Source organism: Bradyrhizobium sp. Leo78 (assembly GCF_059512425.1).
In genome coordinates this window covers 223849-273447 of the sequence record NZ_JCAMOT010000009.1, presented here as the reverse complement: position 1 = coordinate 273447, position 49599 = coordinate 223849, and the positions used below count along the sequence as shown (strand labels likewise).

Genomic DNA, 49599 nt, shown 5'->3' with positions numbered 1-49599 from the left:
CATCAACCCGCCCTGCCGCCTCAAGCGGCGGGCACCTGTCCCTGATTATCGTGTCTCACGATAAGGGTGCACTTCAGCAGATCTTTCCTGCTTGATCTCGCGTGTTGGTCCAGTGCTTGCTCTTTCGGTCGGCGCATTTTTATTTGAACCAACGCCCCCCCGCGCGAGAACCACTATTTGCTGACGAGAGGCAGTTGCGTAGCTCAGCGTAGAAATCGGCGGGGCTCGTACTTTCATCCGTGAGCGCTGGGCGGTCCCCAAAAGGCCCAAGACATCGGTGGCCTGCAGTCAGCTCTTGCGTTTAACGGCCTTCCTCGCGCTGCGAGCTTTCGAGGCGGGTGCGCAATAGGCTGTAGCGTCAGCTGCGACCAAGCTGCAGAGCTCGGGATGTCCGTCGCAGCAGTCGTTGACCAGGAAGGTGATCAACGACCGCATGCCCTCGACCTTTGAGCGGTAAACGATTGTGCGGCCCTCGCGCGTACTGCGGAGCAACCCCGCACGCACCAAGATGGCCAGATGTGATGACAGAGTGTTATGCGGTGCGCCAATGGTTTCGGCGATCACGCCGGCAGTGATACCGACTGGCTCGTGCTTGATGAGCAGTCTAAAGATCGCCAAGCGCGTGGGCTGAGCAAGTGCAGCAAGAGCGGAAATCGCGTGGGGCTCGGAGAGCGGGTCTTGGACTGACCGGGTGCTAGCGTGGCTGGCAGCGGCCAGCATCGATTTCCGCATTCCGTAGTCTCCGCGCGACTCAGCCAGTTGCCTCATGTTTAACCCACAGATTAAGTGACAAGCCAGCACGTTTCGACTATTGAATATGTCGAGACGTCTCGACACATCGTAGCCCATCGATGTGACGGGCATGCGACATAAGAACAGCGAGCGCTCCGGCCGGTAGGCGTACCGGTCCGATCTCGAGGAAACACCCGCCAGTAGGCGTACTGGCGAACCCGAGGAGCATTCACCATGTCGCGCTGCGATCGTATGGTCGACGTCGGCCGCCGTCGCTTCATGAGCGGGGCGGGTCTCGCCGCCGCCGGCGTTGCCGTTACCTCAATCACACCTCTTCCGGCTCAAGCCGCGACCGGAGCCGCGAGGGTGGACTATCCCGTGAGTCGACTGGCCAACATCAAGGATCTCAAGCTCAACGAGCCGCTGAACGTCTCCTATCCCGACGACAAGGCTCCTGGCGTGCTCTTGAAGCTCGGCAAGACCGTGCCAGGCGGGGTAGGTGCCGAAGGCGATATCGTTGGCTTTACGACGATATGCCCGCACAAGGGCTATCCCCTCAATTACAGCGCGGCCGATCGGACCATGAACTGTCCCGGCCACTACTCTCGCTTCGACTGCGAGGCCGGCGGTCAACAGATCTGGGGACAGGCCACGCAGAACCTCCCGCAATACCTGCTGCGCGTCGACGACAAGGGCGACGTCTACGCCGAAGGCGTGGACGAACTGCTGTACGGTCGGCTTTCCAACGTGCTCTGAGGGGAGGAAGGGTCATGGCCTACAAGCGTCAAATCGACCGGCTTCCGATCATCCCGGCGGATGCCAAGGAATTCAACGTTACCTGCCATTACTGCATCGTGGGCTGCGGCTATAAGGCTTACACTTGGGCTGCCAGCAAACAGGGTGGCACGGCTCCAGGTCAAAACAAATTTGGTGTCGACCTTTCAAAGCAACAGGCCGCTGAAACCGAAGCCTGGTACTCGCCTGCGATGTACAACATTGTCCGCCAGAACGGTCAGGACGTGCACATCGTAATCAAGCCTGACAAGAACTGCGTCGTGAACTCGGGGCTGGGCTCGATACGCGGCGCGCGTATGGCCGAGATGAGCTATTCGCAGCAGCGCAACACGCAGCTGCAGCGCCTCACGGACCCCATGGTCTGGCGCTACGGGCAGATGCAGCCCACCAGTTGGGACGATGCGCTTGACCTCGTCGCGCGCGTCACTGTCGCGGTGATGAATGACATGGGCGAAGACGGCGTGTTCGTCTCGGCGTTCGACCATGGCGGCGCCGGCGGCGGGTACGAAAACACCTGGGGCACTGGCAAGCTCTATTTCAGCGCGATGAAGATCAAGAACATCCGCATCCATAACCGTCCTGCCTACAATTCTGAGGTTCACGCCACGCGCGACATGGGCGTCGGTGAGCTCAACAACTGCTACGAGGATGCCGAGCTCGCGGACACGATCGTGGCGGTCGGGACCAACGCGCTCGAAACCCAGACCAATTATTTCTTGAATCACTGGATTTCGAATCTGCGCGGAACGTCGCTCGACAAGAAGAAGGCCGAGTTCGGCTCCGAGCCAATGGAGCGGGCCAAGGTCATCATTGTCGATCCGCGTCGAACGGTGACGGTCAATGCCTGCGAGGTCGAAGCCGGCAAGGACAACGTCATGCACCTGGCGATCAATTCCGGCACGGATCTCGCGCTGTTCAATGCGTGGATGACCTATATCGCGGACAAGGGCTGGGTTGACAAAGCCTTCATCGAGGCCTCGACGACCAACTTCGACCAGATGAAGGCCGCCAACAGGATCAGCTTGGAGGACACGGCTAGGATAACCGGTCTAAGCACCGATCAAATTCGTAAGTCCGCGGAATGGATCGCGCAGCCGAAGGCGGGCAACGCGCGACGCCGCACGATGTTCGCGTATGAGAAGGGCCTGATCTGGGGCAACGACAATTACCGTACGAACGGCGCTCTGGTGAACGTCGCGCTCGCAACCGGCAATATCGGCCGGCCGGGCGGCGGATGCGTCCGCATGGGAGGACATCAGGAAGGCTATTCCAGGCCTCCGGATGAGCATGTCGGCCGACCGGCGGCCTACGTCGACAAGCTATTGATGGAGGGCAAAGGCGGCGTGCATCACATCTGGGGATGCGATCACTACAAGACGACGCTGAACGCCTTCAAATTCAAGCAGAACTACAGGAAACGGACCGACATGGTGAAGGACGCCATGATGACGGTGCCGTACGGCGATCGCGACGCCGTGGTCAAGGCGATCACGGACGCGATCAAGAAGGGAGGCATGTTCGCCGTCGATGTCGACATCGTCCCCACGAAGATCGGCGAGGCCTGCCACGTGTGGTTGCCCGCCGCAACATCCGGGGAAGCCAATCTAACGTCGATGAACGGCGAGCGTCGCATGCGCCTGACCGAAAAATACATGGACCCGCCGGGGCAAGCGATGCCGGACTGTCTGATCGCTGCGCGGATCGCCAACAACATAGAGCGGGTTCTGCGCGAGCAAGGCAAGACGGAAGCGGCCGACAAGTTCAAGGGCTTCGACTGGAAGACCGAAGAAGACGCTTTCATGGATGGCTATCACCAACATGAAAAAGGCGGCGAGTTCGTCACCTACGCGCGTTTGCGCGCTATGGGGACGAACGGCTTCCAGGAGCCAGCCGTCGGGCTCGACACCACCGGTGTTGTTGCTGGCGGCACGTCGACCGGCGTAACAACCGGAGAAGTCTTGAAGGGCCCTGCCATTGAAGGGGCGCGTGGAAAGGAGCCTGTCCTGAAGTCGGGTGCTGCATCATCCCCGGCTGCCTCGCCGGCTTCGGGCGGCGTCGAGCGTATTCTCGGCACGAAACGGTTGTACGCCGACGGCAAATTCAACAGCAAGGATGGCAAGGCCAAGTTCATGGAGACGGCGTGGCGCGGCCTGCAGGCGCCGGGCAAGGAAGCCGAGATGAAGAAGTTTCCATTCCTCATCAACAACGGGCGTGCCAACGTCGTCTGGCAGAGTGCGTATCTCGACCAGGACAATGAGCTCGTGATGGATCGGATGCCATATCCCTACATCCAGATGAACCCGACAGACATGAACGAGCTTAAGCTTAACCCGGGCGATCTGGTCGAGGTGTTCAACGACAATGGCTCCACGCAGGCCATGGTGTATCCGACGCCGACGGCCAAACCGAAGCAGACGTTCATGATGTTCGCATATCCGACCGGCGTCCAAGGCAACGTGGTGTCGGACGGGGTGAACGAGTTCATCATCCCGAACTACAAGCAGACCTGGGCCAACATTCGCAAGCTCGCGGACGCACCGGAAGGCGTGAAGCATCTGAGCTTCAAGTCTCTCGATTACCAGGCCTAGATTAGGCATCGAAAGCCCCGGCCTCGGCCGGGGCTTCTACCCTATGCTCGCGCACGCTCTGTTAGGGAGAGCAATCTTCACAGGGCTCTTTCCAAAGCCAGCCGTTCCTGCAGCTTTGTCGCCTGTTCCTTCCGTTCGCTGTACCTGTCGGTAAGATAGCCAGAGCAATCGCGCGTCAGCAGCGTGAACTTCACCAGTTCCTCCATGACGTCGACGACACGGTCGTAGTAGGGCGACGGCTTCATGCGTCCAGCATCGTCGAACTGCTCGTATGCCTTCGCCACCGATGACTGGTTCGGGATCGTGATCATGCGCATCCAACGCCCGAGCACGCGAAGCTGGTTGACGGCGTTGAAGGACTGCGAGCCACCGCTGACCTGCATGACGGCCAGCGTCTTGCCCTGCGTCGGACGAACGGCGCCGATCGCAAGCGGGATCCAGTCGATCTGGGCCTTCATGATGCCGGTGATGGCGCCGTGCCGTTCCGGGCTGCTCCAGACTTGGCCTTCGGACCAAGCCGAGAGTTCGCGCAGTTCGGTCACCTTGGGGTGATCGGCGGGCGCATCGTCCGGCAGCGGCAGACCCGAAGGGTTGAAAATCCGGCATTCGGCACCGAACATCGCCAGCAGGCGGGCAGCCTCTTCCGCCAGCAAGCGGCTGAACGAGCGCTCGCGCAGCGAGCCGTACAGCAACAGGATTCGCGGCCTGTGCCTGGACGGCTCCGGCCATAGTTTCCGAGAATCGGGAAGCAAAATCGCCGCGGGGGCGAGATTCGGAAGGTCCGCCACCTTAGCCATCGATAATTTCGCCGTCTTCCTTAATGAAGCGCCCGATGGGCGTCGGGAGCAGATCCAGCACCGCTTCCGAGGGGCGGCACAATTTGACGCCTTTCGGGCTCACCACGATCGGACGGTTGATCAGGATCGGATGGGCCAGCATCTGATCGATGAGCTCGTCGTCGGTCCACTTCGGGTCGTCCAGACCGAGTTGATGAAACGGCGTTCCCTTCTCGCGCAGAAGCGCACGAACGGGAATGCCCATCTCCTTGACGAGTTCGACCAGCCTTTCACGGGAGGGCGGCGTTTTCAGGTACTCGATGATGGTCGGCTCGACCCCGCTCTGACGGATCATCGCGAGCGTGTTGCGGGACGTGCCGCAATCCGGGTTGTGATAGATGGTGATGGTCATTGCGAAGTCTCCGCAATAGGTACAGGTCCACGGACCGCCGGCCTTCCGAGCAGCCAGTTCATCAGCAGCGAAGCGAGCAGCGCGCCGAGCAACTCGGCGACGATAAAGCCTGGCAGATCGATAGGCCGGATTCCGGCGAACGTGTTGGTTAGCGAACGCGCGATCGCCACAGCGGGATTGGCGAACGAGGTGGAAGCCGTGAACCAGTATGCTGCGGTGATGTAGAGGCCAACGAGCCATGGGACGGCATTTCGCTGAAACCGGATGCCGGCCAGGATGGTGGCGACCAGGCCGAAGGCGGCGACGGCCTCCGCGAACCATTGAGCACCGCCGGTGCGGACCTTCGTCGAGAAGTCGATCAGCGGCAGTCCGAACATCAGATGCGCGGCGATCGTTCCGCCGATGCCGCCAGCGATCTGCGCGACCAGGTAGAGCGCGGCCTCGTTGACCGGCAGCTCGCGTTTGCCGGTGAAGACAAGCGTCACAGCGGGGTTGAAGTGGGCGCCGGAGATCGGACCGAGCACGGTGATCAGGACCACCAGGATAGCCCCCGTCGGCAAGGTATTGCAGAGAAGCGCAAGAGCGACGTCCTTGGTCAGCGTTTCGGCCATGATGCCGGATCCGACCACGGTGGCGACGAGAATGCCTGTGCCGAGCGCTTCGGCCGCCAGACGCCGCGAAAGGTCGAACGTGTCCATCAGCCGGCCTTCGGCGTTGGACGTGTCGCGCCCTCGGAACGTCCGATCTCGCGCAGCTTGGTGCCGAGCGAAAGCTTGTCGATGCTCCTCAGCGGGAGGCTGGTGAACGTGCCGATCCGGTTTTTGAGGTAGCGAAACGCGGTCATGAACGCAGCCTGCTTCTCAAGCTCCGTGCCCTGGGCCTCGGCGGGATCCTCGATGCCCCAGTGCGCCGTCATCGGCTGGCCTGGCCAAACTGGGCACGTCTCGCCAGCGGCGTTGTCACAGACGGTGAAGACGAAATCCATCACCGGCGCATCGGAAGCGGCGAACTCGAGCCAGCTCTTCGAGCGCATGCCATCGGTCGGATAATCGAGGCTCTCGAGCGTGTGCAGCGCCAGTGGGTGCACTGCGCCCTTCGGTGCGCTGCCGGCGGAAAAAGCCCGGAAGCGATCGGCTCCATCCTTCCGCAGGATCGATTCCGCCAGGATCGAGCGCGCCGAGTTGCCGGTGCAGAGGAACAGGACGTTGTAGAGGTTGTCAGCCACGGGTTCGCTCCTTTCGTTTGGGAGAACAGCAGGACTGCAGGCTTTCCACGACCGGCGCGCAGACCTCCTGCCGGCCGCCGCAGCAATCCCGGAGCAGGAACAAAGCGATGTCGCGGAATTCAGCCAGATTGGCGCGGTAGACGATCGAACGGCTGTGCCGCTCAGACGTCACCAGCCGCGCGCGGGTTAGAATGGACAGATGGGCCGACAACGTGTTCGGCGGAACTTCCAATAGGCGGGCAAGATCGCCGGCCGCAAGGCCGTCAGGTTCGTGCCTGACTAATGTCCGGAAGGCCTCCAGACGAGTCGATTGTGAGAGGGCGGCGAGAGCCAATACGGCTTCTTCAGTTTCCATATATCCAGACTTGTGGAAATATTGGACAGAGTCAACCCCAAATCTAACGCCCAAGGTGGACTCATCCTCTATTTCCAAAATACTAGAAATATAGTTTGACAAAAACGCTGTTCGCGCCCATGGTTTGGCCCATGAAGATCGACGACGCAGCATCGCGCCTTGAAGCGCTGGGAAACCCAACCAGGTTGAAGATCTATCGCGCGCTGGTGCGCGCCGGGCGGGCCGGGATGCCGGTCGGGCGCCTCCAGGAGCGGCTCAAAATCCCGGCCTCGACGCTCTCGCACCACGTCAAGGGCCTCGTTTCCGTCGGCCTGATCTTCCAGGCGCGCGAAGGCACGACGTTGGTTTGCCACGCTGAATACGAGACGATGCAGGGCTTGGTGGATTTTCTCGTGGCCGAGTGCTGCATCGACGAGACGCAATGCAAAAAAGCCCAGACGGCGGCCTGATTTTTTTGCCCAGTCATTCGGTAATTCTAGAGAGATAGGAGCAGCCTATGAGCGCGCGAAAGACAGTCGCAATCATCGGGGCCGGTCCCGTGGGCCTGGCCGCCGCGGCGCATGTGCTGGAACGCGGCATGACGCCGGTCGTGATCGAGGCTGGGCCCGAGGCAGGACATGCGGTCGGCCAGTGGCGGCACGTCCAGCTATTCTCGCCCTGGGAATACAACGTCGACCGGGCCGCCGCCCGGCTGCTCGCCCCGACGGGCTGGAATTCGCCTGATCCACAGGTCTACCCGACTGGCGGCGAACTCCTGGAACAATACCTGGCCCCGCTCGCGACCCGCACGGCGCTGAAGGATGTGATCCGCACATCGAGCCGTGTCACCGCTGTTTCCCGTGTCAGCTTCGACAAGGCGAGGACGAAGGGCCGAGAGGCGGCTCCATTTGAGATACGATACCAGAACGGCAAGGGGCCCGAGACCTTTCGTGCAGATGCCATCATCGATGCCTCCGGAACGTGGTTCTCGCCGAATCCCGCCGGCGCCAACGGCCTTCCGGCGATTGGCGAACGGGAGGCCCAAGCGAAGATCGCCTACGGCATGCCGGACGTGCTCGGCAAAGACCGCGAGCGTTACGCCGGCAAAGCCGTCGCCGTGCTTGGCGCGGGACACTCGGCGATCGGTACCCTCACTGACTTGGCCACCTTGTCCCGCCAGGTGCCGGGCACCCGCGCGATCTGGCTTCTTCGTGGCAATGATCCGGCCAAAGCCTTCGGAGGCGGCGCGAACGACAAGCTGGCCGCACGCGGTGAACTTGGCGCCCGATTCGCCTCTCTGGTAGCGTCAGGCCGAGTGCAGGTTGAGGCCGAATTTTCCGTCTCGGCGATCTCGCCGAGTGACGGCCGGCTTCGGATCGCCGCCTCGTCGGCCTGCTGCGGACGCAGCGTCGTCGCTGATGAACTGGTCATTGCAACCGGCTTCCGCCCGGACCTCGCTTTCCTGAGCGAGATTCGGCTTCGGCTCGATCCAGCAATCGATGCGCCAGTCGCGCTCGCGCCGTTGATCGATCCCAACGAGCACTCCTGCGGCACCGTGCGCCCGCACGGCGCTCGGGAGTTGCAGCAGGACGATCCAGGGTTCTACCTAGCCGGCATGAAATCCTACGGACGCGCCCCAACCTTTTTGATGATCACCGGGTACGAACAGGTGCGATCTATCGTCGCCGATATTGCTGGCGACAAGCAAGCGGCCGAGCGCGTCGAACTCGAACTCCCCGAAACCGGTGTCTGCACGCGCGGCGGCGTTGAGGGCGGGGCCGCAGCATCCGGCTGCTGCGGCGGAGCCGCACCCGCCGGCATCGACGCCTGCTGCTCCGACGATGCCATCGCGAAGGCCGCCGGCAAGTCCGGCTGCGGCTGCTCCTGAAGGTCGCTGGCGTGGACGGACAACGCTTGCGGGTGGTCGCCGCCCTCGGGACCGCCCAAACACTAGCCTGGGGATCGAGCTATTATCTGCCTGCGATCCTGGCAGATCCGATCGCCCGCGATCTCGGCGTTTCGAGCAACTGGTTCTTCGCGGCCTTCTCGGCGTCGCTGGTGATTTCCGGACTGCTCGGCCCCCGCGTCGGCCGCGAGATCGACCGCGTCGGAGGGCGGCAGGTACTCTGCGCCTCCAACGTGGTTCTCGCCACTGGGCTCGCGCTGCTCGGTTCCTCGTCGTCGGTGTGGATGATGTCGGGGGCATGGCTCCTGCTCGGCATTGGCATGGGCCTCGGACTCTACGATGCGGCCTTCGGCGCGTTGGGACGCATCTACGGCAGCGACGCACGCGCCTCGATCACCGGCATCACGCTGATTGCCGGCTTCGCCAGCACCGTCGGCTGGCCGCTGAGTTCATTGGGGCTAGAGACGATCGGTTGGCGGGAAACCTGCTACGCTTGGGCGATCGCGCACATCATTATCGGTCTACCCCTCAATCTCGCGCTGCCCAAAGCGGCAAAACAGGTCTGCTCAGAAGGACCAGTGGCGAAGCCACACATTCCGATCGATCGGACCATGGTGTTGCTATCATTCGCGTTTGCGGCCGCATGGACGGTAACATCGGCGATGGCGGCGCATCTGCCGCGGATCGTCGAAGCGTTCGGCGCGACACCCGCACAGGCGGTGTTTGCGGGCATGATGATCGGACCCGCCCAAGTCGCAGCCCGTGTAACGGAAGCGAGCCTGCTTAATCGCTTTCACCCACTCGTCTCAACAAGGCTTGCCTGCATCACTCATCCGATCGGAGCGTGCGTAATCGCAATTTTCGGCGGTGGCGCCGCCGCTGCCTTTGCCCTATTGCATGGCGCCGGCAATGGTATTCTGACGATTGCACGAGGGACGCTCCCGCTGGCGATCTTCGGACCAGAAAACTACGCGTACCGTCTTGGATTGATCGGCGCGCCATCCCGTATCTGCCAAGCATTAGCACCCGTTGGCTTCGGGCTGCTTATAGATAGCCTGGGCCGATCGGTGGTGATTGTCTCGGCGGGACTAAGTCTTTCGGCTCTAATAGCACTCATCTCGCTCTCACAATTCTCGTCGGCTAAGACCAGAGCGCAGCCGCCCATTGCCTAAAGAGGCTGCCTCTATTTGACGAACGGTAGATATTTCGACGCGAAAGGAAGCTAGGAGGCCTGCAACCGCGGCCATGCCAACGATTAGCCAGCGCATGCCTTTTGCCTGCATTATCGTGCATTTTATAGACACTCCATGGGCTGCAACATGGGAGCCTCTCTTTACGAGCCAATCAATGTCTACAAACCCGTCGCACCGAACATCGGTATCATTGACGGGCCATTTGAGTATTTGACCGCAGGCGTAACAAAGCTGCCGCTTCCGTTCACAACCCGCATGACGGTAGTGCGCCTTTCAAACGGCGACCTCTTCCTCCATTCGCCGATTAAGTTCGACGGGAGACTGGCCAATGAGCTGGTGGAACTCGGGGCGGTTCGCCATCTCGTGTCGCCTAACCAATTCCACTACGCGCATATAGGGGAATGGGAGAAAGCGTTTCCGGGTGCGGTTTCGTGGGCATCGCCACGCGTGCGTGAAAGGGCCCGTGCCCGGCATGTCGACGTCGAGTTTGCGCGAGACCTCCAGGCCAGTCCGCCCGAAGAATGGCGTCTAGAAATCGACCAAACGCTTTTTCCAGGCGGCTATTTCAAGGAGTTCATTTTCTTCCACAAAGCGTCAAGGAGCATGATACTGGCTGATACAATCATCAATCTCGAGCTTGACAAGGTAGCCGAGCCTTGGCGGACGATCACAAAGCTCACCGGCATGTACCATCCCCATGGTCAGATTTTCTTCGGCATGCGGCTACCGCTACTCCTCCAGCGACAAAAGGCGGAGGCGGCGTTCAGAAAAATCCACTCGTGGCAGCCGCAGCGTATTTTGCTCAGCCATGGCCGATGCTTCGATGCAGATGTCGATAAAGTAATCCGTAGAATATTCGGAGAGCCCGGGTGATGCCCCCAGGTGCGTATGGAGTCCGCTGTGGCGCTGATAGCGGCGCGATAGCAGACCTCACAAGGGGTCCGAGTTGGGCCAATTGCGGTCATTCCGGAAGCTAGACGGCGGCCCGTACTGAGAGACAGCGATAATTTCGCCCGGCATCGCGAGGACCATAGTCACCCGACCGGCGAGCCTTTCGATCAAAACGATCGCGAGCGGGATTTTCGATCGGCTGGCCGTGATCGGTACTTGCGCTTGACCTTGGAGCTAGGTCCAGGGGCTACGCTTGCCTAAACCAAAAACAAACAGAGGCAGTCTTCAGAGGAACTTCAATGAAAACAACGATCTTCAAAATCGACGGCATGAACTGCGACGCATGCGCAAACACCATCAAGAACCTCATTGAAAAGGAACCAGGCGTTCGCATGGCGTCGGTCTCGTTTGCCGAACGGCAGGCGCGAGTCCTTTTTGAGCCCCAAGCTGTGCAGGAAGCCCGCCTTGTGGACGTGATCCAAGGGAGCCGATTTCGGGTCGTGTCCCGTGAGACAGCCGACGGAAGCCCCTGCTGACAGCGTCCGACGCAAGTATGGGGCGAGCCCAAATGGAGATTGGAATGACTGTCGCGACAGGAACTGCCACCTTCTTGCCGTGGAGCGAAGAGCCCTCGGCGCGGCCAAATCGCCGGAAGATTCGTGCTCGCATCGGCGGGCTGCATTGCTCCCTCTGCACCGGCACCATCGAGAAAGCACTCGGGCGGCTACCCGGTGTCGATAAGGTGGCCGTCAGCTTGACCCATGAGCAGGCGCTGGTCGAATACGATCCGGCCATTGCCCGCCCGGAGGTGTTTCTGCAGACGCTGCGCGACATCGGATACACCATCTCCGATCCCCGCAAGCTCAGGCCATACGAAGAGGAAGAGCGTGATCTTGTGAACGAGGCACGACGCTTCGTTTTCGCCGTGGTGCTGAGCGTCGCCTCGATCCCGATCATTGCCAATCAGTCGATAGGCTGGATTGGCTTCCTTCCGGCCCTGGTGTGCCTGAGCCTCGGCGCTTTTGTTTTTCTGGTCCTGAGATCGACCGGATTTTGGGTCGCGACAGCGAGCTTCATCGGTCTGGCGGTGATGGCGTTGACGCTACTGTATCTCAACTTGCACGGATATCTGGTCACCGCCGCTCCATGGTTGACCTTTGCCCTCGCCCTGGCGCTCGTCTTCGGGGTCGGGAGGCACATTCTTCACATGGCCGTTCAGGCGTTCCGGCGCGGCATTCTCAACCAACATGTGCTGCTCGAGATCGGCGCGTTCGCGGGCATTGCGGGCGGCATCATCGGCCTCGTGCTCAATCGGCCGGACTACCCGACGGCACCGTTCTTTGCCGTCTCGGTAATGGTCGGCACCTACCACATTTTTTCGGAATGGCTGTCGCTCATCGTGAAAACGCGCAGCTCCCAAGCCGTCAAGCGGCTCCTTGATCTACAGCCGGAGACCGCTCGCGTTGTTCGTGATGGCAAAGAGGTCGAATTGCCGATCGAGGAGGTCCGCATCGGCGATCTCGTGCGGGTTCGCCCCGGCGAGCGCATTCCTGGTGACGGCGTCGTGGTCAGTGGACAGTCCGGCGTCGACCAATCGCTGGTAACCGGCGAGTCGATCCCGATCGAAAAGACGGAAGGGGCTACCGTGATCGGCGGCTCGATCAATGGCACCGGCACGCTGCTGGTGAAGATCGCGGCTGTTGGCGAGGGTAGTTTCCTCAGTCAAGTGATCCGGCACGTGGAAGACGCGCGGGCGCTCAAACCCGGCATTCTGCATCTCGTTGACCGGGTGCTGCGCATTTACACGCCCACCGTTCTCGGCGTGGCGGCAGTTGCTGTCATCGGCTGGCTGGTCGGTTCATGGCTTGCCAGCGGGCATCCCGACATCGAGCGGGCCGTCTTCGCAGGTCTCAGCGTCCTAGTTATGGGCTATCCTTGCGCGGTCGGCATTTCTGCGCCGCTCTCCATCGTGCGCGGCGCCGGCCTAGCCGCAGAGCGCGGCATCCTGATGCGAACCGGCGAAGCTTTCCAGGGCTTTCGCCTTGTGCAGCAGATCGTGCTCGACAAGACCGGTACCTTGACGGAAGGACGCCCGGTCGTACGAGAGGTCAAGGCCTTTGGCGCGGTTGAATCTGAACTGCTCGCCTTGGCGGCGGCTGCCGAGGCCTCTTCAGAGCATCCGCTCGCCCAGGCGGTGGTAGCGGCTGCTTTTGAGCGCGGCGTGACTCCGCCGGACATCGAAACCTTTGAGGCCTTGCCGGGAAAGGGCGTCACTGCCCGAATTGGCGATCGCGAGGTTGTGGTCGGCAATCCGCGTTTCCTCGCGGATCAAGGAGTCGACCTCAGTCAGGTCAGTACAAATGTCGAAGCTCTTGAGGCGAAGGGGCTGACGGTGATCGGTGTGGCGCGAAACGGGCGAGCCTTGGGCATCATTGCCCTCGGCGATACGCTCCGAGGAGATGCGGTCCAGGCCGTGGCCACCCTGCATGAGGCGGGCCTCAGGACAGTCCTCGTGACCGGTGACAACGAACGTGCGGCGCGATGGGTCGCTCGCGAAGTCGGTGTCAACGAGGTCCACGCCGGCATATTGCCGCAGGACAAGGCTGGCATCGTGCGCCAGCTTCAAAGCAGAAGTCGGGTGGCGATGGTCGGCGATGGCATCAACGATGCTCCGGCGCTCATGCAGGCCGACGTCGGTATCGCGATGGGTGGCGGAACCGATATTGCGATCGAAGCGGCCGACATCATCATCCTCTCGAATCGATTGAATGCGCTCGCGGAGGCCCGCGAAATCAGCAGCCGCAGCTACCGCAAGATGGTCCAGAACGTGGCGCTCGCATTCCTGTTCAATGGTGCTGGCATCCCCATCGCGGCGACCGGCCTGATCAACCCGATCTGGGCGATGGTGGCGATGGCGGTCAGTGTCACGGCGATCTTCTTCAATTCTCTTTGGGGAACTCCGCGGCTCTTCTTCGATGCCATCAGCAGCGTCGGGCAGCCAATCATGCCCGCGTCAGTCCAGGCCGCCTAACCAAGGAAAGACATGACGGAAGTTCAGCAAACGGCGCCGAGCGCGCTCGATGACCACAAGCGCGAGCGCCTGCTTCGGACGCTCGCTTTAGCGACCTTCATCATCTTCTTCCAAGCCTATATGGTGGCGCCGATCATACCGGCATTGTCGAAGGTGTTCGGAACGTCGATCGAAACGGTCGGTCTCATCGTGCCGGCATATCTGATCCCCTACGGCATCTCGACCCTGGCTTATGGGCTGCTCGCGGATCGGATCGGCATTCATCGCGTGATGTTCGCCTCGCTGGCTGCCTTCTCCGTGCTCACTATGCTGACTGCGACGGCCCAGTCCATTGAGCAGCTTGCGATGTGGCGGCTGCTGACCGGGATCGGTGCGAGTGGCGTCGTTCCGCTTGCGCTGGCCCTGGTGGGGCGGCTGTATCCCTACGAACAGCGCGGCCGGCCGCTCGGCTGGCTGTTTGGCGCAATGGCCGGCGGCATGGCGTTCGGGTCACCTCTGGGTGCGATGATCGTGCCCTTCGTGGGGTGGCAAGGCCTATTCCTCGTCGTGGGTGCGGCCGGTGCGGTGCTGTTCCTGGTCCTTCTGCCCTATCGAGCTGTGATGGCCAACACGGCTTTGCCAGTAACGGGCACGTTGCGCGATCTCTTTAATGGCTACCGGGAATTGCTCGGCACGCCGCGCGGGCAGCGCACCTACGGCTATGTCCTCGTCAATTCCATCTTCCACTCCGGCGTCTTCACGTGGCTTGGCGTTTACTTCGAGAGGCGATATGGCCTTGGGTCCGTCGGAATCGGGTTGGCGCTCCTGGGCTACGGTGTGCCGGGCTTCCTCTTTGGACCGATCATTGGCCGGGCTGCCGACCGCTGGGGTCGTGCCCGATTGCTCCCCATCGGGCTCCTGCTCAGCGCCTTCTCGGCAGCGGCTCTCGTCGTCGGATTTCCCGCACTCCTCGCGCCTGTCGTCGCGATGGTCCTGTCGCTTGGCTACGACATGACCCAGCCGCTCTTCGCAGGAATCGTGACATCGCTTGGCGGCAAACGGGCCGGACAGGCGATGGGCTTGAATGTCTTCACGCTGTTCGTCGGCTTCGGCCTCGGGAGCCTCATCTTCGGCGAGTTGCTTCGTTTCGGCTTCGGGCTCGCGCTTGGAGTGTTCGCCGTCGTTGAATTGGGCCTCGCCCTGCTGTCCTTTGCTTTGTTTCGTTCCGAGGCCCCCTCCCGAGCGGTTCCACCTCCCAAAACTCCACACGCGCAGCCGGTTTCACGATCCTGATACTTGGCGCTTGGAAGGCCGAAAAGGCCTCTCTGGAGATTGACCCTGGAGTATACTCCAGGGTTCAAACTAGCCTCAAAGAGATACAGCATGATCACGATCGGGAAATTGGCTGGCCTGACAAGCGTCAGCAATGACACCCTCCGCTACTACGAGGAGGAAGGACTAATCAGTCCAGCGGGAAAGAGCCCTGGTGGATACCGCTTGTACGACCACGCTTCTGTCCGGCGCATCCACTTCATCAAGCACGCTCAACAGTGCGGGTTCACGCTGGCCGAAATTCGGGATCTTCTCGACGTGCGCAGTCGTGACAAGGCCTGTTGCGGGGACGTTCGCACGCGAGCCATCGAAAAGAAGCTGCAAATCGAAAGCAAGATGCGGGCAATGAAAGCGATGTCGAAGGCTCTCGATCAACTGATCTCTGAGTGCGCGAACGAGAAACGGCCGGTCCAAGAATGCACGATCATCGCCGCGCTGGAACGGGCGAACGGTTCGAAAAGGATGCAGTGAGCCATGAAGGTGGAGATGTTCTATAGTCCTGGCTGCGCCGCCTGTGAGGATCGACAGGCCGAGCTTCGCGCGGCGGCACAAGACGCGGTTAAGGACCTCGAGTGGCGCGATGTAAACGTCTTGAACAATGTGGATGCTGCCGTCGAGTTAGGTGTCATCACGCTCCCAGCGATCGTGATCAACGGCGAGGTCGTTTTCACCTCCTTGCCAACAAGAGCCCAGCTCCGCAAAGAACTGCTCGAACGAAGCGGAGCGAGCAAGTGATGGACGCGGAGGCGCTGCGGGCAGCACTGGAGCACGCAGGCTTGGCCGCGATCGGTGTGGCTTTTGTTGCCGGGCTTGCGTTCAGCTTCAATCCGGTTGCCCTGGCATCAATCCCGGTTTCGCTTGCTTACGTGACCAAGGGCCGGGACAAAGGCCAAGCGCTGATGTTCGGCTCGATGTTTATTTTAGGCATGATCGTCACCCATGTCTTTCTTGGCTTCGTGGCCGGCCTGGGCGGAAAGTGGGCTGCCGACCTGACCGGAAGAGGATGGGGGCTCTTTCTAGGGCCTCTCTTGATCGTCCTGGGCCTGATGTGGGCGGGATGGCTCCGCATTCCATTGCCGTCGTTCGGCTTCCGCGCAAGCCGTCCGGCGGCTGCTTCGGGCGCCTTTCTGCTCGGGATCCCGTTTGCCGTTGCGGTCTGTCCAGTATGCACGCCGGCATTGATTGTGCTGCTTGGAGTGACGGCAGGGCTCGGCTCCGTCGTGCTTGGTGTCGCTTTGCTGCTCGCGTTCGCCCTCGGTCGTGCGATTCCGATCGCGCTTGGCGCCTTCGCGGTTGGCTGGCTCGAGAATCTAAAGGGCCTCGCCCGTTTTCGTCGCGGTTTCGAGATCGCCGGCGGCCTCACGCTGATTGTGATGGGGCTCTACATGCTGAACGCAGTCTATATCTGGATCCCTGAATTGGCGGTATGAGCCCAAGCCATGGCGATTGAATTGATCAGGCGGTCGCGAGATGTAGGGTTGGCGCGCGGCGTTGCCGCCATCGGAAGTGTCATTGCCGCGGTTGCAACATCGTCATGTTGCATGCTGCCCCTGGTTCTGTTCACGCTCGGAGCAAGCGGCGCCTGGATCGGCACTCTCGTGCGGCTCGCACCGTTTCAGCCCTATTTCATTGCTGCGGCGGTCGCATGTCTCGGCTGTGGCTACTGGCTTGTGTACCGCTCGGGCCGCGTCCCATGGACACCCGATCAAGCTTGTAAACCCTCGGCGGCAGGCAGGTTCGTTAAGGGCGCACTGGTTTTGTCGACCGTCCTCGTTGGACTTGCGCTCGGCTTCAAGCTTTTCATCCCCTTGCTCGACACGTAATGGAGAACCCCATGTCCAAGCTTCTCATTTCGCTAGTCGTTGGTCTCCTCGCGTCTTCGCAGGCCGCTTTCGCTGCGGAGCGTACGGTCACTTTGACCGTTGACGGGATGTATTGCGAGGCTTGCCCCTACATGGTGAAAAAGACGCTCACACAGGTCGCCGGCGTATCGAACGTCACCGTCTCATTCAAAGACAAGACTGCCGTCGTCGTCTTCGATGATGCGAAAGCCAGCGTCAACGATTTGACGACCGCCACCACGAAGGCGGGGTTTCCGTCAGAAGTGAAGGGCTGAGTCAACGATTAGCAGGGATTGTCCCCCCTGAGTTGAGACGGTTGGCCGCGCCGGGCGCCAATTCGGAGTCTCGTTAAGGTCGCTTAAGGGTCCAAAACCGGAAATACTCTGATCGAGCAGAAGGTTTCTGACTTAGGCCGACATCTGCGCCTTTAATAAGTACAGACCCTAAAGAGGTCTCAAGACGGTCCTTTGTCGAAGGGACTTACCCGCCCGTCCAATTTGGGCCGGTACGTGATAATCTAAGCTTTGATGTCGCCATACGCCACGCGCTTACAATGGGCATCTCATCAACGAGATTCGTGTCGGCGTGAGCTTCGGCTTTCCGCTCTCCTTTTTGAAAACGACGCCCGCAACACCAGGCGCTACCGGCTTTGCGTCGATAGTCTAGTAGTCGCGATCATCCGGACGCGCGCGCCAGTCGCGGCCTATCGTTTGGTGTTCCGGATCTGTGGCAGCAGTCCCAGCGTGATTGTCATCGCCTCCCTGAGCCTTCCAATCGCGCCCGATTCTGACGTCTTCAGCACGGCTGCGATCCTGCTCACGGGACTGGTCTGACTGCTGAGGCGTTTGTTCGGTTTGAACTGGGGCGGATTGGGCTTGAGCGGGAGTCGCAATTCCGTTCCCAACGAACGCGAGAAGCAGCGCACTAGCTGACAACAATGCGGGGCTCTTCATAGGCTTTCTCCTCTTTCGAACAATGCATTAACTCCGCGTTGCGAGCTTTGTTCGGAAAACAAGGCCGTTTCCGCTTCTGCAAAGCAACAATTGGAACCGACGGACTGGAGTCATCCCGAAAGAGCAGGCTTGCTGATGCTGAACGGAAGCGGGAGTGGTCGTTCAAGCACGCCGACGACCAGCAGGACAACGAAGAAGTGGACGAAATAATAGGCGGTGCCGATCCTGCTCAGAGCAAGCCAGATGCCTTCTGGAGCTTGGGCTCCGGCATAGCCAAGCAGTATGCTGTCAACTACCGCTTCAGAGCCCGACGCGGGCGCTCCGATCGCGTAAGACTCTTCCGAAGAGCAGGGATCATTCAGGCGGAACACAACACGATTCAAATGGAAGCGCCATCCGCGCGCCTTAACTTGTGATAGGGATGAGTTAGGGTCCGGGTGTTGCCTATTCCCTGTTGGGCCATTGGCTCGTTTTCAGTCGCCTGGTCGGCTCGGGCGAGCATCGCAGGCGGAATTTTCAGGCCGACGGAAGCGAAGGCGTTCAGGGTCGACGCGCACGCGCGGCTGACCGTACTTCGTGACGTAGCAGATCGCCACCATCGCCGCGGCCAGGCCCGCGGCGGCGCCGACGCTGAGCGCCCAGCGCGGGCCAAACCGATCAGCAATCCAACCGACGATCGGCCCGCCAATGGGGGCGCCGCCCAACGCTATGGCGAGGTGGATCGCCATCACACGCCCGCGCATGACGGGCCCGGTCGACAGTTGCACCAAGCTGTTCGTCGAGATGGTGAAGGTCTGGGAGGACACCCCGATAACGAGGAGGGCGAACCCGAAGAGCCAGCGGTTGGGCACGATCGCGGCCAGCGCGCAGCCGAGCCCGAAAGTCGCCGCGGCACCGAGCAAAAGCGGCATGCTGGGTTCTTCCCGCCTGGCAGCGACGAGCGCGCCCGCGACCGATCCGACCGCCATGATCGAAGTCAGGAGCCCGTATTGGCCTGCTCCGGCGTGGAAGACGGTGGCAGACATGGTGGAGATGAAGATTGGAAAATTCAGTCCGAACGTGCCGATCAAAAATAACATGACAAGCACGGCTTTTAGATCGGGTCTCTTCCACACGTAGCGAAAACCCTCGGCGAGGCTCCCGCGGGCCCGGAGGGCTCGATCCCTCGGATGAAGCTCATCGACGCGAAGGAGCGCCAGCGCGCAGAGCACGGCGGCAAATGAGGCGGCGCTGATCAGGAACACCCAGCCGGAGCCCGCGGTAGCGATGAGGATACCAGCTATGGCCGGGCCAATCATCCGTGCCACGTTGAACGAGGTGGAATTCAGTGCCACCGCGTTCGACAGATCAGCTTCCCCGACCAGCTCCGACACGAAGGTATGGCGCGCCGGCGAATCGAATGCCGCTACACAGCCGAGCAGAAGCGCAAAGGCGTACACATGCCACAAGCGGACGATGCCTGCGACGGTGAGGATGCCCAGCCCAAGAGCGAGCACTCCCATCGCCGCCTGGGTGCCGAGCAGAAGCTTTCGCCGGTCCAGACGATCGGCCGCAAACCCGTTCACTGGCAGCAAAAGGGCCTGGGGTCCGAACTGGAGCGCCATCACCACACCGACAGCGGCCGCATTCCCATGGGTCAGGTGAGTGAGCACGAGCCAGTCCTGGGCGGTGCGCTGCATCCATGTTCCCACATTCGAGACCAGCGCCCCGCCGGCCCACGCGCGGTAGTTAAAGCTGTTCAGCGAACGAAAAGTGCGCTTCACCGGCCGACCCACGAATCCGCGGTCGGCATGGCGTACATGGTCACGGGGCGAACGCTCGGATCACGCATAGGCTAGAAGTCCAACCTTGCTTCGAGCATCGCGGCGCGTCTGCAGTAGCCAGCATCGTTCCCTTGCAATTTTCGCGTGACCATCGTGTATCGGGTGATGGGGCCGTCTTCAGGATCATCGCCTCGATAATGTACGACGGCGTTTCGGGGCGCTTGGTGTCCCTTGCCAAAGAGTTTCACGGCACGCGCTTCGACGACTTGCAGCGAGGGGTCCCGCGCAAATTCCCTCAGCGCTGCGAGCTCGGCAGTGCTGGCTCCGCCCGAGCGCCACGACGCTTCCAGAACGCCTGATCGTCTCCGGCCTTTGCCGTCGAGCCCCTGAGCAACATCGTAGTTTCGGCGCGAAACCATGAAGCCCGGATACTCACGCATGGCATCCTCGTACCGTTTGGCCTGAGCGGCAGCGAGGCAGACCGCGCCGGGCATCGGCAGCCGCGCCAGCGCCTCCCAGCCACCGCGCACGCAGACCAGAGCGGAGCCGCCATAAACTCGGCATCCTGCATTGTTCGTCGCAACCCTCTGCTTGCCGTGATAGGCGATCGTCATATCATCGATCGTGATCTGCCCGATACTGACCGTCGTGACGTCACGGAGGTTCGACTCGACCACCAGTCCGTGGGCGGCGATCGCGGGCTCGGGAAACGCCTCGAGGAATGCTTCGACTTCAGCGGTTGTCGTGGCAACGGCGTGGCCTGCGCCTCCGGCCGCGAGCGGCTCTTTTATCCGGATCGGCCCTGAGCTCAAGAGACGTCCTGCCGCGGTCCGGGCGTCGTCCACGCTGAAGACGGTGTAACCCGGCAACACGACGTCCTGGACCGATTCCGCATAGCCAGAAGACCAGCCTTCCGGTCGATCCGCGCTGGGATCGACGAGCTGATGGGTGATTGCCTTGGTTTTCGCGAAAGGATAGGGGACGACAGCGCCGAAGAGATCGGTGGGAAGGCGAATGCCGAGGCACGATGCCTCGTCCAGCACCAATGTATCGTCGGGAACGAAGAACACATTTCCCGGATACCTCTTGGCGTCGTCGTAGAGACCCGCAAACTTGGCGCCTTTGATCTCAGCAATCGCCTCGGCAACGATCGATAGGGTAGCTCTCTCATGGGCGTACATGGGCCCTCCCAGGCGGGAGAAGTAGACGACCACCACACCGTCCGAATTGGTCCACCGCTCCGCACACGAGGGTTGGCCTTTGGCCGCGGCATCGCTTTTCGCGAGCGCGGTGCCGGCTGGGGGCCGAGAGGGCCGCGAAGGAGCGGCCGCAGCCGGTAGGGATCGCAGTCCAAACGGATTTCCGTCCATGCGCAATCTCCTCGAGAGGTCGAGCATTGCGCAGAGCTTGGACGGCACTCGTCTAAACGGGAGTCTGCCTTTTCCCGTGAGCGCTGAGTTGGGAGCGCATTGGGCCGGGCGCAAGTGGCCAAGTCGGACTTGTTGACGCTACATTTTTTTGAACAGATCCAGCGTCACTGCTGAATGCTGTGAGGGCACTGTTCGCCGAGCCGCGAAACGTTTCGAATGAATTTCGTGCGATCCAAGCGTGATGAGCGCCTCATGCAAGGAGACGCATTTTCATTACGGGTTCGTAACGAGCTTCTCGCGGTGGCGATATGAACGAGCTCGATGTTGACTTGAATTCAGCGGTTGCGCCGGACGCGATGTCGCGTTCGTTCGGAGGCTTGCCGCTGGACGAGTCCATTCACAGAAGTATGATGGCTCGCTCCATCTTGGTGGGGAAGGTTTCAATTGACACGCGGGCCTCACCTGCTGATAGCTGCAGCCTTGGGGAAGCGATCTCCCCACGAGGCGACATGCCCAAGAATCGCGTCCGGTTTTTCGTGAAGGACGCAGCATGCGCGCCGTTAGCTTTTGCCTCCCAGGACGTATTCCGCGTGATTGGCGCGCTTCAGGTATAGCGCATCGTCACTGGATTGCGGCTGCGCTGACGGTGACCATTGGCCTGATCGCTTCACGCGTTTCAGCGTCCCAGGCCATCGATCTGTCGCGCCAGCCAGTCGGTAGCGCCCCGCAGGATTTCGCATTCTGGCGCGCAGGCGAGCCCGATTCCAATCATTGGACCATCGTGCGCGAAGCCACTACAGACAACGGCGTCTCGATCCAACAGTCTGGCGCTAATCGCACGGCGCGGCCGTCTCTGGCGATCTACAAGCCGCTATGGGCGGTGAATGGCAAGATCAGCGCGCAGTTCAAGCTGATCGACGGGTCGATGCCCAGCGCGGGCATAGCCGTTCGGGTGACCAGTCCGAATGACTACTACCTTGTGCGTGCCAGCGGGTTTGAGCAGCGCCTGTCGCTTCTCCATGTCGTCGACGGAATGTCTGAAGAGATTGCAAATGTCGACGCGGACGTCACGCCGAACCATTGGCAAAGCCTGGAAGTGGTCGTCAACGGCAACAGCTTCAAGATTTCGCTGGATGGCCAGTGGGTGCTGACAGCTTTCGACTACAGCAAGCCCGCAAATGGACAGTTCGGAATATGGACCGAACGGGACGACGTCACCCGCTTCAGTCAAATTGAGATTTCACCGCACGCCTACGCAAACAACCAGGACCTGCGGGGCACGAGGGAAGAGCAGGATAGGGATGGAGCGGACGAGTGATCTTCGCGAACAATCAACGGGGGCCTGTTAGGCCCCGGAAACATGCCCGTCGGTGCATTTTGGTGGCTATGGCTCTCACTGTGTGGGCCTTCGCTAACGTCAGCGCGGGTGCTGCAGATGTAGGCGCCGGCAAGGTGAAGGCCGAAGGCTGCGTCGGCTGCCACGGCGACAACGGCGTTTCAGAAATCGAGAGCACGCCTTCGCTGGCCGGGCAACCGGATGCGTTCATCCAGTGGCAGTTGGTGTTCTTTCGCAGCGGTGCCCGCAAGAACGAGGTCATGAGCCCGATCGCCGAGCAGCTCAACAACGACGACATTCGCGATCTCGGCGCCTACTTTGCCTCGCTCAAACCTTCCGACCATTCGCGGGACAGAGGGCCGGATAACCAGCCGCAACTGACCGAGGCCGGAAAGAACGCGGCTGCGGCTGGACGATGCGCCTCCTGCCACGGCGACGATTTCGCCGGCAGCAAGGCTACCGCTCGGATTGGCCGACAACGCGAAGAGTACATCGCCAAGGCGCTGCACGATTACAAATCCGGTGCCCGATCGGGCGGTGGTGTCGCGGCCATGGCCGAGGTTGCCTACCCGCTAAGCGAGCAGGACATCTCGGCGCTGGCCCACTACCTCGCGCGGTTCTGATGGAAGGCTACACGTTTCGAGTCGCCAAACCTGAATTTAATCCTGGCGCGACTGATACGACCGCAGATGTGTTCGATTTGGGGCATTCGTAGTCTCGACGAAAAGGAGAAGCTCGATGAATCGAAAATTGATCTGGGCGGCCACTGGGCTGACGCTGGCGGGTATCACCGGCGTCGCCGTGGTGACGGCAGAACCGAACCAGGGTCCCGTGCTCATTGCGGGCGATCAGCCGGTCACCGAGGATCAGGTGCGCCAGAAGCTGCAGTCCGATGGCTGGTCGAACGTGCAGATCGTCCGCGATGGAAGATACATGGAAGCCATCGGATCGAAGGACGGCCAAAGCAGCAAAGTCGTCGTAAACGCGCAAAACGGCAGGTTGAGAGCAACCGATGATGACGATGATGACTGACCGACGTCTTGCGTCGATGAGGTAGTGATTTTCTTGCGGGCGCGCGGCGGCAACTCACGTCGCCGCGCGTTCGGCATGATGTCGGAATGATATAATCTCAGCGAACGACGGGACTTGGTAATGGCGACTACCTGACCATCCGCGCCAACTGTCTCGAAAACAATCTCGTGCTGTGGAAGTTCGAACAGGGCAAACGCTCCTCGGTCAAATGGGTGCGAAATACGCCCACCCTGACGCGGCAATGGCACGACCTCAAGGTTCGTATCAACGGCACGAAGGTTCTGGGCTATCTTGACGGCAGGCTCTATCTTGAGGACACGCTGGCGCAGCCGGTGTCGGGTCGTATCGGCCTGTGGTCGAAGGCCGACAGCCACATGTACTTCAGCGATTCCCGTCACTGCAGCTGATTGAAGACGGGTAGGGACCCCGGGCTCGCAAGCCTCCGTGGGGGCATTGTCGGAGGAGCCGACTTTTGCACCAGCCATCCTTCCAGCGTGTCCCGTTCGGCCGCCATCGTCCGATCACGCTGCAGAGAGCGCGTTCCTTCCGCATTGACAAGTTCGCGCTCTCGGACTTATTTGCGCCTATGGGGAAGCGATCTCCCCACGAGGCGACAGGCCCAAGAATCGCGTCCGGTTTTCCACCAAGGGCGCACCATGTCTGCCGCTATCCCGATCTCTTCAAAGAAATTCATTGATCTGAGCGCGCCGCCTCCTGCGGGCATTTTGCGCGCCCAGTTGCCATCCGCGCCATGCGTCAGGAGGTTGCCATGGCTTAGGCGCGCCATCGCATGGACGATGGGTATGGCTGCGCTGGTGTCGGGATTGGCCGTCCGCGCCGACGATCAATTCAAATTGCTTGATGACAAGCAGATTCGGGCGCGGATTGTCGGCAAGGACATTACCGACGGGCCGCACTGGTCGATGTTCTTGCGGCCCGATGGAGCGCTGGTCAGCTCGGAAGCGGGGAGTTCCTGGACCGGGACCTGGACGATTCGCAACAACCGGCTCTGCATTTCGAACCCCACCAGTGCGCTGCTTGAATGCAATGAGGTCTGGATGTCTGGCGCGAACATCAGGATGCGCGCCAACAAGGATCAGGAAACGCTCGACGCGATCGTCGTGGCCCATCGAAGCAACTGACGACAAGTGCGCAGGCCAGGACAGAGACCAAGTGTTCGTTAAGGACGATGCGATGAGGACCACACTCAAGCTTTGCATTTCAATTTTCGCAATCTCGGTGACCACCGCCGCATGCGCCCAAACGGTCGACTGGCGGATATTCACCGAACCATTCATCTCCAGCGCCCACGCGCAGGAGGTGGATTGGCAAAAGGTTAACGAGGCTCTCGGCCGAAAGCCCGCAGTCGCCGGGGACGTTCGCCGCTACGGCTTTCCGCGCAGCGATCTCACCGTGACGCTGGACGGCGTCACCATCAAGCCGGCGCTCGCGCTTGGCGGCTGGATCGCGTTCAAGCCGATGCATGGCGGAGCCATGGTGATGGGTGATCTCGTGCTGCTGGAAACCGAAGTCAATCCCGTGATGGCGAAGCTGATCGAAGGTGGCCTGGAAATAGCGGCCGTGCACAATCATCTGCTGCGCGCCAGCCCGGCCACGTTCTACATGCATGTCGGTGGCCATGGCGATCCGATCAAACTGGCAGGCGTGATCCATGATGCGCTTGCCGTCAGCAAGACTCCGCTAGTGGCATCAGCCGCAAACTCGCCGCCCGCGATCGATCTCGACACCGCCGTACTCGACCAGAAGATTGGAGCCAAGGGCCAGAACAATGGCGGCGTCTATCAGTTTGCCGTTCCCCGCCGCGATCCGATCAGCGAAAGCGGAATGGAGATTGCTCCGGTCGGACCGATGGGGGTCGCGCAGGCCATCAATTTCCAGCCGACCGGCAGCGGCAAGGCGGCGATTACAGGCGATTTCGTGCTCACAGGCGACGAGGTCAATCCTGTGATCCGGGCATTGCGCTCAAACGGAATCGAGGTGACCGCGATCCATAGCCATATGCTCAACGAGCAGCCACGGCTGTTCTTCCTGCATTTCTGGGCCAATGACGATGCCAAGAAGTTGGCAGATGGCCTTCGCGCAGCTCTCGACAAGACGGCGACCACCAAAGGCTGATTGTGTCACTCCGCACCCTTGCCGACGTTCGGAATCAGACGTTGCAACACAAGAGGAATGACATGCGCGCATGTAGCTTAATATTGCTGGTGCTGATTGGTCTTTGCGGAATGGCCGACACTGGCCAAGCTCAGCAAAAGGATGGCTGCAAAGTATGCGCCGACCAGCAACGCGCCTGCATGAAAAATTATGCCGGGCCGACCTGCAACAGCGAATATCAGATCTGTATGAAATCATGCCGAGCCAAATGACCAAGCCGCGCCCGACACAGCGGAAAGCTCTGCAAGCGTTCGTGACGATCGGTATGGCTGCCATCGTGGTGTCGATCTCAATCGCAAGCGGAGCGACGTCCGCCGCGAACTACAAGAAGCTAACAGGTCAGCGAATCCGCGCAAAATTCGCCGGCATGGAATTAACGGACGCAGTTCACTGGCGCGAGGTTTACGAACGCGACGGCTCCTTTCGGAGCTACGCCATGGGTCGAAAACTGTTCGGCAAATGGTTCATTCGAAACGATGAGCTCTGCATCGATGTTCCCAACCCGGACGGCGGATGTTTCGAGGTTGGAATATTCGGACCAAACGTTCGGTTGACCCCCACGGGATTAGGTTCGCCGACGGAAGGCATTCTCCAGACACCGTCCGATCGCCATAGATAGGAGTGCAAATGTCAGCAGAAGGTGCAACGGGCGAGGCAACGAGGCGCGAGGGCATTTCAAACCCCTTCGTCCAGTGGGTTGACCATCGTCTGCCGATCTTCACGTTCCTACATCACGAGCTGCACGCATATCCGACGCCGAGAAATCTGACCTATCTCTGGAATTTCGGATCGCTCGCGGGCATCACGCTCGTGATCATGATCGTCACCGGCATCGTGCTGGCGATGCACTTCACGCCGACCGCCGCCGGCGCGTTCAATTCAGTCGAGCATATCATGCGCGACGTGAATTACGGGTGGCTGATCCGATACATCCACACCACTGGCGCCTCGTTGTTCTTCGCCGCGGTCTATATCCATATCTTTCGCGGTCTCTATTACGGGTCGTACAAGGCGCCGCGAGAGCTGTTGTGGGGACTGGGCGTCGTCATCCTGCTGCTGATGATCGCGACTGCTTTCTTCGGCTACACCCTGCCTTGGGGTCAGATGAGCTTCTGGGGCGCTACCGTCATCACCAACCTGTTTTCGGCGATTCCGGTCGTGGGCGACAGCATCGTCACCTGGCTGTGGGGCGGCTTCACGGTCGGCGATCCAACGCTCCAGCGCTTCTATGCCCTCCACTACCTGCTTCCATTCGTGATCGTCGCGGTCATCCTGCTGCATTTGGTCGCCTTGCATCGGTTTGGATCCAACAACCCGACCGGTATCGATACCAACGATCCCGGAGATACGATTCCATTTCATCCCTACTACACCGTCAAGGATCTCTTCGGCCTGATGATCTTCCTGATCGTCTACAGCTGGTTTCTGTTCTACGAGCCGGGCGCGCTGCTCAATCCGGACAATTACATCCCCGCCAATCCGGGGGCCACGCCGGCCGACATTGTGCCGGAGTGGTATCTGCTGCCGTACTACGCCATTTTGCGATCTGTTCCGAACAAGCTCCTTGGCGTGCTGGCCATGCTGGGCTCGATCATGGTTTTGTTTTTGGTGCCCTGGCTCGACACCAGTGCCGTGAGGTCGGCGCGCTTCCGGCCGGTTTTCCGGCAGCTCTTCTGGCTATTCGTTGCTGATTGCGTCCTGCTCACCTTCGCCGGCGAGGCGCCCCCCGAAGGCATCTGGTTGATCCTGAGCAGGATCGGCGCGGCGTACTACTTCCTGCATTTCCTTGTGGTCCTGCCAGTCGTCGGCTTGGTCGAGCGGCCACGGCAGCTTCCGGGCAGCATCAGTCAGCCCGTTCTGCAGGCCGTGGATGACACCGATCCCGACGCAAAAAGGAGCCTCTCATGACAGCCGTGACTGAACCGACACGCGCTCCGATCGGAGAGCTTGTGCGCTATTTCTTGCGCCTTGGATTTCTCGGCTTCGGCGGTCCGGTTGCGCTCGTGGGCCAGATGGAACGCGAGCTGGTCGATGAACGCAAATGGCTTTCCAAGGAACAGATGCGTGAAGCGATCGCGATCTGCCAGTCGCTTCCCGGACCTCTCGCGATCCAGGTCGGCATCTATATTTCCTATCTGCGCGGCGGGTTTTGGGGGGCATGGGCCGGCGGATGGACCTTCATCCTTCCGAATTTTGTCATCGTCGCGGCCCTTGGCGCTCTCTACGTCTACCTTGGCGATCTCCAACCGGTAACCGCGATCTTCTACGGCGTAAGTCCCGCGGTCATCGCGCTGATCCTGCATTCCTGCTACCGGCTGGCGAAGCTAGGCATGGAAGATTGGCTGCAGTGGGGCGTCGCCGTGGTCTGCCTTGCCGTCACCGTTATCCTCCAGGCCGAAGTCGCGCTGCTGTTCATCGGCGCGGGCATTGTCGGCATTCTCTATTACGGTAACATCTTTCGACGTCCGCCGGCGGTCGCTCTGGAGATCGCGTCTGTGCCGGTTCTGGCTCAGCTCGCGCCGAGCGCGTCCAGCTCACTTCTGGGAAAGCTTTTGCTGTTCTTCCTCAAGGCGGGCTCGCTGACCTTCGGCAGCGGGCTCGTCATCGTGCCGTTCCTCGAGCAGGGGCTCGTCCAGCAATATGGTTGGCTCAATGCGAGAGAATTCCTGGTAGCTGTTGCGATCGGCATGATCAGCCCAGGGCCGGTCGTCATCACGGCGACTTTCGTCGGTTATCTGGTCGCCGGCTTCTGGGGGTCGCTTGTCTCGACTGTCGGCATTTTCCTGCCGTCATTCTTGCTGGTGCTAATCGCAGCACCGCTGTTGGGGCGGCACCGCGGAAACCCGAACGTGCAGGGGTTCGTCAAGGGTGCCTACGGGGCGGCGATCGGCACGATTTTGGGCGCATGCATTCTGCTTGGAAAAATCGCGATCGGTGATTGGCTGACGATTGCAATCGCGCTCGTCTCGCTCGCGGTTCTGTTCCGCTGGAAAGTCAGCAATCCGATGCTCATTGCGGCCACGGCGATCGTCGGTCTCGTTGCCTATCCGTGGCTGCAGCCGGCGTGGGTGATGATCAAATGATGGATTTGGATCGCGCGACGTTCCTGGAAAGGATGGCCCATGATCAGCGTTAGCCGATCTACCGCTCTGCTGCAGGTCGTGACTACGGCCGTTTTCCTTACCTGTGGAGCCACCGCCGCGCTGCCAGACACGCCCCCGCTGCGGCTCGACGCAAAAATCCCGCTCGCTGATGTTCAGGGCCGGATCGACCATATGGCCGTCGATCTGGCCCGGCATCGCCTGTTTGTGGCGGCGCTGGCCAGTAATGGGCTCGCGGTCGTCGATCTCGAAGGCCAACGTCTGGACCGCTTCATCCGCGACCTGAGCGAGCCGCAGGGCGTCGGGTGCGATCCGGCGACCGGCACGGTCTATGTGGCAAACGCCGGCGACGGCTCGGTCAGGTTTTTTGGGGGAGCCGATCTTGCGCCGCGGGGGCGGATCGAGCTGGGCACCGATGCCGACAACGTCCGTATCGACGCAAAGGCGGGACGTGTCTTTGTCGGCCATGGCGATGGGTTTGTGACTGTGCTCGACACCGCGACCCACGCGAAGGTCGCAAGTGCGGCCTTGGGTGCGCACCCCGAAAGCTTCCAGCTCGACCGGAATTCGGACCGGATCTTCGTCAATGTTCCGAACAAGAACGAGATCGACGTCATCGACCGCGCGTCTGGGAAGCAGCTTGCCTCCTGGCCGACGTCAGGCCGCAGCGCCAACTTCGCCATGGCGCTGGATCACGGCCGCCAGCAGGTTCTGGTGGCGTTTCGCCGCCCGGCCGAGATCGGTGTGTTCGGAATGGCTGATGGGCAACTGAAAGCGGCCATCCCAACCTGCGGCGACATTGACGATCTCTTCGTCGACGAGAAGCGGGATCGTATCTATGCCAGTTGCGGCGAAGGATAGCCTCGATTGCCTGCGCGGGAAGGCTCGACGACAGGACGGACGATGCAATTAGCCATGTCCTGCTCGATATGAGATTCATAACTCGTGCGATCATCTCAGTAACAAATCGGTCTGTACGGTTCACGATGGGCTCCGATACTTGAGATCCTTTTCTCCGTTCGGCCTTTTCATGGTTGCGCGCTAGTTCCGGGCTGGCAAGCGGCATGGAGGACCTCACCAAGGAAGATGGTGGGTCTGAAATTGATCTTGAGGCCAATCTGCGGCTTCTCATGTAAGTAACGCCAGTCGACGAACGCTGAATTCAGGTCGGCAGCCGTTCGTCTAAGGTCGTCCAAAGTACTCTGACCGTCTGCCCACTCGCTCTTCTTGGTCAGGAGGTGTAACTCCTGCTCCAGTATCTGCTTTGCGTTCGCGGGCAGCCTTTTGAAGAGCTTCGCCAGTTCATGCCCACGCAAGGTTTTGCCCTGCTGGAGAGCAAGGGTCTTAAGGTAGAGCTCAAGAGCGAAGGCGGCGTTCACGACAAAGGGCGCCACTGCACCCGCATCAGGCGGGCGCGCGATGATTTTTTCGTACAGCAAAGCCGATGTCGTCATGAACGAGTTCGCCTGGCGAAATATCGTTTGTTGCGGCGTCACCACAGCCTTCAGACCGCGCTCCTCTAAAAGTCGATCTATGCGAATGGCGTCCTGGAGTTCGTCACCGGTGCATTCAAAATCGCAGATGTAATCTCCGTTGTGATGCAAACGTTTTTTCATACGAAGTCCAGGCTTGCGATCAGCGCTTGACGCGTCGAATCATGTTGATGGTTCTGACAGTATCTTGGTTGTCGCCAAACCGAATTCTGATAGCAAACTCCAGCTCAACTACTGAACTGAATGCATCGTATTTTCCGTCTGTGACGCCGGACACCTTTGCCTTCATGGTGCCGCTTGCCTTCGGCGCGATGGATCCCATGGGCGATAAGCTGAGCCAGGATTTGCGTTCATCAACACCTTGTCGTCCGCTCGAAAGGTAAAAGTCTCCAAACTCAAGCGAATGCAGTACGGTCATATCTTGCGGAGCAATGTTGATGTCACCTCGATTTATGACGGAGATCGCCATATCGGCGCTGCTGGCAAACTGGTTTGGTAGAATCTGCAGATCGACAGCAGGCTCCTTGTTTGCGATTTCGCGCTGCTCTTTGAGCGCGTTCAGCTCGTAGCTTTGCCAAGCGAAATAGAGGCCCAAAACGCCGCTGGCGAGGAAGCCAAGCGTCGATACAATTGCAGCATAGTGAGATGTCGAGAAGCCCGACCACTTCATTTTAAACGCGCGTTCCCCTAGATCACAACTGCATCGAGGGTGACCGTCGCACTGTCTGCGCGATTCATGATTTCTCTGCCTAAGCTCCATCCAACCGCAACCAGCGGTGGACTGCAAGAGGGAGGGCCGGAGCCTCTAGCTGCGAAGCCCTTATTGGCCGCTGCCGGGATGAGGTACACCAGAATGCTCTGCGTAGAATGCTTGGGCGAGCGGAAGTATGTCGCTGTGCGCGCTTCTGAATACTGCGAGCGTCTCGATTGCCCCAGGCATCGTAGTCACGCCAGGAAGATTGGCATATCGAAAGTCCTGGTTTTCGTGGAAAGGATCGAGCCAGTCGACGATCGTCTCTAGTCTCTGGTCGCTAGGGATATAGCCTAACCGGGTCGCTTCATGATACGCCTTCGTCAAGCTGTGGTTGAGTCTGCGAATCCTCCGTTCGTCTTCACCTTTGCTGAGAATGTAGCTCTTCAATATGAGCTCGAACGCGTGACCAAAGAGATAGTACCGAACGCTAAAGAAGTGAGCGGCGTCACCAAGCGCCATCGCCGCGTTGGCGTAGTCGTCCCCATAACCCGCGAACCTCAGGCAGAGCTGCCAATTACTTAATGGCGCTGGCGGCGCCTGCACGATTTTCATTCTAAAAGCCATGGACGCGCCCGATCATGGACGCGGTGCCGCAACCTGCGCGGCGCCGATTTTCGTCACAGCGTTCTTCACGTCGACAATTCCGGCGACAAAGCAGCCCAATGATGCAAACCCGATCAGGACAGCCAAGACATGAAAGACTTGCGCGGTCCGCAGCAATTTCTCTGATCGAGGTGTCGGGCTTACCCAAGGGTGGTCCCATGTTCGCTTCCTTGCCGCGACGCTGTCAGCCTGCAACAGGTTGACAACGTATGCAGCGAACGTCGTTGGGACTGCGAGCGCAACACCGCCGGCAAACCACAAGAGGCTATTTGCGATCGCGCCCATGTCGATGCTTCCGACGCGACCTTGCGCGGCCAAACTCCCCACGAAGGCCAATAGCGCGACCGCGGCGCCGCCGTTGACAAGGATCGCGGACCGCAAGGCCAAGTTCGCCGCATCAACCGCGGCTTTGTTTCTACTCGACCACTCTTCGTGGTGTTCATCATGTGCGCGCTCGGCATCCCTCTTCGCAAGTTCGTGTGACCATTTCTGTTTTTCGAATCGATCATCGTCGGTCATGGCGCCCCTTTGGTGCTCCGCAGATTGACTGCATCAATCAGGGCTAGGTTTGGACCACGGGCGCGGCTTTGGCTTCAAGATCAGCCGGAGTGGAAGAGCAGCCGGCAAGCGTTAACAGCGCTGCGGCGAAAAGAATCTGCAACATGTAAATCCCCCAAACCAGGCGGCATCCAACCGCGACCGCAGGGCGAAGGCAAGAGGACGTCCATTTTATATCGCCCGGCATAGAAAATACCTTCCGACTAGGTGAGCTCCTAGCTACGGCTTGCGCCCGATTTCATCGCTTCCGGACATCGACTTCGATTTGTGCGCGCGCTCCATCATCGAGCGGATTGCGGTGCCCTTGGAAGCAGCGTCTTCAGAACCATTAGAGACATTCTCGGCCGTACACTTCGATGTTGGAGGCTGTCCACACTCACGGCCGAGCGCCTCCCAGCCCACGCACTTTCCGGAGTAGCTGCGGTATCCCGGACCGCCTCTGTCGCCGCAAGCTGCGTGGGCTGGGTCAAAAACCAAAGTGAATAGCAACAAGGTGACGATGATCGTAGCCAACATTGGCAAAGGGCCATAGTCGTCACAAACTCGCATAATGCTCCCCCCGGACGCCTTGCGATCCAAACGCAACTGACGGTGGAGGGCAAGCCCGCAACCCTACGGGGCCGCGGAGGCGGCAGACGATCAGCGGGTCGGCTGTCTGGTGGTCTCGGCCTTCGGCCTCGCGGCCTCCTTAACCCGCTCAGCCTGCCAGGCATCGTATTCGGGCGTTCCGGGACGGGGAGGCACATCCGGCGGCAATCCGCCCATCCAATGCGGCACGTCCGCGAGGTGAGGGCCGCCACTCGCGCAGCCTGAGACCACAAAGCAGAGTATGCAAAGCCTCGGAAAGCTCCGGAGCACGGCTGGAGGCCCTTCGCGCTACAGGACGTCGTTCTGATCAAATCGGAGCACGTTTCCCGACGCGGGGGAATTCGTTTTTTGCCAAGTCAGCTCGACACGCATTCCTCGCCCAAGCCGGCGCGGTGGCCGGTGGAGGGGCCGTCCTTGGTGCAGTCTTCCGCTGCCCGGGGTCGGGCGCGGCGGCTGAGCAAATCCGGGAGGCCATTGCGCCGCGCCTTCGGAGGCCCGTGCTAACGCTGGACGGCTCTGGCGCGAGTGACGAGCTTCGATCTGCATTCCGCACCTGGACGACGCACCGAGGCCCTGAAGACCGCCTGGGCTGAGCGTAGAAGGGTCGCGGAGCTGTCGCGAGGAAGGGAGCGGCAGCATCCGTACGGGGAGAGCGGCCGCGGTTCCCGGTGGAAAGGGGGAGGGGAGCAATGGGGTGGTTTCCTCCACGTTTTCCCGCCGAATCCACCTTGATTTTGCCCCCAAGAAAATTGTCTAATCGAATTGTACCTTACCCGTTTTTATCGCACCAAACGTGCCGGGCCACCGTCCTAACAGATTGAAACTACAACAATTCCGAGTAACCTCCGAGCGCACCATAAGATCGCAACTCACGGACTTGGATCTATCTCGAGGCGTGTTGTCGGACCGTTGCCGTCGCAGACTCATTTGTCGTGAGCGTTTGGATGAACTCCTCCAACGATGGCTGTGGTGCCGATTGTAGCTTGTGGAGTTCTTCTGGCTTCAGTTTTGTGTAACGCCGCAGCGTGCGCCAATCCTTGTGACCGGTTACAAGCGCGACCTTCTCGATTGTGAGCCCCGCTTCAAAAAGTCGGCTAGTCCCCTCGTGGCGCAGATCATGAAAATGTAGATCCTCGATCTTCAACTCATCGCAGGCTCGGGTGAAGGCCGCGCTCACTGAGCGGTGGTTGTACGGGAATACACGACCCCAGCCCCGAGTAATGATGCGCTGCTGGAGCATGATCTCCCACGCATCGTAGCCGGTCAGATTGAGAAGCGGGACCTTCTGATCGTTGCCATCCTTGGCCCGAGGATCCTTGCGGTCGCGAATAATCAGAAGCCGCTTTTGCATATCCACATCGGGCCAGTCGGGCCGGCAAATCTCTTCCTGCCGCATGGTTGTCGCCACAGCGTACCGAACGATGCGGCCCATCGGGATGAATTGCCGACGATTGGTTTCGAAGTATTCGATGAGCTCATCGAGCTCATCCTGGGTTGGTCGTCGGTCTCGCTCCTCCGAATTGCCGACAAGACCCAAATGCTTCATTGCGAAGCGCGCCAGTCGAACCTCTTCGGCCGAGACCTCAATGCCGTGTACCGCGGCAGCGTGTGTGGCAACAGTTCTGATGAATGAGAAATCGATCGCCAGTGTCGCCGGCCCGGCACCTTGCTTCGCCCTCTTTCGACCGAATTCGATCAGCCGCTCACGATTGAGCTGGGACAACTTCACTGCCCCCAAGGACTCTTTCAGCGCCTCCAAGACAGCCGCCTTGGAGCGGCGGGGAGGGCGGCCAACTTCATGCATATCTTCGACATGAAGATCGATGATGTCGCCGAACGTTCGAGCCTGTGCAGCAGCCTTCGGTTTTGATGATCCTCTGCGATCGATATTGCGCTCCATGTCGAGCGCCCAGTGTTCGCCGTCCTTGCGTCGGCGGAAGGTCTCCGACACGTACCGGTTCTTGCGGCGGACCTGGACGCGCCAGTTCCCTGAGGGCAACTGAGTGAAGCTGGCCATGGCCGTGTGCACTCCCCAATTCGTGTGCGCTACGTGTGCACTGAGAGGTCAAAACGGGTACAAACGTGTGCAATTTCGGCTAGTTTGGAGTGCACATGTTCGTGTTTCATCCTATTGAGAGCATAGGGTAAATCATTGAAATCGCAAGACTATCGCTTTTCTGTGGCTCCGATGATGGACTGGACCGACCGGCAGTGTCGCGTCTTCCATCGCCAGCTTTCGCGGCGGGCGCGGCTTTATACGGAGATGCTGACCACCGGCGCCGTCATTCATGGTGATCGCGCGCGGCTGCTCGGGTTTGATGCGAGCGAGCATCCGGTGGCGTTGCAGCTTGGCGGATCCGATCCGCGTGAGCTCGCCGCTGCAGCCAAGATCGGCGAGGATTTCGGCTATGACGAGATCAACCTCAATGTCGGCTGCCCGTCCGATCGGGTCAAGGATGGCCGGTTCGGCGCCTGCCTGATGGCGGAGCCGGTGCTCGTTGCCGAGGGTGTCACGGCGATGAAGCGCGCGGTGAAGGTTCCGGTGACGGTGAAGTGCCGTATCGGGATCGACGACCAGGATCCGGAACTGGCGCTCGATACGCTCGCGCGCGGCGTGATCGAAGCGGGCGCGGATGCGCTGATCGTGCACGCGCGAAAAGCCTGGCTGAACGGCCTCTCGCCGAAGGAGAACCGCGACATCCCGCCGCTCGACTATGATCGCGTCTATCGGCTGAAAGCCGCCATGCCCCATGTTCCCATCATCATCAATGGCGGCATCGCGAGTCTCGACGAGGCGAAGCGGCACCTGGCGCATGTCGATGGCGTGATGCTGGGCCGCGCGGCCTATCAGGAGCCGTGGCGCTTGTTGTCGGTCGACCCCGACCTGTTCGGCGAGGCGGCGCCGCACGCCACGATGCAGGACGCGTTTGAGGCGATGATCCCCTATATCGAAGGCGAACTCGCGCGCGGCGCGCGGCTGCATGCGATCACGCGGCATTTCGTCGGCGCGTTCTTCGGCGTGCCGGGAGCGCGCGCCTTCCGCCGCCATCTCGCCGAGCATGGCACGAGGCCGGGTGCGGGGGTGAATGTACTACGCGAGGCGATCGCGCTAGTTGGAAGCCGTGCGGCCGCGTCGATGGCGGCCTAGCACGTCGGGATAGCCGGTCAGCATCAGCTTGTCGGCGCGCACGCCCCAGCTTTCCAGCCGATCCAGGAAGCTCATGCCGAGCAGATTGGTCTTCATCTGCCCGCGCGGCACCACCAGCGCCGGGATCGACTTTTCGACCAGGTGACCGACGGCGAGGCGATCGAGCGTCAGCCGTGCTGCCTTGGTGTGGCCGCCGGCGGTTTCGAGATCGACATTGTATTCGAGCATTTCGATCGGCAGCCCGATTGCCTTCGCGGTCTCCCAGGTCAACACCACCGAGGTCGCGCCGGTGTCGATCACCATCGGCGCGCTGACGCCGTTGATCTTGGCGCGCAGCGCGAACTCGCCGCCCTGTCCGCGCGGGATCTGCACGGCGGGGCCGGGGGTCACAACGTTCCCGCGCAGCATGTGCGAGACCTGGTGGCTGGCGCGCGCGATCTGCTCGGGATCGCCATAGGCGACGACCGCGCCGGCGGTCGCAACCAGCAATAGGAGCACGAGGAGGATGCGGCTCATGACACCGCCTCCCGCGTCCAATGCACCAGAGCATGATCCGGAAAAGTGGGCACCGGTTTTCCCTCGCGGCAAACGCGAAGCGTTTGCGCGGAGATCATGCTCAAACAAAGAGCTAGAGCGGGATGACGATTCGAAGAAAAGTCATCACGCTCTAGGCGCGCTTCGGGCGCGGCTCTATCCGCTCGAGGCCCGCTTCCGCCATGCGCGCGGGCAATAGCGTCATTACGGCGAGGCGCTCGGCGCTGTCCATCTTGTGCCAGCGCGCGATCTCCGGCAGCGTCCGCCCACAGCCGAAGCAGAGCTTGGTCCTGGGGTCGATCATACAGACTGCGATACACGGCGTTTCTGTGCTCATCCATCGATAGTGAAACGATTTCGATCGCGGGTGCAAGCGCGTAGCGGGATGACTCTTCGTAGTGTCTATAGCCCGGTGCCTGCACTCATGATCGGCTTGTGGCGCCCCCTTTGCTTGTCGTCGGTCATAGGAATCGAGGGTTGCGGCTGCAACGGCGGCGCTTCCTCGGCCATCGGCGCCAACGCCGACATCACGCGCTCCGGCGGGAAGGTCACGATCACCTCGGTGCCGATGCGCAGCTTCGATTTCAGCGTGAAGGTGCCGCCATGCAGGTCGATCAGGCTCTTGGCGATCGGCAAGCCAAGGCCCGCGCCCTGTTCCGCGGATTTAATCGAGTTGGAGCCCTGGCCGAACGATGCCAGCACGATCGGAATCTCGTCCTCGGCAATGCCGGAGCCGGTGTCCTTTACGCTGAGATACTGGCCGCCGGAGGCGGTCCAGCCGACCTTCAGCCAGATCTCGCCGCCTTGCGGAGTGAACTTGATCGAGTTGGACAACAGATTGAGCACGATCTGCCGGGTGGCGCGCTCGTCGACCCAGATCCGCGGCATGCCCTGCTCAAATACTTCGTGGATGGTGATGCCGCGGCTGGTCGCGCGCAGTTTCAAGAGATGGTGGCAGTCGGCGACGACATGCAGCAGCGAGACCGCTTCCTCGTTGAGCTCGTAGCGGCCGGCCTCGATCCGCGACAGATCGAGGATCTCGTTGATGAGATTGAGCAGGTGGACGCCGGAATTGTGGATGTCGGCAGAATATTCCTTGTACACCGGCACCGCATGCGCGCCGAAGATCTCGCTCTTCATCACCTCGGAGAAGCCGAGGATGGCGTTCAGCGGCGTGCGCAATTCGTGGCTCATCTGCGCCAGGAAACGCGACTTGGCGACGTTGGCGGCTTCGGCGCGATGCCGGGCTTCGTCGGAGATCGCCTTGGACTGTTCGAGCTCGGCGATCAGCACGTCCTTCTCGGCGCGCGCCTGCAGCGTGGCGAGCGTCGTCGAATGCAGCCGGTGGGCAAGCAGGGCAAAATAGCCCTCGGCGCCGAGCGCGAGCAGCGCGAACACGTAATTGTCGAAGGAACCGCTCAGCACGAAACTGACAGCGATCGCGATCGTCACCGGCGCGGTGGCCGCCAGTGCCGCCATCGGAAGGCTCGCCGCGAGCATGCTGGAGACCGCGATCACCAGCAGCATCAGGAACATCATCATTGCATTGGAGGCGGCATCCGTGCCCGCGGGATGGGCCAGGATCACCGTCCAGAACAAGCCGTAGAGCAGGTCGAGCAGCACGAAGCGCGCCCGCCATTTGCGCGTCGCGGCAGGCGAGGGGGATTCCTTCAGGAACTTGGTGCAGCTCTTCACGGTCGCGGCATGGATGCCGAGCACGCCGATGGTCCAGGCCGCCGCCACGAGCGGCTCTCGCCACAGGCCGAACAGCACGCCGGTGGCGATCACCAGCAGCATCACGACGTAGGATGCCGAGATCCTGGTCTGGGCATATTGGCGCAGCAGTTCGGTGTCGAATGCGGGGCGGGTCCCGCTGGTTGACGTTAACCGATCCCGCGCCTCCCGCACCCGCTGCGCTGCGGCGCGGCGACTGTTGACCGGCGCGGCAGCCTGGGGCTCGGCCGGCAGCTGGACAACTTCAGGCTTTTCCGCGGGATCACTCATTAACAACACAAAATCCTGCCCGCAAACCGCACGGGCTTTTGCATTGTCTATCTCTCGCGCCAAATCATTAAGCGATGACTTAGAAAGCTAAAGATTCTCGTTAACGAGAAGTTAAATTAACCGTTGGCGTTTGGGCGGGAGCGCCTCAACCTCCCCTTGAAAAGGGGAGGTCGCGTTGCGCGGAACGCGCAACGCGGGTGGGGATCATCTCTCTCCACGAACGCCGATGCCCGTGGCTGACCCCCATCCCAGCCTTCCCCCTTTCAGGGGGAAGGAGCGCAGCGCGCCGTTAGCGCTCCAGCCGCGCGAGCAGGCTCGAGGTGTCCCAGCGCTTGCCGCCCATCTTCTCGACTTCGGCGTAGAACTGATCGACTAGCGCGCTCACCGGCAGGTTGGCGCCGTTGCGGCGCGCTTCGGCGATGCAGATCGAGAGATCCTTGCGCATCCATTCCACCGCGAAGCCGAAATCGTACTTGCCATCGTTCATGGTCTTGTAGCGGTTCTCCATCTGCCAGGATTGCGCCGCGCCCTTCGAGATCACCTCGATCACGCTGGCCACGTCGAGCCCCGACTTCTTGGCGAAATGGATGCCTTCGGAAAGGCCCTGTACCAGGCCGGCGATGCAGATCTGGTTGACCATCTTGGTGAGCTGGCCGGAGCCCGCCGGTCCGAGCAGCTTGCACATCCGCGCATAGGCCGCGATGACCGGTTCGGCGCCGGCATAGGCGTCTTCCTTGCCGCCGCACATCACCGTCAGCACGCCGCTCTCGGCGCCGGCCTGTCCGCCGGAGACCGGAGCATCGACGAATTTGAATCCTGCCTTCTCGGCGGCGGCATTGAGCTCGCGCGCGACTTCGGCGGAAGCGGTGGTGTGGTCGACGAAGGTCGCGCCCTTCTTCATGCCGGCGAATGCGCCGTCCGGGCCGATCGTGACTGCGCGCAGGTCGTTGTCATTGCCGACGCAGCACATCACGAAATCCTGGCCTTCGGCCGCGGCTTTCGGCGTCGGCGCCGCGCGGCCGCCGAATTTCTCGACCCAGGCCTGCGCCTTCGCCGGCGTCCGATTGTACACCGTCACCTCGTGGCCCCCCTTTTTCACGAGATGTCCTGCCATGGGGAAACCCATCACGCCGAGACCGAGAAAAGCGACTTTAGCCATGTCTGCTACCTTGTTTCTTCTAGTGACCTTGGGATTTGCCGGCGACATTGCACGGGCCGGACGGTGTTTTTCGGGCGGGAGGGCCGCACCATAAACGCTGCGCCGCAGAGGGCAACGGCTCGTTTGGCTGGCATTAGAGCATGATCCGGAAAAGTGGAAACCGGTTTTCCGAAAAGATCATGCTCCAACAAAGAGATGAGATCATGATCCGATTCTGTCCAATCGGATCATGATCTAGCGGTTTTATGTTATCATAACCCACCAACGAACCTCACAAAAATGGGAGTGAGACATGAATGGAAGAGAGGCGGGCGCAAGCGTAGGCGTGCTCGATCATTTCAACATCCGCACCCGGAAACTCGCCGAGACCGTCAAGTTCTATGAAGAGGTTTTGGGCCTGGAGAAGGGCGCCCGGCCGAATTTCGCCTTTCCCGGCGCCTGGATGTACAGCGAGGGCAAACCGGTGGTTCACCTCGTGGACATTTCCCCGACCGACGAGCCGCAAAAGCCCGACTCCGGCGTGGTCCATCATGTCGCCTTCGTCAGCCGCGGTTTCACGGCGATGCAGCAGCGCCTGCAGTCCAAGGGCATGAAATTCGATTCCCGGCAGGTTCCGGGCGGCGACCTCTGGCAGATCTTTGTGCACGATCCTAACGGCGTGATGATCGAGCTGAATTACGAGGTCGCCAAGGAACAGGGCGCCGCAGCGCCGGCCGAGCGCGCTGACGACGTCGGCGGCAGGTAGGAACCGTTCGGACGCGCGGTGTGAACCGCGGAATCTATTGTGCTGGCGCAACTACCCTTTCTTGCCGATCCGTCATATCTGTGACTTCACCATGTGGATATTCGGCAGGAGAGCGGCTGTGAGCGTGACGCAGCAACAGGTTCTGGAGAAATTGGCCGGGGTGACATCGCCGCGCGGCGTCGCCCTGACCAATGCCAACGTGCTGTCGCCGATCACGGTCAGCGACGGCAAGGTGTTCTTTTCGATCAATGTCGATGCCGCGGAGGCGCGCGCCTGGGAAAGCGTGCGCGCGCAGGCCGAGAGCGCCGTGCGCGCCATCCCCGGGGTCACCGCGGCCATGATCGCGCTGACCGCCGAGCGCAAGCCTGGCTCGGCGGCTCCGCCGCAGCCGCACCGCCATGGCGGCGGCGGCATCGCGCCGGCCTCGACGCATCGGCCGCCGCAAGGCGCGCCGTCGCCGATGTCGCGGCAGGCCGAAATCCCCGGGATCGCCGCCGTCATCGCGGTGGCCTCGGGCAAGGGCGGTGTCGGCAAGTCGACCACCGCGCTCAACCTCGCGCTCGGCCTGCGCGATCTCGGTTTGCGCGTCGGCCTGCTCGATGCCGATATCTATGGCCCCTCGGTGCCGCGGCTGACCGGGATCCGCGAGAAGCCCGCGCTCAATGACGACAAGAAGATGATCCCGATCTCCCGCTTCGGACTCTCGATCATGTCGATCGGCTTCCTGGTCGAGGAAGACACCGCGATGATCTGGCGCGGGCCGATGGTGATGTCGGCGATCACGCAAATGCTGCGCGACGTCGCCTGGGGTACGCTCGATGTGCTGGTGGTCGACATGCCGCCCGGCACGGGCGACGCGCAGCTCACGCTGGCGCAGAACGTGCCGCTCAAGGGCGCCATCATCATCTCGACCCCGCAGGACCTGTCCCTGATCGACGCGCGGCGCGGGCTCGCCATGTTCAGGAAGGTTAACGTGCCCGTGCTCGGCATCGTCGAGAACATGAGCTATTTCCAGTGCCCGCATTGCGGCACGCGGTCGGACATTTTCGGCCATGGTGGCGCCCGGCATGAGGCCGAGCGGCTGGGGGTGCCGTTCCTGGGCGAAATCCCCCTCCATATCGCGATCCGCACCACCTCGGACTCCGGTAATCCGGTGGTGGACAGCGAGCCGGACGGGCCGCACGCGGCGATTTACCGCGCAATCGGGACCAAGGTCCGCGACCAGCTCCGGGGCGTGATCGCCGCGGCTTGATAGTCCTTTCCGCCCGATATTTCGCCTCGCGTCTTGCGACTTTCGTCCAGTCCCGTCATGCCAATGTCGCGTTTCCGCGGGCGGCCATCCGTGTTAAACGGCCCCGCCAGAGCGCCCCCGGAGCCTGAGGATTCGCCCGCCCGGAGGAGATGTTTTGGGGACAAAAGGGAAACGCCCCGCAAGGAGATGACTTAAGATGAAGCGTCGTGACTTTTTGAAAGTTTCTGCGGCCGGTGCGGCCGCGACTGCGGTTGCCGCGCCGGCGATTGCGCAGTCTTCTCCCGAAATCAAGTGGCGCTTGACCTCGAGCTTCCCGAAGTCGCTGGACACGATCTATGGCGGCGCTGAGCAGTTGTCGAAATACGTCGCCGAGATGACCGACAACAAATTCCAGATCCAGGTGTTCGCGGCGGGCGAGATCGCGCCGGGCCTGCAGGCGCTGGACTCGACGTCAACAGGTACCGTCGAGATGTCGCATACGGTGGCCTATTATTATGTCGGCAAGGACCCGACCTTCGCGATCTACGCCTCGGTCCCGTTCGGCCTCAATGCGCGGCAGCAGAACTCCTGGTGGTACCAGGGCGGCGGCGAGCAGCTCGGCAATGAGTTCTTCAAGAAGTTCAACGTGATCGGTTTGCCCTGCGGTAACACCGGCACTCAGATGGGCGGCTGGTTCCGCAAGGAGATCAAGACGGTCGCCGACCTCTCCGGCCTCAAATTCCGCATCGGCGGCATCGCCGGCCAGGTCCTGCAGAAGGTCGGTGTGGTGCCGCAGCAGCTCGCCGGCGGCGACATCTATCCGGCGCTGGAGAAGGGCACCATCGACGCCGCCGAATGGGTCGGCCCCTATGACGACGAGAAGCTCGGCTTCCAGAAGGTCGCAAAGTACTACTACTATCCGGGCTTCTGGGAAGGCGGCCCGACCGTCCACGCATTCGTCAACCTCGAGAAGTGGAATGCGCTGCCGAAGAACTATCAGGCAATCCTCACCAACGGGGCCGCGAATGCCAATAGCTGGATGGCCGCGCGGTATGACCTGCAAAACCCGACGGCGCTGAAGCGGCTGGTTGCCGGCGGCACGCAGCTCCGTCCGTTCACCAACGAGGTGCTGGAAGCCTGCCTGAAGGCGACCAACGAGCTGTGGAGCGAAATCTCCGCCAAGAACCCCGACTTCAAGAAGTCGATCGACGCAATGCAGGCCTACCGCTCCGACGAATATCTGTGGTGGCAGGTCGCCGAATACACCTACGACAGCTTCATGATCCGCTCGCGCACCCGCGGCTGAGCAGATCTCAAGCAACAGACCAACAGCCCGGTCCCCTCGTGGGGCCGGGCTTTTTTGCGATGTGAATGCGGATGTCCCGGATTCAGGCGTTCGCTGCAGCTCGAACGATTTCTTCCAGTTCTCCAACAAGCGGAGCTGCGCTGACTTCGGCAGCAATGATGTCCTTGAACCGTCGGGCAGCGATCAGGAATTGCGGCTCCCGGATCAGGCGCGTCATGGCGGCGGCAATTTCTGCTTCCGTAGCGGTCGGCGGCAAGACCAACCCCACGCCGCAGGCTTCCACACGCGCGGCGATGTCGCCCTGATCGCGGCCGAACGGCATGACCAGCAGCGGCAGGCCATGCGCGAGTGCACGGCTCGTCGTGCCGTGGCCACCGTGGCTCACGACCAGCGAGGCTTCCTTCATGGCCGCATCATGCGGGGCGCTCGGCAGCAGCGTGACATTGTCCGGCGCCTGCAGGGTGATGTGTTCCAGAGCAGGTCCGAGCGTTGCGACCGCATCCACATCGACGCGTCCTGCCGCGTTGATCGTGCGTTGCAGCGCCTCGGTCTGATCCTGATTGGTCGTGCTGAAAGAGATCAGAACGCGCGGACGATCCCCTTGGGACCAGGGAGAGATCCATGGCTTCGACCAATTCGAGGAATCCAGGAGCGGCCCGATGTACCTGACATTGCTGGGGAGGAAGTCGGGGGCAAAGTCAAACGCCGCGCTTACCGCTATCAGGAGCCGCGCCGGTCGGTCGAACAACTCCATCACATCAGCCCAAGGAGCAAGCTGCAGGCTCGCCCGCGCCTCGTTCAGCATCGGCAGCCATTCGTTCATGAGAGCAGCGAACCGGTTGCTTGCCGCCTCGACGGCGACACGGTCTTCCGGCGTACGCGGCGCGGGCAAACAACTGCCAATTGGTGGCTGCCCTGGGAGAGGTCGTATGCTGATGGTGGGCGAGAGCAGGGCACAGGGAATATGTTCGGCCTCCGCGGCGAGCACGGCGCCGAACAGAGGCATATCGGTCAACACAGCGTCAGTCGTGGCGCGCCGGATTTCGTCGCGGACATCCGCACCTTGCGCGGCGGCTGGCCCAAACAGCAGGTGATCGCAGGCGTACTGAAGGGGGTCGGTGGCCTGCCCAATAGGCGAAACGTGGGGCGTCCGTTGCCAGGTCGCGAAGCCGAAGCCCGCCGTCTCGACGGACGCGCGCGCGTCCGCACGCGCGATGAAACGAACGACATGACCCCTTGCACGCAATTGCTGCGCCGCTGTCAGGGTCGGTCCGAGATGGCCGTGGTCTCCCCAGGTGGCCACCAGGAAATTGTAGGACATGGCTTGTTTCCCATCGATCGGAAGCGGCGATGGCGAGCCTGTCGACGGCAGGCCGCCGATTGCGTCGGATGGGAGAGATTTGGATACCCGCGCTACCAGACGATTGCAGCAGATCGGATCTTTCGTTGCATCGGTAATCTGCACCCTGCCTGACCGCGGCTTTTTGCGCGCTGCGGCGAACGTTGGCGATGGCAATCGGGAAGGGGATGTTCCATGGTGCCCTCAGGCCTCGGTACGAAGGCCGATGACACATATTCAAAGGGAGGAAACAACATGAAACGACGGGACTTCATCAAAGTCGCCGGCATTGGGGCCGCCGGTGCCGCCACGCTCGCCGCACCGGCTATCGCGCAGTCGATGCCGGAGCTGAAATGGCGGATGACGACGAGCTGGCCGAAATCGCTCGATACGCTGCATGGCGCAGCCGAGATCATGGCCAAGGTCGTCGGCGAGGCCACCGACAACAAATTCCAGATCCAGACCTTTGCCGCCGGCGAGATCGTGCCGGGCCTGCAGGTGCTGGATGCCGTGCAGAGCGGCACGGTCGAGATGGGCCACACCGCCTCCTACTACTATTTCGGCAAGGATCCGACCTTCACCTTCGGCTCATCGGTGCCGTTCGGGCCGAACGCGCGGCTCAATCAGGCCTGGTACATGATGGGCGGCGGCAAGGAGCTTCTGAACGAGTTCTATAAGGGCTACAACGTCACCTCGCTGCTTGCCGGCAACACGACCTGCCAGATGGGCGGCTGGTTCCGCAAGGAGATTAACACCGTCGGTGATCTGAAAGGCTTGAAATTCCGCATCGGCGGCTTCGCCGGCCGCGTCATGGAGAAGCTCGGTTGCGTGCCGCAGCAGATCGCCGGCGGCGACATCTACCCGGCGCTTGAGAAAGGCACGATCGACGCCGCCGAATGGGTCGGCCCTTACGATGACGAGAAGCTCGGCCTGCAGAAGGTCGCGCCGCATTACTACTATCCGGGATGGTGGGAAGGCGGCCCGATGCTGCTGGTCTTCGTCAATCTCGAGAAGTGGAATGCGTTGCCGAAATACTACCAGGCCATCCTCGAGCAGGCCGGCCATCAAGCCAACAACTGGATGATGGCGAAGTACGACACCGTGAACCCGACCGCGCTGAAGAAGCTGCTCGCGGGCGGCGCCAAGCTGCACGCCTTCTCGCCTGCGATCATGGAAGCAAGCTTCAAGGCGGCAAAGGAGCTGCACGCCGAAGTCGCGGCCAGCAACGCCAATTTCAAGAAGGTCTATGAATCGCTGACAGCTTATACCAGCAACGGCTATCAATGGTTCCAGGTCGCCGAAGTCGGCTACGACAACTTCATGGCGCGCCACTCGCAGAGCTGATCCGTCGATCAATCAAAGGGGTGGCCTGCTCCGTAGCCCGGGTGAAGCGGAGCGCAACCCGGGACTGCCCGTAGTCGCGGATGCCGACGTCCCGGGTTACGCATTCGCTCCACCCGGGCTACGGGCTGGTGCACCAGCCTGCACTTTCACCGGTGCCGTCTCGGGCATCAGGCTCATCGCGATCAGTCCGACGACGGCCGCAAGCAACAGGTACCAGGCGGGCGCCAGCGGATCTCCTGAAATATGCAGCAGCCACGTGACCACGAGCTGCGCGGTGCCGCCGAAGCTTGCGATTGCAACCGCGTAGACGGTGGCGAACACGCCGCCGCGGATCTGTTGGGGCAGCCCCTCGGTGAAGGTCGCATAGAACGCCGTGAACGGCAGCGATCCGATCAGCGATAGCGCGCCGAAGCCGAACAACAGCGACCACGCGCCGGGTGCACCGGCGATCCACAGGAAGATCGGATAGGTCAGCGCGAGCGTGACGAACTGCGGATAGATCATGACCGGCTTGCGACCCAGCAAGTCGGCTAGCCAGCCTCCCAGCAACGCGCCGGCGATCCCAAGACCATTGCTGACAAGCGACGTCGCAAAGGCCAGAGACGGCGCCACATGGAGCGTGTTCTGCGCATAGGTCGTCATGTATTGCGTCACATAGGTCGAAATGGTGCCGCTCGCCAAGATCATCAGCGCCAGTGCGATCAGGCGAATGTGCCGGCGCGCCAGCGCGAGATGGCTCGAGCTCTCGATGCGCCGGGCGCCGCTTTCGCCTTGCGGGATCGTCTCCGGCAGCGTCCGGCGCATCCAGAGCCCGAACGGCAGGCAGATGGCGCCGATCAGGAACGCCACGCGCCAGCCGTAGGAATCCAGCGCCTCTGGCGTCATCGTCCTGCTCAAGAGGAAGCCGACCAGCGCGCCGGTGGTGGCGGCGATCTGCTGGCTTGTCGGCTGCCACGAGACCACCAGCGCCCGACGTTGCGGCGGGGCGATCTCCAGGAGATAGGCCGTGGTCGGCCCGACCTCGCCGCCGAGCGCAAATCCCTGCACCAAGCGCGCCACGATCACAATGATCGGCGCCGCAAGGCCGATGGCGTTGTAGGATGGGGTGATCGAGATCGCCAGGATTGCGCCCCCCATCAACGCAAAGCTGAGCAGCATTGCCGGCCGCCGGCCGACACGGTCGGAATAGATGCCAAGCACGATCCCGCCGATCGGGCGCGTGATGAAACCCGCGCCGAAGGTCGCGAGCGACAGCATCAGGCTGCCATACTCGCCTTGCACAGGGAAGAAGGTGTGGCCGATCTGTATCGCGAAGAAGCTGTAGGTGATGAAATCATAGAATTCGAGCATGTTGCCGATCGTGGCGGCAAATGCTGCGCGCTTCACGCCGAACTGTTTGGTCTCCTCAACGACAAGCGACAATCGTACCTTCCCTGAAGCGATTCAGTGACACGGATTATTCGTGATCGCGCGACTACTTACAACGTTTTGGCACCGCCCTTCTGCCATGCGTGCATCGCAGTTGGGATAGAACATGTCACTCTTCCGTGTCCGGAACTGCGCAACCGCTATCCGAGGTTTGTTGTTTGCGCTGACCTTCGGCCGATCACGTGGCGCTATAGCGCTCCAGGTCCAAAGCCAGCTGGTCGAGCGGCTGCCTGTTTCCAATTTGGGCCATCCAGCACCAAAGTTCGAGAACGAAGTATAGGTGGTAGAGATCGAGCGTCAAAAGCCAGTGCTTTCGGTCCATGGCGCCGTATCCGTCGAGGAGCGCGCTCCTTGCCTCTGCGTCGAGATAATAGAGCGCTTTGGCGACATCCATCAGTGGATCTCCGGCCAGCGCGCCTTCAAAATCCAAAACGCCAGTGAGCCGTAGGCGGCCATTTGAGACGGTGGCAAGCAGGTTGCCCGCGTGCAGATCATTGTGACATAGCACCGCTTGCGTGCAGTCGCTGAGCAGTTCGGCGCGGTCGGCGAAATGCCTGGCAACCCGCTTGGCAAGGTCTGCATTTCCGCCGCGTTCGGCAAATTCCTTGAGCTTTCGTTGGAATTGATGCGTCAGGTACTGGTGGTTTGTCGAATGCGCCGTCCAGATTCCGTTCGCGCCGATGTAGCCGAACGCCTCCATGGCGATGCAATGAAACTCGCGAAGCAGCCGGCCGATTTGTGCGTAAGCGGCGAGCCGTTGCGCCGCGTCCAGAGTCGCTTCCAGTTGGCCCAGTATCGAACCCTCGAGCTTGGTCATCAATGTCAAGTTTAGACCGAGCAATCTCTTTGAGTCGTCCGCAAGCAGAATGCGTGGAATAGACACGCTGAGGCGATCTGCAATGAGGCCAATGACGGTCAACTCCTTTTGCATCTTCCAATGCAATTCGTCGGGATAGACTTTCAATACGAGCGGTGGATGCGCGTGATCCGCGAAAGCGATCTCGTAAACTGCTGAGATCTCGCCGCCATGAAGCCTGGAAATCGTCGCAACAGCTCCCTTCGAAACGGTCCGATCAACGATCGCCTGCGCCGTCGCGACGGACAGTTCTAGATCGGGCTTGAGGCTCATCGTGCTGTCCATTCGAAACTTGACTCCCTCGGACGTCGGGGTATCCGCGGCGCCTGGTGTAAAAGTGGCGAGACCTCGGCATCACCACATTTACGCTGCAATAGGAAAGGTATACTATCGGCTGCTCGTTCGGTTGAGATAAACATCCGGCCTTTCGCTCGTTCGTTGAACTGCATCGCGAAGAGGAGCACGACCATGGCGATTACCACGCTGAAGGTTTTGGCGAGCCTCCTGCAATTGCACGGGCCAGGCGCAACAATTCAGAGCGACCATCCAGGCATCGACGCGCTGCTTAACGAACTGCGCGAGCAGAGTTCGACGGAAGGACTTAGCTTCGACCAACCCGCCGTCATTCCTGACCAAGCCGTTGTAAATCAAGTTTATTTCAGGCGAGGCTTTGGCCGAGGGCCGCATGCGGGCGTCTTTCGCAGGGCCGGATACGCTCCAGGGGCAGGTGCCTTCCGCAGAGGCGCGTACGCTCCGGGAGCGGGCGCGTTCCGCAGAGGGGGCTTTGTTCGGGGATACTAGCTAATCGCAATTTTTTCAGGCGCATACCGGCATCGGCATGTTGTTTGACGATTCAAATCCTGTCGCCTTCCAGGATCAGCCGATCACGCAGTTGCTGGTCAAGGTGGCAGCGCGATGCAACATCGACTGCTCCTATTGCTACTGGTTTCGCGACGCGGCCGTCTACGACAAGCCCAAGCTGATGAGCACCGGCGTGCTACGTCAATTGTTGCAGCGCATCGAAGAACACGTCGCGCGATACTCCCTCGTCGATTTTCCCATCGTTCTGCACGGCGGCGAGCCCTTGCTCTGGGGTGTCGAGAATTTCCACCGTTTTGCCGAGGGCTGCGAGCGCATTTCATCGCGAACCGGCTGCGACATTCCCATCGCGGTCACGACCAATGGCGTGTTGATCGATGATCAATGGCTGGACTGCTTCGAGACACGCAACATTTCGGTTGCGATCAGTCTCGATGGACCGGCACATATTCACGACCTCCACCGTCGGACATTTCAGGGGACGGGCACCCACGCTGCGGTGGAGCGCGCCGCCCGCATGCTGGTCTCGCGCGACATTTGCGTAAGCGCCCTGGCTGTCTGCAATCCCGCGTACCCGCCGGAGCAGTATGTCGCGTTTTTCACCGCGTGCGGAATTGCGAACTACGACATCATGATCCCCGATGCGACGGTTGACGAGAAGCCGGCGTCCATTGCGTCGTTCTACAACGGACTGTTCGACTTGTGGCTGACGGCAAATCGCACGGCGCCGACCGCCAATATCCGCATCGTTTCCGACATGATCACTGCCCTGCTGGGCAACAATTCGCCGACCGAAGGCGTCGGCCACAAGCCGATCGAGCTTTGCACCGTGATGACTGATGGCACCGTGGAGGCCCACGATGTGCTGCGCATCGCGGGCGACGGCTTCACGCGGACCAGGTTCAACATCTTCGATCATGCGATC

At 61.1% G+C, this 49599-nt stretch carries 51 protein-coding genes (1 of these 51 only partly in view); 30 read left to right on the top strand and 21 right to left on the bottom strand.

Annotated elements, in window-relative coordinates; translation table 11 throughout:
* Positions 1–288: 288 nt before the first annotated feature.
* Entirely contained in the window at positions 289–732 is a 444-nt protein-coding gene (locus tag AC5ZG1_RS15070; RefSeq protein ID WP_496133325.1) for an ArsR/SmtB family transcription factor, read from the bottom strand.
* 234 nt (positions 733–966) lie between these two features.
* Between AC5ZG1_RS15070 and AC5ZG1_RS15065 the strand changes: the two genes are divergently transcribed.
* Entirely contained in the window at positions 967–1488 is a 522-nt protein-coding gene (locus AC5ZG1_RS15065; protein ID WP_496133324.1) for an arsenate reductase (azurin) small subunit, read from the top strand.
* 14 nt (positions 1489–1502) lie between these two features.
* Complete coding sequence (locus AC5ZG1_RS15060) at positions 1503–4115, top strand: arsenate reductase (azurin) large subunit (RefSeq protein ID WP_496133323.1); 2613 nt, start codon at positions 1503–1505, stop codon at positions 4113–4115.
* Positions 4116–4192: 77 nt separating this feature from the next.
* Here AC5ZG1_RS15060 and arsH read toward each other — a convergent pair whose 3' ends face one another.
* Genes arsH through AC5ZG1_RS15035 form a run of 5 tightly spaced genes read right to left on the bottom strand, consistent with a single transcriptional unit; the run spans position 4193 to position 6883 of the window.
* Entirely contained in the window at positions 4193–4912 is a 720-nt protein-coding gene (gene arsH / locus AC5ZG1_RS15055) for an arsenical resistance protein ArsH (protein WP_496133322.1), read from the bottom strand.
* On the bottom strand, positions 4905–5303 hold the full coding sequence (gene arsC / locus AC5ZG1_RS15050; protein ID WP_496133321.1) for an arsenate reductase (glutaredoxin): 399 nt from the start codon (positions 5301–5303) through the stop codon (positions 4905–4907). Before arsC ends, arsH begins: the two co-directional genes overlap by 8 nt.
* Positions 5300–6001: an aquaporin gene (locus AC5ZG1_RS15045; RefSeq protein WP_496133320.1), complete on the bottom strand. Its 702-nt coding sequence runs from the start codon at positions 5999–6001 to the stop codon at positions 5300–5302. The genes arsC and AC5ZG1_RS15045 overlap by 4 nt, the downstream gene beginning before the upstream one ends.
* Positions 6001–6528: an arsenate reductase ArsC gene (locus AC5ZG1_RS15040; protein ID WP_496133319.1), complete on the bottom strand. Its 528-nt coding sequence runs from the start codon at positions 6526–6528 to the stop codon at positions 6001–6003. The genes AC5ZG1_RS15045 and AC5ZG1_RS15040 overlap by 1 nt, the downstream gene beginning before the upstream one ends.
* The gene (locus tag AC5ZG1_RS15035; RefSeq protein ID WP_496133337.1) at positions 6521–6883 is read right to left on the bottom strand and encodes an ArsR/SmtB family transcription factor; all 363 of its coding nucleotides are present in this window, start codon (positions 6881–6883) and stop codon (positions 6521–6523) included. Before AC5ZG1_RS15035 ends, AC5ZG1_RS15040 begins: the two co-directional genes overlap by 8 nt.
* A 131-nt stretch (positions 6884–7014) precedes the next feature.
* On the opposite strand from AC5ZG1_RS15035, the gene AC5ZG1_RS15030 reads away from it, so the two are divergent.
* The 12 genes from AC5ZG1_RS15030 (at position 7015) to merP (ending at position 17310) form a co-directional block, all read left to right on the top strand.
* Positions 7015–7332, top strand: a complete 318-nt coding sequence (locus AC5ZG1_RS15030) for an ArsR/SmtB family transcription factor (RefSeq protein WP_496133318.1) — start codon at positions 7015–7017, stop codon at positions 7330–7332.
* Positions 7333–7379: 47 nt separating this feature from the next.
* Positions 7380–8750, top strand: coding sequence for an NAD(P)-binding domain-containing protein (locus AC5ZG1_RS15025; RefSeq protein WP_496133317.1), 1371 nt, complete (start codon positions 7380–7382; stop codon positions 8748–8750).
* A 26-nt stretch (positions 8751–8776) separates the two neighbouring features.
* Positions 8777–9940: an MFS transporter gene (locus tag AC5ZG1_RS15020; RefSeq protein ID WP_496133316.1), complete on the top strand. Its 1164-nt coding sequence runs from the start codon at positions 8777–8779 to the stop codon at positions 9938–9940.
* Positions 9941–10075: 135 nt separating this feature from the next.
* Complete coding sequence (locus AC5ZG1_RS15015; RefSeq protein ID WP_496133315.1) at positions 10076–10834, top strand: DUF4336 domain-containing protein; 759 nt, start codon at positions 10076–10078, stop codon at positions 10832–10834.
* A gap of 317 nt (positions 10835–11151) precedes the next feature.
* Positions 11152–11388, top strand: coding sequence for a heavy-metal-associated domain-containing protein (locus AC5ZG1_RS15010; RefSeq protein WP_496133314.1), 237 nt, complete (start codon positions 11152–11154; stop codon positions 11386–11388).
* 44 nt (positions 11389–11432) lie between these two features.
* Positions 11433–13883 (top strand): heavy metal translocating P-type ATPase, encoded by a 2451-nt coding sequence (locus tag AC5ZG1_RS15005; protein WP_496133313.1) that lies wholly within the window; start codon positions 11433–11435, stop codon positions 13881–13883.
* A 12-nt stretch (positions 13884–13895) separates the two neighbouring features.
* Positions 13896–15155, top strand: a complete 1260-nt coding sequence (locus AC5ZG1_RS15000) for an MFS transporter (protein WP_496133312.1) — start codon at positions 13896–13898, stop codon at positions 15153–15155.
* Between the two features lie 90 nt (positions 15156–15245).
* On the top strand, positions 15246–15665 hold the full coding sequence (locus tag AC5ZG1_RS14995; protein WP_496133311.1) for a heavy metal-responsive transcriptional regulator: 420 nt from the start codon (positions 15246–15248) through the stop codon (positions 15663–15665).
* Positions 15666–15668: 3 nt separating this feature from the next.
* Entirely contained in the window at positions 15669–15929 is a 261-nt protein-coding gene (locus AC5ZG1_RS14990; protein ID WP_496133310.1) for a thioredoxin family protein, read from the top strand.
* A complete protein-coding gene (locus tag AC5ZG1_RS14985) occupies positions 15929–16624 on the top strand; it encodes a cytochrome c biogenesis CcdA family protein (RefSeq protein ID WP_496133309.1) in 696 nt (231 codons plus the stop codon). The genes AC5ZG1_RS14990 and AC5ZG1_RS14985 overlap by 1 nt, the downstream gene beginning before the upstream one ends.
* Before the next feature lie 9 nt (positions 16625–16633).
* Complete coding sequence (locus AC5ZG1_RS14980) at positions 16634–17017, top strand: mercuric transporter MerT family protein (RefSeq protein ID WP_496133308.1); 384 nt, start codon at positions 16634–16636, stop codon at positions 17015–17017.
* A gap of 11 nt (positions 17018–17028) precedes the next feature.
* Positions 17029–17310, top strand: coding sequence for a mercury resistance system periplasmic binding protein MerP (gene merP, locus AC5ZG1_RS14975; protein WP_496133307.1), 282 nt, complete (start codon positions 17029–17031; stop codon positions 17308–17310).
* A gap of 788 nt (positions 17311–18098) precedes the next feature.
* Here merP and AC5ZG1_RS14970 read toward each other — a convergent pair.
* From AC5ZG1_RS14970 to AC5ZG1_RS14960, 3 genes are all read right to left on the bottom strand, one after another.
* Positions 18099–18371, bottom strand: coding sequence for a hypothetical protein (locus tag AC5ZG1_RS14970; RefSeq protein ID WP_496133306.1), 273 nt, complete (start codon positions 18369–18371; stop codon positions 18099–18101).
* 90 nt (positions 18372–18461) lie between these two features.
* Positions 18462–19751 (bottom strand): MFS transporter, encoded by a 1290-nt coding sequence (locus AC5ZG1_RS14965; RefSeq protein WP_496133305.1) that lies wholly within the window; start codon positions 19749–19751, stop codon positions 18462–18464.
* 71 nt (positions 19752–19822) lie between these two features.
* Complete coding sequence (locus AC5ZG1_RS14960) at positions 19823–21121, bottom strand: DUF3182 family protein (RefSeq protein ID WP_496133304.1); 1299 nt, start codon at positions 21119–21121, stop codon at positions 19823–19825.
* A gap of 550 nt (positions 21122–21671) precedes the next feature.
* On the opposite strand from AC5ZG1_RS14960, the gene AC5ZG1_RS14955 reads away from it, so the two are divergent.
* The 10 genes from AC5ZG1_RS14955 (at position 21672) to AC5ZG1_RS14910 (ending at position 29626) form a co-directional block, all read left to right on the top strand.
* Positions 21672–22439 (top strand): 3-keto-alpha-glucoside-1,2-lyase-like domain-containing protein, encoded by a 768-nt coding sequence (locus AC5ZG1_RS14955; RefSeq protein ID WP_496133303.1) that lies wholly within the window; start codon positions 21672–21674, stop codon positions 22437–22439.
* A 68-nt stretch (positions 22440–22507) separates the two neighbouring features.
* The gene (locus AC5ZG1_RS14950; protein WP_496133336.1) at positions 22508–23080 is read left to right on the top strand and encodes a c-type cytochrome; all 573 of its coding nucleotides are present in this window, start codon (positions 22508–22510) and stop codon (positions 23078–23080) included.
* A gap of 115 nt (positions 23081–23195) precedes the next feature.
* A complete protein-coding gene (locus AC5ZG1_RS14945) occupies positions 23196–23489 on the top strand; it encodes a hypothetical protein (RefSeq protein WP_496133302.1) in 294 nt (97 codons plus the stop codon).
* Positions 23490–23656: 167 nt separating this feature from the next.
* A complete protein-coding gene (locus tag AC5ZG1_RS14940; protein ID WP_496133301.1) occupies positions 23657–23896 on the top strand; it encodes a hypothetical protein in 240 nt (79 codons plus the stop codon).
* A 396-nt stretch (positions 23897–24292) separates the two neighbouring features.
* Positions 24293–24631 carry a hypothetical protein gene (locus AC5ZG1_RS14935; protein ID WP_496133300.1) on the top strand — a complete coding sequence of 113 codons (339 nt, stop codon included), beginning with the start codon at positions 24293–24295 and terminating at the stop codon, positions 24629–24631.
* Between the two features lie 52 nt (positions 24632–24683).
* Positions 24684–25625, top strand: a complete 942-nt coding sequence (locus AC5ZG1_RS14930; RefSeq protein WP_496133299.1) for a DUF1259 domain-containing protein — start codon at positions 24684–24686, stop codon at positions 25623–25625.
* A 154-nt stretch (positions 25626–25779) separates the two neighbouring features.
* Positions 25780–26283 carry a hypothetical protein gene (locus AC5ZG1_RS14925; protein WP_496133298.1) on the top strand — a complete coding sequence of 168 codons (504 nt, stop codon included), beginning with the start codon at positions 25780–25782 and terminating at the stop codon, positions 26281–26283.
* Positions 26284–26291: 8 nt separating this feature from the next.
* Entirely contained in the window at positions 26292–27572 is a 1281-nt protein-coding gene (locus tag AC5ZG1_RS14920) for a cytochrome b (RefSeq protein WP_496133297.1), read from the top strand.
* Positions 27569–28747 carry a chromate efflux transporter gene (chrA, locus tag AC5ZG1_RS14915; protein ID WP_496133296.1) on the top strand — a complete coding sequence of 393 codons (1179 nt, stop codon included), beginning with the start codon at positions 27569–27571 and terminating at the stop codon, positions 28745–28747. Before AC5ZG1_RS14920 ends, chrA begins: the two co-directional genes overlap by 4 nt.
* A 39-nt stretch (positions 28748–28786) precedes the next feature.
* A complete protein-coding gene (locus AC5ZG1_RS14910) occupies positions 28787–29626 on the top strand; it encodes a YncE family protein (RefSeq protein WP_496133295.1) in 840 nt (279 codons plus the stop codon).
* Positions 29627–29793: 167 nt separating this feature from the next.
* Here the strand turns inward: AC5ZG1_RS14910 and AC5ZG1_RS14905 are convergent, their stop codons facing one another.
* From AC5ZG1_RS14905 to AC5ZG1_RS14885, 5 genes are all read right to left on the bottom strand, one after another.
* On the bottom strand, positions 29794–30381 hold the full coding sequence (locus AC5ZG1_RS14905; protein WP_496133294.1) for a hypothetical protein: 588 nt from the start codon (positions 30379–30381) through the stop codon (positions 29794–29796).
* 19 nt (positions 30382–30400) lie between these two features.
* Positions 30401–30928, bottom strand: coding sequence for a hypothetical protein (locus AC5ZG1_RS14900; protein WP_496133293.1), 528 nt, complete (start codon positions 30926–30928; stop codon positions 30401–30403).
* A 150-nt stretch (positions 30929–31078) separates the two neighbouring features.
* On the bottom strand, positions 31079–31564 hold the full coding sequence (locus tag AC5ZG1_RS14895) for a hypothetical protein (RefSeq protein WP_496133292.1): 486 nt from the start codon (positions 31562–31564) through the stop codon (positions 31079–31081).
* A 24-nt stretch (positions 31565–31588) separates the two neighbouring features.
* Positions 31589–32134, bottom strand: a complete 546-nt coding sequence (locus AC5ZG1_RS14890) for a hypothetical protein (RefSeq protein ID WP_496133291.1) — start codon at positions 32132–32134, stop codon at positions 31589–31591.
* Positions 32135–33644: 1510 nt separating this feature from the next.
* Positions 33645–34778 carry a site-specific integrase gene (locus tag AC5ZG1_RS14885; protein WP_496133290.1) on the bottom strand — a complete coding sequence of 378 codons (1134 nt, stop codon included), beginning with the start codon at positions 34776–34778 and terminating at the stop codon, positions 33645–33647.
* A 171-nt stretch (positions 34779–34949) separates the two neighbouring features.
* Here AC5ZG1_RS14885 and dusA point away from each other — a divergent pair, with 171 nt between their 5' ends.
* Complete coding sequence (dusA, locus tag AC5ZG1_RS14880; RefSeq protein WP_496133335.1) at positions 34950–35909, top strand: tRNA dihydrouridine(20/20a) synthase DusA; 960 nt, start codon at positions 34950–34952, stop codon at positions 35907–35909.
* Here dusA and AC5ZG1_RS14875 read toward each other — a convergent pair.
* From AC5ZG1_RS14875 to AC5ZG1_RS14860, 4 genes are all read right to left on the bottom strand, one after another.
* Positions 35871–36425 carry a TIGR02281 family clan AA aspartic protease gene (locus AC5ZG1_RS14875; protein ID WP_130230241.1) on the bottom strand — a complete coding sequence of 185 codons (555 nt, stop codon included), beginning with the start codon at positions 36423–36425 and terminating at the stop codon, positions 35871–35873. The genes dusA and AC5ZG1_RS14875 overlap by 39 nt on opposite strands.
* Positions 36426–36576: 151 nt before the next feature.
* Positions 36577–36780 carry a DUF1289 domain-containing protein gene (locus AC5ZG1_RS14870; RefSeq protein ID WP_130230239.1) on the bottom strand — a complete coding sequence of 68 codons (204 nt, stop codon included), beginning with the start codon at positions 36778–36780 and terminating at the stop codon, positions 36577–36579.
* A gap of 65 nt (positions 36781–36845) precedes the next feature.
* A complete protein-coding gene (locus AC5ZG1_RS14865; protein WP_130230237.1) occupies positions 36846–38447 on the bottom strand; it encodes a sensor histidine kinase in 1602 nt (533 codons plus the stop codon).
* Positions 38448–38736: 289 nt separating this feature from the next.
* Positions 38737–39606, bottom strand: a complete 870-nt coding sequence (locus AC5ZG1_RS14860) for an NAD(P)-dependent oxidoreductase (RefSeq protein WP_456646305.1) — start codon at positions 39604–39606, stop codon at positions 38737–38739.
* 292 nt (positions 39607–39898) lie between these two features.
* Here AC5ZG1_RS14860 and AC5ZG1_RS14855 point away from each other — a divergent pair, with 292 nt between their 5' ends.
* From AC5ZG1_RS14855 to AC5ZG1_RS14845, 3 genes are all read left to right on the top strand, one after another.
* The gene (locus AC5ZG1_RS14855) at positions 39899–40351 is read left to right on the top strand and encodes a VOC family protein (RefSeq protein WP_456646306.1); all 453 of its coding nucleotides are present in this window, start codon (positions 39899–39901) and stop codon (positions 40349–40351) included.
* 118 nt (positions 40352–40469) lie between these two features.
* Positions 40470–41603 (top strand): Mrp/NBP35 family ATP-binding protein, encoded by a 1134-nt coding sequence (locus tag AC5ZG1_RS14850; protein ID WP_496133289.1) that lies wholly within the window; start codon positions 40470–40472, stop codon positions 41601–41603.
* A 196-nt stretch (positions 41604–41799) separates the two neighbouring features.
* Positions 41800–42888 carry a TRAP transporter substrate-binding protein gene (locus tag AC5ZG1_RS14845; protein ID WP_028167047.1) on the top strand — a complete coding sequence of 363 codons (1089 nt, stop codon included), beginning with the start codon at positions 41800–41802 and terminating at the stop codon, positions 42886–42888.
* A gap of 82 nt (positions 42889–42970) precedes the next feature.
* Here the strand turns inward: AC5ZG1_RS14845 and AC5ZG1_RS14840 are convergent, their stop codons facing one another.
* A complete protein-coding gene (locus tag AC5ZG1_RS14840) occupies positions 42971–44209 on the bottom strand; it encodes a glycosyltransferase (RefSeq protein WP_496133288.1) in 1239 nt (412 codons plus the stop codon).
* A gap of 273 nt (positions 44210–44482) precedes the next feature.
* On the opposite strand from AC5ZG1_RS14840, the gene AC5ZG1_RS14835 reads away from it, so the two are divergent.
* Complete coding sequence (locus AC5ZG1_RS14835) at positions 44483–45571, top strand: TRAP transporter substrate-binding protein (protein ID WP_496133287.1); 1089 nt, start codon at positions 44483–44485, stop codon at positions 45569–45571.
* Positions 45572–45667: 96 nt separating this feature from the next.
* On the opposite strand, the gene AC5ZG1_RS14830 is transcribed toward AC5ZG1_RS14835, so the two are convergent.
* Both AC5ZG1_RS14830 and AC5ZG1_RS14825 read right to left on the bottom strand, forming a co-directional pair.
* The gene (locus tag AC5ZG1_RS14830; RefSeq protein ID WP_496133334.1) at positions 45668–46921 is read right to left on the bottom strand and encodes an MFS transporter; all 1254 of its coding nucleotides are present in this window, start codon (positions 46919–46921) and stop codon (positions 45668–45670) included.
* Positions 46922–47177: 256 nt separating this feature from the next.
* The gene (locus AC5ZG1_RS14825) at positions 47178–48140 is read right to left on the bottom strand and encodes a phosphotransferase family protein (RefSeq protein WP_496133286.1); all 963 of its coding nucleotides are present in this window, start codon (positions 48138–48140) and stop codon (positions 47178–47180) included.
* Between the two features lie 553 nt (positions 48141–48693).
* On the opposite strand from AC5ZG1_RS14825, the gene AC5ZG1_RS14820 reads away from it, so the two are divergent.
* A protein-coding gene (locus AC5ZG1_RS14820) for a radical SAM protein (RefSeq protein ID WP_496133285.1) crosses the window boundary here: on the top strand, positions 48694–49599 show its 5' portion. Its footprint extends 276 nt past the window's final position; 906 of the gene's 1182 nt are visible here — the first part of the coding sequence; it begins with the start codon at positions 48694–48696; its stop codon lies off the right edge, out of view.

Coding starts and splice junctions, on each gene's coding strand:
- AC5ZG1_RS15070 (WP_496133325.1), bottom strand. CDS start 732: ATGCGGAAATCGATGCTGGCCGCTGCCAGCCACGCTAGCACCCGGTCA.
- AC5ZG1_RS15065 (WP_496133324.1), top strand. CDS start 967: ATGTCGCGCTGCGATCGTATGGTCGACGTCGGCCGCCGTCGCTTCATG.
- AC5ZG1_RS15060 (WP_496133323.1), top strand. CDS start 1,503: ATGGCCTACAAGCGTCAAATCGACCGGCTTCCGATCATCCCGGCGGAT.
- arsH (WP_496133322.1), bottom strand. CDS start 4,912: ATGGCTAAGGTGGCGGACCTTCCGAATCTCGCCCCCGCGGCGATTTTG.
- arsC (WP_496133321.1), bottom strand. CDS start 5,303: ATGACCATCACCATCTATCACAACCCGGATTGCGGCACGTCCCGCAAC.
- AC5ZG1_RS15045 (WP_496133320.1), bottom strand. CDS start 6,001: ATGGACACGTTCGACCTTTCGCGGCGTCTGGCGGCCGAAGCGCTCGGC.
- AC5ZG1_RS15035 (WP_496133337.1), bottom strand. CDS start 6,883: ATGGAAACTGAAGAAGCCGTATTGGCTCTCGCCGCCCTCTCACAATCG.
- AC5ZG1_RS15030 (WP_496133318.1), top strand. CDS start 7,015: ATGAAGATCGACGACGCAGCATCGCGCCTTGAAGCGCTGGGAAACCCA.
- AC5ZG1_RS15025 (WP_496133317.1), top strand. CDS start 7,380: ATGAGCGCGCGAAAGACAGTCGCAATCATCGGGGCCGGTCCCGTGGGC.
- AC5ZG1_RS15015 (WP_496133315.1), top strand. CDS start 10,076: ATGGGCTGCAACATGGGAGCCTCTCTTTACGAGCCAATCAATGTCTAC.
- AC5ZG1_RS15010 (WP_496133314.1), top strand. CDS start 11,152: ATGAAAACAACGATCTTCAAAATCGACGGCATGAACTGCGACGCATGC.
- AC5ZG1_RS15005 (WP_496133313.1), top strand. CDS start 11,433: ATGACTGTCGCGACAGGAACTGCCACCTTCTTGCCGTGGAGCGAAGAG.
- AC5ZG1_RS15000 (WP_496133312.1), top strand. CDS start 13,896: ATGACGGAAGTTCAGCAAACGGCGCCGAGCGCGCTCGATGACCACAAG.
- AC5ZG1_RS14995 (WP_496133311.1), top strand. CDS start 15,246: ATGATCACGATCGGGAAATTGGCTGGCCTGACAAGCGTCAGCAATGAC.
- AC5ZG1_RS14990 (WP_496133310.1), top strand. CDS start 15,669: ATGAAGGTGGAGATGTTCTATAGTCCTGGCTGCGCCGCCTGTGAGGAT.
- AC5ZG1_RS14985 (WP_496133309.1), top strand. CDS start 15,929: ATGGACGCGGAGGCGCTGCGGGCAGCACTGGAGCACGCAGGCTTGGCC.
- AC5ZG1_RS14980 (WP_496133308.1), top strand. CDS start 16,634: ATGGCGATTGAATTGATCAGGCGGTCGCGAGATGTAGGGTTGGCGCGC.
- merP (WP_496133307.1), top strand. CDS start 17,029: ATGTCCAAGCTTCTCATTTCGCTAGTCGTTGGTCTCCTCGCGTCTTCG.
- AC5ZG1_RS14960 (WP_496133304.1), bottom strand. CDS start 21,121: ATGGACGGAAATCCGTTTGGACTGCGATCCCTACCGGCTGCGGCCGCT.
- AC5ZG1_RS14955 (WP_496133303.1), top strand. CDS start 21,672: ATGCGCGCCGTTAGCTTTTGCCTCCCAGGACGTATTCCGCGTGATTGG.
- AC5ZG1_RS14950 (WP_496133336.1), top strand. CDS start 22,508: ATGGCTCTCACTGTGTGGGCCTTCGCTAACGTCAGCGCGGGTGCTGCA.
- AC5ZG1_RS14945 (WP_496133302.1), top strand. CDS start 23,196: ATGAATCGAAAATTGATCTGGGCGGCCACTGGGCTGACGCTGGCGGGT.
- AC5ZG1_RS14935 (WP_496133300.1), top strand. CDS start 24,293: ATGGCTGCGCTGGTGTCGGGATTGGCCGTCCGCGCCGACGATCAATTC.
- AC5ZG1_RS14930 (WP_496133299.1), top strand. CDS start 24,684: ATGAGGACCACACTCAAGCTTTGCATTTCAATTTTCGCAATCTCGGTG.
- AC5ZG1_RS14925 (WP_496133298.1), top strand. CDS start 25,780: ATGCGCCGACCAGCAACGCGCCTGCATGAAAAATTATGCCGGGCCGAC.
- AC5ZG1_RS14920 (WP_496133297.1), top strand. CDS start 26,292: ATGTCAGCAGAAGGTGCAACGGGCGAGGCAACGAGGCGCGAGGGCATT.
- chrA (WP_496133296.1), top strand. CDS start 27,569: ATGACAGCCGTGACTGAACCGACACGCGCTCCGATCGGAGAGCTTGTG.
- AC5ZG1_RS14910 (WP_496133295.1), top strand. CDS start 28,787: ATGATCAGCGTTAGCCGATCTACCGCTCTGCTGCAGGTCGTGACTACG.
- AC5ZG1_RS14905 (WP_496133294.1), bottom strand. CDS start 30,381: ATGAAAAAACGTTTGCATCACAACGGAGATTACATCTGCGATTTTGAA.
- AC5ZG1_RS14900 (WP_496133293.1), bottom strand. CDS start 30,928: ATGAAGTGGTCGGGCTTCTCGACATCTCACTATGCTGCAATTGTATCG.
- AC5ZG1_RS14895 (WP_496133292.1), bottom strand. CDS start 31,564: ATGAAAATCGTGCAGGCGCCGCCAGCGCCATTAAGTAATTGGCAGCTC.
- AC5ZG1_RS14890 (WP_496133291.1), bottom strand. CDS start 32,134: ATGACCGACGATGATCGATTCGAAAAACAGAAATGGTCACACGAACTT.
- AC5ZG1_RS14885 (WP_496133290.1), bottom strand. CDS start 34,778: ATGGCCAGCTTCACTCAGTTGCCCTCAGGGAACTGGCGCGTCCAGGTC.
- dusA (WP_496133335.1), top strand. CDS start 34,950: ATGATGGACTGGACCGACCGGCAGTGTCGCGTCTTCCATCGCCAGCTT.
- AC5ZG1_RS14875 (WP_130230241.1), bottom strand. CDS start 36,425: ATGAGCCGCATCCTCCTCGTGCTCCTATTGCTGGTTGCGACCGCCGGC.
- AC5ZG1_RS14870 (WP_130230239.1), bottom strand. CDS start 36,780: ATGAGCACAGAAACGCCGTGTATCGCAGTCTGTATGATCGACCCCAGG.
- AC5ZG1_RS14865 (WP_130230237.1), bottom strand. CDS start 38,447: ATGAGTGATCCCGCGGAAAAGCCTGAAGTTGTCCAGCTGCCGGCCGAG.
- AC5ZG1_RS14860 (WP_456646305.1), bottom strand. CDS start 39,606: ATGGCTAAAGTCGCTTTTCTCGGTCTCGGCGTGATGGGTTTCCCCATG.
- AC5ZG1_RS14855 (WP_456646306.1), top strand. CDS start 39,899: ATGAATGGAAGAGAGGCGGGCGCAAGCGTAGGCGTGCTCGATCATTTC.
- AC5ZG1_RS14845 (WP_028167047.1), top strand. CDS start 41,800: ATGAAGCGTCGTGACTTTTTGAAAGTTTCTGCGGCCGGTGCGGCCGCG.
- AC5ZG1_RS14840 (WP_496133288.1), bottom strand. CDS start 44,209: ATGTCCTACAATTTCCTGGTGGCCACCTGGGGAGACCACGGCCATCTC.
- AC5ZG1_RS14835 (WP_496133287.1), top strand. CDS start 44,483: ATGAAACGACGGGACTTCATCAAAGTCGCCGGCATTGGGGCCGCCGGT.
- AC5ZG1_RS14830 (WP_496133334.1), bottom strand. CDS start 46,921: ATGCTCGAATTCTATGATTTCATCACCTACAGCTTCTTCGCGATACAG.
- AC5ZG1_RS14825 (WP_496133286.1), bottom strand. CDS start 48,140: ATGGACAGCACGATGAGCCTCAAGCCCGATCTAGAACTGTCCGTCGCG.